This is a genomic window from Micromonospora sp. NPDC020750, assembly GCF_044334565.1.
In the GTDB taxonomy this organism is placed as follows: domain Bacteria; phylum Actinomycetota; class Actinomycetes; order Mycobacteriales; family Micromonosporaceae; genus Micromonospora.
In genome coordinates this window covers 635,536-693,206 of sequence record NZ_JBIRTH010000001.1, presented here as the reverse complement: position 1 = coordinate 693,206, position 57,671 = coordinate 635,536, and the positions used below count along the sequence as shown (strand labels likewise).

At 72.0% G+C, this 57,671-nt stretch carries 35 protein-coding genes, 2 pseudogenes and 1 riboswitch (1 of these 38 running past the window's edge); of the genes and pseudogenes, 11 read left to right on the top strand and 26 right to left on the bottom strand.

Features of this window, described 5'->3' with window-relative positions:
• The 10 genes in view from ACH4T9_RS03195 to ACH4T9_RS03150 are tightly spaced (at most 33 nt apart) and all read right to left on the bottom strand, a layout consistent with a single transcriptional unit that may run on beyond the window.
• A protein-coding gene (locus tag ACH4T9_RS03195) for an amino acid adenylation domain-containing protein (protein WP_396669540.1) crosses the window boundary here: on the bottom strand, positions 1-1,061 show its start. The gene continues 3,808 nt to the left of window position 1, outside the view; only the first 1,061 of its 4,869 coding nucleotides appear in the window; the start codon lies at positions 1,059-1,061; the stop codon falls past the left edge of the window.
• 5 nt (positions 1,062-1,066) lie between these two features.
• Positions 1,067-2,014: a zinc-binding alcohol dehydrogenase family protein gene (locus ACH4T9_RS03190; protein WP_396669539.1), complete on the bottom strand. Its 948-nt coding sequence runs from the start codon at positions 2,012-2,014 to the stop codon at positions 1,067-1,069.
• Between the two features lie 29 nt (positions 2,015-2,043).
• The gene (locus tag ACH4T9_RS03185) at positions 2,044-2,799 is read right to left on the bottom strand and encodes a thioesterase II family protein (RefSeq protein ID WP_396669538.1); all 756 of its coding nucleotides are present in this window, start codon (positions 2,797-2,799) and stop codon (positions 2,044-2,046) included.
• On the bottom strand, positions 2,796-5,072 hold the full coding sequence (locus tag ACH4T9_RS03180; RefSeq protein WP_396669537.1) for a lantibiotic dehydratase: 2,277 nt from the start codon (positions 5,070-5,072) through the stop codon (positions 2,796-2,798). The genes ACH4T9_RS03185 and ACH4T9_RS03180 overlap by 4 nt, the downstream gene beginning before the upstream one ends.
• A gap of 5 nt (positions 5,073-5,077) precedes the next feature.
• On the bottom strand, positions 5,078-5,293 hold the full coding sequence (locus ACH4T9_RS03175) for an MbtH family NRPS accessory protein (RefSeq protein ID WP_091621624.1): 216 nt from the start codon (positions 5,291-5,293) through the stop codon (positions 5,078-5,080).
• A complete protein-coding gene (locus ACH4T9_RS03170; RefSeq protein ID WP_396669536.1) occupies positions 5,280-9,728 on the bottom strand; it encodes a condensation domain-containing protein in 4,449 nt (1,482 codons plus the stop codon). The genes ACH4T9_RS03175 and ACH4T9_RS03170 overlap by 14 nt, the downstream gene beginning before the upstream one ends.
• Entirely contained in the window at positions 9,725-16,351 is a 6,627-nt protein-coding gene (locus tag ACH4T9_RS03165) for an amino acid adenylation domain-containing protein (protein WP_396669535.1), read from the bottom strand. Before ACH4T9_RS03165 ends, ACH4T9_RS03170 begins: the two co-directional genes overlap by 4 nt.
• A complete protein-coding gene (locus tag ACH4T9_RS03160) occupies positions 16,348-22,785 on the bottom strand; it encodes an AMP-binding protein (protein WP_396669534.1) in 6,438 nt (2,145 codons plus the stop codon). Before ACH4T9_RS03160 ends, ACH4T9_RS03165 begins: the two co-directional genes overlap by 4 nt.
• Positions 22,782-28,235 (bottom strand): SDR family NAD(P)-dependent oxidoreductase, encoded by a 5,454-nt coding sequence (locus ACH4T9_RS03155; RefSeq protein ID WP_396669533.1) that lies wholly within the window; start codon positions 28,233-28,235, stop codon positions 22,782-22,784. Before ACH4T9_RS03155 ends, ACH4T9_RS03160 begins: the two co-directional genes overlap by 4 nt.
• A gap of 33 nt (positions 28,236-28,268) precedes the next feature.
• On the bottom strand, positions 28,269-30,110 hold the full coding sequence (locus tag ACH4T9_RS03150) for an ABC transporter ATP-binding protein (protein WP_396669532.1): 1,842 nt from the start codon (positions 30,108-30,110) through the stop codon (positions 28,269-28,271).
• A gap of 174 nt (positions 30,111-30,284) precedes the next feature.
• Here ACH4T9_RS03150 and ACH4T9_RS03145 point away from each other — a divergent pair.
• From ACH4T9_RS03145 to ACH4T9_RS03135, 3 genes and pseudogenes are all read left to right on the top strand, one after another.
• Positions 30,285-30,443 (top strand): annotated as a pseudogene (locus tag ACH4T9_RS03145) (helix-turn-helix transcriptional regulator); the annotation flags it as partial.
• Positions 30,444-30,494: 51 nt separating this feature from the next.
• A complete protein-coding gene (locus ACH4T9_RS03140; RefSeq protein ID WP_396669892.1) occupies positions 30,495-31,532 on the top strand; it encodes an NB-ARC domain-containing protein in 1,038 nt (345 codons plus the stop codon).
• Between the two features lie 85 nt (positions 31,533-31,617).
• The gene (locus ACH4T9_RS03135; protein WP_396669891.1) at positions 31,618-32,445 is read left to right on the top strand and encodes a DUF72 domain-containing protein; all 828 of its coding nucleotides are present in this window, start codon (positions 31,618-31,620) and stop codon (positions 32,443-32,445) included.
• Positions 32,446-32,494: 49 nt separating this feature from the next.
• On the opposite strand, the gene ACH4T9_RS03130 is transcribed toward ACH4T9_RS03135, so the two are convergent.
• The 9 genes from ACH4T9_RS03130 to ACH4T9_RS03090 form a co-directional block, all read right to left on the bottom strand.
• Positions 32,495-33,100 (bottom strand): lactate utilization protein C, encoded by a 606-nt coding sequence (locus ACH4T9_RS03130; protein ID WP_396669531.1) that lies wholly within the window; start codon positions 33,098-33,100, stop codon positions 32,495-32,497.
• On the bottom strand, positions 33,097-34,497 hold the full coding sequence (locus ACH4T9_RS03125; RefSeq protein WP_396669890.1) for a lactate utilization protein B: 1,401 nt from the start codon (positions 34,495-34,497) through the stop codon (positions 33,097-33,099). The genes ACH4T9_RS03130 and ACH4T9_RS03125 overlap by 4 nt, the downstream gene beginning before the upstream one ends.
• A gap of 17 nt (positions 34,498-34,514) precedes the next feature.
• Entirely contained in the window at positions 34,515-35,288 is a 774-nt protein-coding gene (locus tag ACH4T9_RS03120) for a (Fe-S)-binding protein (protein ID WP_396669889.1), read from the bottom strand.
• Positions 35,267-36,721, bottom strand: a complete 1,455-nt coding sequence (locus ACH4T9_RS03115; protein ID WP_396669530.1) for a rhamnulokinase family protein — start codon at positions 36,719-36,721, stop codon at positions 35,267-35,269. Before ACH4T9_RS03115 ends, ACH4T9_RS03120 begins: the two co-directional genes overlap by 22 nt.
• A complete protein-coding gene (locus ACH4T9_RS03110) occupies positions 36,718-36,936 on the bottom strand; it encodes a hypothetical protein (RefSeq protein ID WP_396669529.1) in 219 nt (72 codons plus the stop codon). The genes ACH4T9_RS03115 and ACH4T9_RS03110 overlap by 4 nt, the downstream gene beginning before the upstream one ends.
• A gap of 16 nt (positions 36,937-36,952) precedes the next feature.
• The gene (locus tag ACH4T9_RS03105) at positions 36,953-38,986 is read right to left on the bottom strand and encodes a bifunctional aldolase/short-chain dehydrogenase (protein ID WP_396669528.1); all 2,034 of its coding nucleotides are present in this window, start codon (positions 38,984-38,986) and stop codon (positions 36,953-36,955) included.
• Positions 38,987-39,023: 37 nt separating this feature from the next.
• The gene (gene rhaI, locus ACH4T9_RS03100; protein ID WP_396669527.1) at positions 39,024-40,205 is read right to left on the bottom strand and encodes an L-rhamnose isomerase; all 1,182 of its coding nucleotides are present in this window, start codon (positions 40,203-40,205) and stop codon (positions 39,024-39,026) included.
• Positions 40,202-40,555 (bottom strand): L-rhamnose mutarotase, encoded by a 354-nt coding sequence (locus ACH4T9_RS03095; protein ID WP_396669526.1) that lies wholly within the window; start codon positions 40,553-40,555, stop codon positions 40,202-40,204. Before ACH4T9_RS03095 ends, rhaI begins: the two co-directional genes overlap by 4 nt.
• Positions 40,556-40,624: 69 nt before the next feature.
• Positions 40,625-40,756 (bottom strand): hypothetical protein, encoded by a 132-nt coding sequence (locus ACH4T9_RS03090; RefSeq protein ID WP_396669525.1) that lies wholly within the window; start codon positions 40,754-40,756, stop codon positions 40,625-40,627.
• A gap of 321 nt (positions 40,757-41,077) precedes the next feature.
• Between ACH4T9_RS03090 and ACH4T9_RS03085 the strand changes: the two genes are divergently transcribed.
• Positions 41,078-42,193: a LacI family DNA-binding transcriptional regulator gene (locus ACH4T9_RS03085; protein ID WP_396669524.1), complete on the top strand. Its 1,116-nt coding sequence runs from the start codon at positions 41,078-41,080 to the stop codon at positions 42,191-42,193.
• A 138-nt stretch (positions 42,194-42,331) separates the two neighbouring features.
• Here ACH4T9_RS03085 and ACH4T9_RS03080 read toward each other — a convergent pair whose 3' ends face one another.
• The 6 genes from ACH4T9_RS03080 to ACH4T9_RS03055 form a co-directional block, all read right to left on the bottom strand.
• Positions 42,332-45,847: a discoidin domain-containing protein gene (locus tag ACH4T9_RS03080; RefSeq protein ID WP_396669523.1), complete on the bottom strand. Its 3,516-nt coding sequence runs from the start codon at positions 45,845-45,847 to the stop codon at positions 42,332-42,334.
• A gap of 102 nt (positions 45,848-45,949) precedes the next feature.
• A complete protein-coding gene (locus tag ACH4T9_RS03075) occupies positions 45,950-46,858 on the bottom strand; it encodes a carbohydrate ABC transporter permease (RefSeq protein WP_396669522.1) in 909 nt (302 codons plus the stop codon).
• Entirely contained in the window at positions 46,855-47,838 is a 984-nt protein-coding gene (locus ACH4T9_RS03070) for a carbohydrate ABC transporter permease (RefSeq protein ID WP_396669521.1), read from the bottom strand. Before ACH4T9_RS03070 ends, ACH4T9_RS03075 begins: the two co-directional genes overlap by 4 nt.
• A gap of 5 nt (positions 47,839-47,843) precedes the next feature.
• Positions 47,844-49,256 (bottom strand): N-acetylglucosamine/diacetylchitobiose ABC transporter substrate-binding protein, encoded by a 1,413-nt coding sequence (gene ngcE / locus ACH4T9_RS03065; protein ID WP_396669520.1) that lies wholly within the window; start codon positions 49,254-49,256, stop codon positions 47,844-47,846.
• An 81-nt stretch (positions 49,257-49,337) separates the two neighbouring features.
• Positions 49,338-50,096: a sugar isomerase domain-containing protein gene (locus tag ACH4T9_RS03060; protein ID WP_387017056.1), complete on the bottom strand. Its 759-nt coding sequence runs from the start codon at positions 50,094-50,096 to the stop codon at positions 49,338-49,340.
• Positions 50,096-51,052, bottom strand: a complete 957-nt coding sequence (locus ACH4T9_RS03055; protein ID WP_396669519.1) for a MurR/RpiR family transcriptional regulator — start codon at positions 51,050-51,052, stop codon at positions 50,096-50,098. Before ACH4T9_RS03055 ends, ACH4T9_RS03060 begins: the two co-directional genes overlap by 1 nt.
• Positions 51,053-51,149: 97 nt before the next feature.
• Between ACH4T9_RS03055 and ACH4T9_RS03050 the strand changes: the two genes are divergently transcribed.
• The 3 genes from ACH4T9_RS03050 to ACH4T9_RS03040 all read left to right on the top strand — a co-directional run bounded on the left by ACH4T9_RS03050 (position 51,150) and on the right by ACH4T9_RS03040 (position 53,293).
• Positions 51,150-52,136: an N-acetylglucosamine kinase gene (locus ACH4T9_RS03050; protein ID WP_396669518.1), complete on the top strand. Its 987-nt coding sequence runs from the start codon at positions 51,150-51,152 to the stop codon at positions 52,134-52,136.
• Positions 52,137-52,452: 316 nt separating this feature from the next.
• Positions 52,453-53,001, top strand: a complete 549-nt coding sequence (gene def, locus ACH4T9_RS03045; RefSeq protein ID WP_396669517.1) for a peptide deformylase — start codon at positions 52,453-52,455, stop codon at positions 52,999-53,001.
• Between the two features lies 1 nt (position 53,002).
• Positions 53,003-53,293: a hypothetical protein gene (locus tag ACH4T9_RS03040; RefSeq protein WP_396669516.1), complete on the top strand. Its 291-nt coding sequence runs from the start codon at positions 53,003-53,005 to the stop codon at positions 53,291-53,293.
• Here ACH4T9_RS03040 and ACH4T9_RS03035 read toward each other — a convergent pair.
• Positions 53,282-53,813: pseudogene (locus tag ACH4T9_RS03035) on the bottom strand (acyl-CoA thioesterase). The gene ACH4T9_RS03040 and the pseudogene ACH4T9_RS03035 overlap by 12 nt on opposite strands.
• Before the next feature lie 112 nt (positions 53,814-53,925).
• Positions 53,926-54,141: riboswitch (cobalamin riboswitch) on the bottom strand.
• 323 nt (positions 54,142-54,464) lie between these two features.
• Here ACH4T9_RS03035 and ACH4T9_RS03030 point away from each other — a divergent pair.
• The 4 genes from ACH4T9_RS03030 to ACH4T9_RS03015 all read left to right on the top strand — a co-directional run.
• On the top strand, positions 54,465-55,091 hold the full coding sequence (locus ACH4T9_RS03030) for a superoxide dismutase (protein ID WP_387017064.1): 627 nt from the start codon (positions 54,465-54,467) through the stop codon (positions 55,089-55,091).
• Between the two features lie 12 nt (positions 55,092-55,103).
• On the top strand, positions 55,104-55,382 hold the full coding sequence (locus ACH4T9_RS03025; protein ID WP_396669515.1) for a superoxide dismutase: 279 nt from the start codon (positions 55,104-55,106) through the stop codon (positions 55,380-55,382).
• Positions 55,383-55,696: 314 nt separating this feature from the next.
• Complete coding sequence (locus ACH4T9_RS03020; RefSeq protein WP_396669514.1) at positions 55,697-56,146, top strand: hypothetical protein; 450 nt, start codon at positions 55,697-55,699, stop codon at positions 56,144-56,146.
• A 466-nt stretch (positions 56,147-56,612) separates the two neighbouring features.
• A partial coding sequence (locus ACH4T9_RS03015; RefSeq protein WP_396686814.1) for a peptidoglycan DD-metalloendopeptidase family protein occupies positions 56,613-57,671 on the top strand: 1,059 nt, incomplete at its 3' end.

Sequence of the window (57,671 nt, the reverse complement as noted above, 5' to 3'; positions counted from 1 at the left end):
CCCAGATACCCCCAGGCCACCTGGGGGCCGGCGAGGAGCAACTCACCCAGTTCCTGGGGCCCCACCTCGCGCAGCGCCGGGTCGACCACCCGGGCGCGGACGCCCGGCAGGGGCCGGCCGATCACCGGCAGGTCCGCCTTGCCGATCCGGGCCACCACCGTGTCCACGGTGCACTCGGTCGGCCCGTAGACGTTGTACGCCGTCGTCCCGGCCCGCGCGGTCAGCTCCGCCCACAGTTCGTCCCCGATGGCCTCGCCGCCGACCAGGATGCGCAGGTCACCGCACTGGTCCAGGTACGGCAGCAGCGCCCGCAGGTGGGTGGGGGTGATGTCGAGGTCGGTGACCCGACGGGTGCGCAGCACCTCGGCGAACGCGGACGGGTCGAGCCGGTCGGCCTCGCGGAGCAGGACCACGGTGTCCCCACGCAGCAGCCGCGACCACTGCTGGACCGAGGCGTCGAAGGAGAGGCCGGCGTTCCATGCCACCACGTCGTGTCCCGGCCCGGCCGCCCCGCAGGCGAGGAGTCCGCCGGCCAGCGCCAGGACCGCCCCGTGCGGCACCATCGCCCCCTTCGGACGACCGGTGGAACCGGAGGTGAACACCACGTACGCCAGGTCCGCGTCGGTGACCTCGGGCAGCCGGGCGAGCGCAGCGGCGTCGACGGTGACCTCCCCGCGCAGCGCGTCGGCCAGCTCCGGCACCACGACGTCCGGGCCGGTCGGGGTGCCCGGTCCGGTGATCAGCCGGGTGACGCCGGCCTCCGCCAGGACCGCCGCCTGGCGTCGGGCCGGATGCGCCGGGTCCACCGGGACGTACGCCGCGCCCGCCCGCAGCACCCCGAACAGGGCCACCACCATGTCGACGGACCGGTCGAGGCGGAGGCCCACCACGTCGCCCCGGCCCACCTCGTACCCGGCCAGGGCGACGGCCACCGCGTCGACCCGGCGGCCGAGCTCGGCGTACGTGACAGCGTCGTCGGCGACGACCAGCGCCGTGCGGTCGGGGTGGGCGGCCACGACGCGGCCCAGGGCGGCGGGGATCCCGGCAGGGACGGCTTCCATCCGGCTCAGCCCACGAAGTCCAGGCTGACCTTGCCGGTCGTGACCCGCGCCCGCATGTCGGTCACGGCCTGCGCCACGTCCCTGAACGGGTACGACCGGCCCGTCTCCACGTCGAGCTGCCCCTTCTTGATCATGCCGAACAGTCCCACCATGGTCTCCGGGAACACCTCGTGCCGGTCGGAGACCAGGTTGTACGCCGAGAAGCCGGCGATGGTCCGGGTGCCGGCCATCAGCGACTCGGGCCGGACCGGGGTGCCGGGCTCCCCTGAGGCCGCGCCGAAGATCACCATCCGCCCGCACGGTGCCAGCGCGGCGAGGGCCGAGTCGAGCTGCGGCCCGCCGTGCATCTCCAGGATCACGTCGACCATGCGACCCCCGTTCGCCTCGACCAGGGCCGCGCCGATGTCGCTGATGGTGGAGTCCACCGTCTCGTCGGCGCCCAGGGCGGCGGCGTGCGCGCGCTTGGCCGGGGTGGACGCCGCGCCGATCACCCGGCGGGCCCCCCACGCCTTGGCGAGCTGCACGGCGACCGACCCGACGCCGCCGGCGGCGGCCATCACCGCGACGGTGTCCCCACGGGTGATCCGGGCCATGGTCCGCAGGATGTGCCAGGCGGTGAACCCCTGGGTGGCCATCGCGAGGGCGGCCCGGTCGGAAACGAAATCGGGCACGTCGAGGAACTGCTCGGCGACGAACACCTCCGCCCAGGCCCCCTGCCTGGCCCGGCCCAGCATCCGGCGGCCGTCGGCGGTGGTGCCCACCGCCTCGATCCCCGGGCGGTACGGCAGCGGCGGCTTGAGGGAGTAGGTTCCCTCGACGAGGTGGACGTCGGAGAAGTTGACGCCCGCGCTGCGGACGCGGAGCAGGGTCTGGTTGCCGGCGGCGACCGGATCCGGTACGTCGTGGATCTCCAGGCCTCCGGGGCCGTGACCGGTCAACGAGATCGCGTGCAAGGTACTTCTCCTAATCGTTGTGTCGCGGGTCAGGTGTAGGCGCGGCGGGGCACGGCGGCCAGCACGTCGCGGACGGTGTGGAGCACTTCCTCCCGGGCGGTGTGGACGAAGAAGTGCCCACCGGGGAAGAACCGTTCGACGGGCGGCGCGACGGTGTGGGTGCGCCACCCGTCGGCCTGGTAGTCGGTGACCGAGGTGTCGCTGACCCCGCGCAGCACCGTCACCGGGAGGTCCAGCGGCGGCAGCGGGTCCACGGTCCAGGTCTCCAGGACCTGGTAGTCGGCGCGCAGGATCGGGGTGAACATGGCCAGCAGATCGCGGCTGGCCAGCAGTTCCGGGGGCATTCCGCCGTAGTCGACGGTGCGTTGCAGCAGGGCGTCGTCGCTGAGCAGGTGCATCACGTCGGTGGGGTCCCGGCGGCAGGGGCTGCCGGCTCCGGAGACGATCAGAGCGGCCGGCGGAACGCCTTCCCGGCACAGCTCGCGGGCCAGTCCGAAGGCGACCGCCGCGCCCAGACTGTGCCCGAACAGCACCACCGGCCGGGGCCGCAGCGCGGCGACCTGAGGGGTCAGCCCGCGCAGGATGTCGGTCATCGAGGTCAGCGCCGGCTTGCCGAACAGCTGTTCCCGGCCCGGGAGCAGGACGGCGGTGACCGTGGCCAGGCTCGCCAGGTCAGCGCCCCAGTCCCGGAACGGCGCGACGCCGCTGCCCGCGTACGGGACGACGATCAGCACCGGGCGATCGTCGGCGGGGCCCGGCGGGGGGACGAGACGGGCGGCACTCATCGTTGCGCTCCCGGGGACGAGGGGTGTCCGTTGCCGCCGCTTCGCTGGTCGACGCAGGCGATCCGGAACTCGGCGGTGTACCGGCGACCCGCCCCGTCGGCCAGCCAGAGCTGATCGGGGGCGGGCAGCATCTCCACGAAGGTGACCCGCCCCGTCGGATCGGCACGGCGCTGTCGCCGGATGTGCGTGAGCAGCACCTCCACCGACAGCGGATTGTCGAAGTCCAGGTGGAACGGCTTGCGCTCGCCGCCGACGGTGACGAACACGTGCCGGGGCATGTCCCGGGCCGCGCCGACGGCCCGCAGCTCGCCGTACGCCCGGTCGGTGCTCTGCTTCGAGTTGGGCAACTCGGGGTAGGACAACGTCCAGCTCTCCCGCTGCACCACCAGGTCGTCGATGCACAGCCGGGGGCGGTGGTCGGCGGCCGGCAGGACCCCGAACCGGGTGGCCGCCGCGTTGGCCAGCAGCTCACCGAAGACGGTGGGCACGTCGCCGGCGTACTCCGGGTCGACCGACGAGGTGATGACGACCCGGTCGCCGACGCGGGTCGCGCGCAGCGCCGACACCGGGAGCAGCCGGGCGTCCCGGGGGTGGTACGGCGCGCCGGAGCCCAGCCCCAGGTAGGTGGCGGACGGCGACAGATAGGCCGACGGCGGGACGGTCCGGGAGTTGATCTGCTCGTGGTCCAGCGGGTACAGCGGCGTCACCCGTTCGGCGGGGGCGCTGCGGTCCAGCATTGCGTGCCACCGGTCGCGGTCCGGATGCCAGGCGTCGGCGGCCAACACGTCCATGGTGTTGTGGGCCGGGTGCAGTTCGCCGAGGACAGCCAGGAACCGCCCGTCGCGCAGGTCCGCCGCCGACCGGGCGGCGATCATCAGGTCGGGGCTGTACAGCCGGGTGCCGCGCCAGCCCACCACATCGTGGGCGAAGGCGGACTCGACCAGGGGCCGCAGGGCAGCCGCGTCGTGCCCGATCCGCCGCCGGCCCGGGTCCGCGCCGGCGACCAGGAGGGCGTGCCAGGTCCGGCGCAGCCGCTGCGCGACGGCGTCGGCCGGGGACGCGGCACCCCACTCGGTCGTGCCGGCCACCGCCGTCAGGACCTCCGACAGCGGTACCCCGGCGCCGGGTGCCGGCTCGCGCTCGGTGATCAGGTCCGCGACGAACCGCTCGTACTCCTGGGCCACCGCCCGGGTGAACCAGGCCGCGCTGAACAGCAACAGTTCCAGGGCGGGACGGATCCGGTCCAGCACATCGGTGCCGAGGCGAACCGGAAGGTCGCCGAGGCAGTCCTCGTAGACCACTCCCCGCCCGGCGTAGAAACGGCCGGCACCACGCTGGGGGGCATGCCCGGTGATTCCGACGAACGACTGGTTGAGGCCGTCGAGGGCATCGGCGAGCCGGTCGGCGTCCCCGGCGGCGTCGGCGACCCGGTTCCGGGCCGCCACCAACTCGGCCAGGTCCGCCTGCGCCGCCACTCGGCGACCAGGATCGGCGACCCGGGCGAGTTGGCCGCGCAGGTGTGCCTCCGGGTCGACCCGCCGGGGCACCACCAGCCCGGCGGTGAGGACTCCCATCGCCCGCAGCCGGGTCAGGACGGCGTCGACCTCCGGCGCGGGGTGTTCGGCGAGTTCGTCCACCACGTCGGCGACGGTCCGGGTGCCGTCGCACACCTCGACGACCCGGCGCGGCAGCGCGGCCAGCCGCATCGGGGCGTTGTCGGCCAGCAGCACCCCGTCGGCGACAACGGCCACCCCGGCGGCCAGCCTCGGGATGGTCCACGGGTCGAGGCCGTGCCGGGTCTCGATCGCGGCGGCTGCCGCCCGCAGCGCCCAGTGCTCGAAGAACACCCCGCGTCGGAGCAGCCGGCCGGTCACCGGGCCGACGTCGGTGGCGCCGGCGGTGACCGAACCCCAGACGATCGGCCCGAAGAAGCCGATGGTGTCGTTCTTCGCGCAGTACCGGGCCGCGTACGACCAGAGCCGACGCTGCGCCTCGCGGCGTCGCTGCGGGCGCGTGGAGTCGAGATTGCGCCGCGACTGCTGGAACATGCCCCGGTTCTGCCAGGTCAACGCCTCGGCGAACAGCGGCTGCCGGACGATCTCGGCCAGGGCCCGTTCCCCGGCGGCCCGCGCGGAGGCGTGGTCGGCCCCCGGCTCGACGAGGAGCCAGTCCATCGGCATGCCGGCCACCCGGGCGAAGACCGACGGCAGGAGCGCCCAGTCCGGCCCGTACGGCAGCGGGCCGGCCGGTTCGTGCGGGGCGTGGTCGGCCACGGCGGTCACTGTGGTTCCAGTGCTCGGCGGAGACTGAGCGGGCGCATGTCCACCCACACCTTCTCGATGTGGTCGAGGCACTCCCGGACGCGTCCGGTCACCCCGACCTCGCGCCAACCGTCCGGCACCTCCCGGTCGACCGGCCAGACGGAGTACTGCTCCTCGTGGTTGACCACGACGGCGTAGATGATGGTGTCGTCGTCCTCGTCAAACAGCGCCATGAGTTCTTTCCTCCTCGATGTGGTCAGGCAGGTTCTCCATCTCCTCGCTGAACAGGGCGGCGAACTTCTCGATGCCGGCCTGGTCGAAGTGCGCGGAGCTGTAGTTGACGGCGAACTGGAACCGGCCGTCCGCGACGCCGGTCTCCACGTCGATCAACTGGTCGCGGCGGGTGGTCGGGTCGGCGATCAGCGCCGGCACCGGCACCACGCTCAACCCGTGCCGGTGGGAGCCGTCGCCGTCGGCCGACATGGTCCCGGTGTGGTTCAGCGCGATCTGTGGCAGCGGAACATCGGCCAGCGCCGAGCGCGGTTCGGCGTCGCGGAGCAGCCCGAACGACGACACCGGGCGGGGCACCGACTCCACCAGCCGGCGCACCCGCCACCAGGTGTCGGAGAAGGACTCGGTGGGCCGGTACGGCACGGTCGCCGGGTACAGCGCGGTGAACCACCCGACGGCGGCGCTGGTGTCCACGCCGCCCAGAGCGGTGTCCCGGCCGTGGGTCTCCACGAACAGGTACAGGTCCTCCCCGGACCACCGGCTGTAGGCGCGGGAGAACCCGGCCAGCAGGGTGACCAGGACCGGGCTGGCGGTGCCGCCGTCGGCGCGCAGCCGATGCAGCGCGTCGGTGGCCGTCGGGGACACCTCCCCCTCGACGCTCCGGACCCCGGCCAGGGTGTTCTCTCCGCCCGACCCGGTGGTCGGGACCGGCCGGGGAGTGCCGATCGTCGACAGCCAGGCCGACTCCAGCTCTCGCAGGGCCCCGGTCTGCGCGGCTGCCGCGACGGCGTACTCGGGGTAGCCGGCCATCGGCGTGTCCCGGGGCGGTCCCCCGGCGGCCAGGGCGGTGTAGTTGCCGAGGAAGTCCTGGAGCACCAACCGCCACGAGTAGATGTCCATGACCAGGTGATGCACGGCGAAGTAGAGGGTGGTCTCCTCGTCGTCGAGCACCACCAGGCAGGACCAGAGCGGGCTGGTGGCCAGGTCGAGGCCGGAACGGTGTCCGGCGAGCAGCGACCGGTGGGTGGCCGCCCGATCGTCGGGACGCCCCCGCAGGTCCACCACCGGGAGGGTCACCAGCGGGTCGGGTGCCGCCTCGACCCACTGCCGCCAGCCGTCGGAGGTGCGCCGGAACCGGGTCCGCAGGGCACCGTGCCGGCGGGCGACGGCCTCCAGCGCCGCCCGTACGGTGTCCGGGTCGAGGACCTGGGCCAGCCGTACGCCCTGGGCCATGTCGAAGTGGGCCGGGTCGGCGCCGGCGTGGTCCAGGAACAGCCGCTGGATCGGCAGCAACGGGACCTCACCCTCGTGGACCGGGGTCGCCACGGCGGTGTCGGGCTCCTGGGAATCCACGTAGGCGGCCAGTTCAGCCACCGTCTGGTACGCGAACACATCGCGTGGTTGCAGGTCGATGCCCTGACCGGCGGCCCGACCCTTGACCCGCAACCCGGCGATCGAGTCGCCGCCGAGGTCGAAGAAGTTGTCCCGGACACCGACCAGGTCGACCCCGAGGACCTCCCGCCACACCTCGGCCAGGATCCGCTCCGTCGGGGTGGACGGCTCGACGTGGCCGGTGACGGTGGGACGGCCGTCCACGGTGGCCGGCAGCGCCGCGCGGTCCAGCTTGCCGTTCGCGGTGACCGGCAGGGCGTCGAGCTGGACCAGCATCGGCACGGCGTACGACGGCAGCAGTGCGCGCAGGTGGGCCCGTACCTGTTCGGTGTCCAGGGTCGCGGTCTGGGAGGTCACGAACCCCACCAGGTGTCCGTCGCGGACCGTGACCGCGGCGCCGGCCACGTCGGGGTGGACGAGAAGTGCCGCCTCCACCTCCTGCGGCTCGATCCGGTGCCCGTTGACCGACAGTTGCGCGTCGACCCGGCCGAGCAGGTGCAGCCGTCCCCGTCCGTCGATCGTGCCCAGGTCACCGGTGCGGTACGCCCGCGCGCCGACGCGGCCCGGGCGGGCGTCGGGGACGAACCGCAGGGCGGTGCGGGCCGGATCCCGGTCGTACCCGCGGGCGAGCGTGGGGCCGCTGAGCCACACCTCGCCCCGGGCCCCCACCGGGGCCGGCCTGCCGGTCCCGTCCACGAGGAGCGCGTCCACCCCCGGGTACGTGGCGTCCAGCCAGAGCGTCTCGGCCTGACCGGCGACGGTGCCCAGGACCGCGTACGCGCTGTCGATGCTGGTCTCGGTGATGCCGTACGCGTTGACCACCCGGGTCCGCGCGCCGGCGACCTCGGCGAGGCGGACGTAGTCGCGGGCGAACCAGGACTCCCCGCCGATCAGGACGGTGCTGAGCTGGTCGAGGCGCTGCCCGGACAGCTCCACCTCGTCCATCAGGGGACGCAGCAGGCTGGGCGGAATGTCCACGACGTCTACCTGCTCGTCGAGGATCAGGTCGAGCAGCGCCGCCGGGTCCTCCCCGGCGGCCCGGGAGGCCACGACCACCGTCCGGCCGGCGCACAGCGCCCGGAGCACCTCGCCGATCGCCACGTCGAAGGCCGGGTTGGCCAGATGCAGGTGGTTGCGGGTACGGGCGGCGAACGAGTGGGCCGTCTCCCACCCCGCCACCGCCGCGGCGAGGGCGCCGTGCTCGACGACGACCGGCTTGGATCGCCCGGTGGTCCCCGAGGTGAAGATCGTGTACGCCGCGTCGGTGCGGCCCGCCTCCACCGGCTCCTGGGCGTCGACGCCGTCGGCGTCGGCGAGGAGATCGGTCAGGGACAGCACCGGGGCGTCGGTGGCCACGACGGCCGGATCGTCGGTGAGGACCACGGTGAGGTCGACCTGAGCCAGCAGCGCGGTGGTCCGGGCCGCCGGCCAGGCCGGATCCAGCGGCACGAACTGGCCCCCGGCGAACCACACCGCCAGGGTCGCCGCGATCCGGTCGACGCCACGATCGGCGAGCAGGGCGACGGTCCCGCCGGGGACGACACCGTGCCGGCGCAGCCGGCCGGCCCCCCGGTCGGCGGCGTGCAGCAGCGCCGCGTAACTCACCCGACGGGGACCGTCGACCACGGCCACCGCGTCGGGGGACGCCGCCGCCACGGCCCGGAGCACCGCCGGTACCAGCGGCGGCTCGGCGACAGCCGGCGACCCGCCGGTCAGCGGAGGAGCCGCCGGCACCGCCGCCAGCAGGTCGGCCACCCCGGACGCGCTGCCGTCGGCCAGTGCCCGGAGGACCGCGACGAACCCGTCGAGCATCGCCTGGGCCGCCGGAGCCGAGACCTTGGCGTCGTCGTGGAACAGCTCGACCACCGTCTCCGCCCCGCCCGCCACGCTGAGCACGAGCGGGTGGGCGAGTTCCTCCCGGGAGGTGGCCGCGACGATGTCCACCGGGGGACGCCGGTCACCGAACCTGTCGTCGGTGATCAGCGGGTAGTTCTCGACCACCACGATGGTCTCGAAGAGGCTCCGGTGCCGGGGCACCTCGGCCACCGACCGGATGTCGCGCAGCGACGCCTCCTCGTACTCCCGGCTGGCCAGGAAGCGCCGCTGGAGGTCCTGCAACCAGGTCGCCACCGGCACCCGCCGGGGCAGCCGGGCCCGTACCGGGAGGGTGTTGATGAACAGGCCGACCATCGTCTCCGCCCCGGGCACGGCCGCCGGCCGCCCGGAGACGGTGGCGCCGAACAGCACGTCGTCGCGGCCGCTGAACCGGGCCAGGACGACCGTCCAGGCGGCCTGGATCAGGGTGTTGAGGGTGACTCGTTCCTGCTTGGCCCGCTGGACGAGCCGGGTCGACTCCACGGCCGGCAGGGTCGCGGCGAGGACCTGGCGACCCCGGTCGACCGCACCGGGCGCCGGCGCCGGCAGGGGCGTCGGCTCGGTGAACCCCCGCAGCGCCCGCCGCCAGTGTTCCAGCACCTGCCCCCGGTCCCGCCCGGCGGTCCACCGCAGGTAGTCGCGGTAGTCGGCGGTCGGGAGGAGATCGATCGGGGCCCCGGCGCACCGTTGGCCGTACGCGACGAAGACGTCACTGACCACGATCGGGATGGACCAGCCGTCGATCATGATGTGGTGGGAGGTCCACACCATCTCCCACGTGCCGTCGGCGCGTTCGAGAAGTCGCACCCGGTGCAGGGGCGCACGTTCCAGGTCGAACCCGGCGTCCAGGTCCCGCCGGAGGTGCTCGTCGAGGTCGTCGTCGTCGTGCACCCCGTCGACGACCTCGAGCAGGTCGAACGGCTGCCGGTACACGGCCTGCACCGGGGCGGTCAGCCCGGTGTACGCCACGCAGGCCCGCAGCGCCTGATGCTTGGCGGCGACCGCGGTCCACGCCGACCGCAGCGCATCGGCGTCCACCGCCCCGCGCAGGGTGTAGCGGACCTGGCTCAGGTACGCACGGGCGTCTCCGGCGTCGAGAGACTCCAGCAGCAGCCCCTCCTGTAGCGGGGTCAGCGGGTAGATCGCCTCAACCAGGCTCGGGCCACTCATCGGGAACGCTCCTCTCCGTTGCTGCTCAGCCGCGCGATCAGGGCACGGGCGGTCTCCTCGTCGAGGCCAGCCAGGCTGACGTCGACGCCGTCGAGCGACGCGGCGGGGTGGGCCGCCCGCTCCGGCTCGCCGGCCGGGTCGACGATCCCGCCGGCGTTCGGGTGCACCCCGCCGCCGGCCCGGGCGGACCGGCCCGCCGGGTCCGGACCGGTCGGGATGTCCGCCCCAGCCGCTCCGGCCCGTCCGTCGTCGGCCGGGCCCGGCCCGTCAGGCCCGGCCGCCGACTCCGTGGGAGCGGCAACCGTGGTCGCCCCCGCAGCCACCTCCGCCAGGGTCTGCGGGCCGAGCATGTCGGCGACCGCGACCTGGAGTCCCCGCGCCTTGACCCGGGCGACCGTCCGCAACGCGGTGATCGAGTCCCCACCGAGGTCGAGGAAGTTGTCGTGGACGCCGATCCGGTCAGCGCCGAGGACCTCCCGCCACACGTCGGCCAGGGTCCGTTCGGCGGCGCTGGACGCCGCGACGAACTGCGCCGTCGACACGTCCTGGGTGAACACCACGTCCGGCAACCGCCCCCGGTCGACCTTGCCGTTGGCGTTCAACGGCAGGTCGTCGGCACGGACCAAGCGGGGCACCAGGTGACCCGGGAGCAGGTCCCGCAGCCGTCCCCGCAGGACGGCGAGGTCGATCTCGTCCTGCTTCGGGACGACGAACGCCACGAGTTGGCCGTGTCGTACCGCGACCGCCACCCGGGCGACCTCGGCGAGCCCGGCCAGCACCGCCTCGATCTCCCCCGGTTCGATCCGGTACCCGTTGAGCTTGACCTGGTCGTCGACGCGACCGGCGAAGTGGAGCACCCCGTCGGCCCGTCGGTGGGCCCGGTCCCCCGTGCGGTACATCCGCGATCCCGGCGCCCCGAACGGGTCGGGGACGAACCGCAGGGCGGTCCGCGCCGGGTCGCCGAGGTAGCCACGGGCCAGTCCGGCGCCGCCGATGAAGACCTCACCGACCATCTCGTCGGGCACCTGCCGCAGCCCCGCCCCGATGACGTGGGCGGCCTCACCGGGCAGCGCCCGACCGACCGGCACCACCGCCGGGTCGAGGTCGTCCGGGGTCACCGGGTGGACGGTGGACCAGATGGTGGTCTCGGTCGGCCCGTACCAGTTGTGCACCGCCCCGGCCCGGTCCAGCAGCGACCGCCCCAGCCGGGCGGTCAACGCCTCGCCGCCGGTCCACGCCTCGATCCCGCGCAGGTCGGCGTCCCCGGCGAGCAGTTCGGTCCAGAGCGAGGGCGTGGCCTGGACCATGGTCACCCCGGCGCGACGCACCACCGTGGCGAACTCGTCCGGGTCGAAACGCCCGCCCCGGTCGAAGACCACCACCCCGGTGCCGTGGGCCAGCGGGATCAGCAGTTCCGCGACGGAGATGTCGAACGACGCGTTGGTGGCGGCCAGCATCACCGTCCCCGGGCCGTACCGGTCGCCGATCGCGACGTCGAACGCGGTCAACGCGCCGTGCGGGATCATGACGCCCTTCGGCTCCCCGGTCGACCCGGAGGTGAACATCAGGTACGCCAGCTCCCCCGGGTGCGTGGCGACCGGAGGCCCGGCCGGGGTGGGGTGTGCCGCCAGGTCGTCGACGTCGAGGACCGGGATCTCCGGGGCCAGGCGCGGCCGGGTGGGGGTGGCCGTGACCACGTGCCGCAGGGCCGCCCGGTCGCGGATCACCCGCTGGCGGGCCACCGGCAGATCGGGGTCGACCGGGACGTACACCGCGCCGACGCTGAGGACGGCGAGGATGGTCACCACCAGCCGGTGGTCGCGCGGCAGGCAGACCCCGACGGTGTAGCCCCGCCCGACGCCGGCCGCCCGCAGCCCACCGGCGGCCCGCCCGACCGCGTCGGCCAGTTGCCGGTACGTGAGCACGGCGCCACCGGCGTCGCGCACCGCGACCTGGTCCGGCCAGCGGGCCGCCCGGTCGATGACGGTCTCGTGCAGCCCCGGGAGGGTGCCCGGATCCGGTGCCGGGGTCGCGGTCGGGGTGTCCCCCGTCGACCACGCCACGTCGGTCGCCGGCAGGCTCGGGTCGGCGGCCATCGCGGTGAGCACGGCGCGGTAGCAGGAGACCAGGGACTCCACGGCGGCGTCGGTGAAGTGCCGCGGGGAGGCCATCAGGATGAGGACCAGGTGGTCGCTGTCGTCGGCGGCACCGTGGTCGAACGACACGTACAGGGGGTAGTTGGTGGGGGCCTCCTCCTCCAGGTGCCCCACCCGGCGGACGTCGCCGCCGCTGCTCACCCGCTTCATCGCGTGGAACCGGGTGTAGTTGAACGCGGTCGTCATCAGCTGCTGCCGGCCGAACGCCAGTTCCGTCGCCACTCCCGGGTAGGTACGGAAGCGCAGCAGCCGGCTCTCCTCCGCCAGGCAGGCCCGGGCCAGGTCGGCGAGGTCGCGCCGACCGACGCTGACGGTCAGCGGCAGGGTGTTCAGGTACAGGCCCCGGGTCTGGGTGCTGCCGGCCGTCTCCGGCCGACCGTTGGTCACCATCCCCAGGGTGACCACGTCCGCGTTGGACAGGACGGACATCACCACCGCGTGCGCCGCCAGCAGCAGGCTCTTCATCGGCAGGCGCAGCCGGATCGTCGCCGCCTCCAGCCCGCGTTGCACCTCGGGGTCGAGCGGCAGCAGGGCCCGCTGCCGGTGTCCGGGCGCGCCGCCCTCGCCCCGGGTCGGGATCCGCACCGGCCGGGCCCGGGCGATGACGTCCCGGAACAGCTCGACAGCCGCCGGGTCGGCCAGGGTGCGCCGCTCCCGCCAGACGTGGTCGCCGAACGAGTCCGGCGGTGGGACGAGCCGAGCGAGTGGCCGGTTGTCCCGGGCGGCGGCGCACACCCGGTCGTACTCCTCCAGGACCTCGGTGAGGGTGGAGGTGAAGCTCCAGCCGTCCAGGATGGCGTGGCACTCCACCGCGCTGAACCAGAACTCCGTGTCGGAGACGCGGTGGGCGGTGAACCGGACCAGGGGCGGGCGGGTCAGGTCGAACGGTTGGCGGCGCTGCTCGGCCATCCATTCCCGCAGGTCCCGTTGGACCTCGGCGTCGTCCCGGTCCCGCCAGTCGGCCACGGGCAGGTCGACGCCGACGTGCCGCCAGACCAGTTGCAGCGGCTCGGAACAGGTGGCGAGGTCGAATCCGCTGCGCAGCACCGGGTGCCGCTGGACGACCCGGTCGAACGCCTGCCGCAGCAGCGCACCGTCGAAGACGGCGCACCGCACCAGGGTGGTGGTGACGTTCAGGTAGCTGTTCTGTTCCAGTTGGTGAAAGAGCATGCCCTGCTGCAGCAGGGTCAGCGGGTACGCGTCCTCCACCCCGGCGGGCAGCAGGTCGGCGTCTGCGGGGGCGAGCAGCTGCCGGTGGTCCGCCGGGCCGACCGGGGCTACCGACGCGGTCCCGGCCTCCGTCGGCTCCGCCGCCGTCGTGCCGGGGACGGCCGCGATCACGTCCCGGATCGACTGGTGGTCGAAGATGTCGGCGACGGTGACCGGCAGTCCCCGGGCGGACATCGCCGTGGCCGCCTGGACCGCCAGGATCGAGTCCCCGCCGAGGGCGAAGAAGTTGTCGGTCACCCGGACGTCGGCGACGCCGAGGAGGTCCTGCCAGACCGCGACCGCCGCCCGTTCCCGGTCATCGACGGGGTGCCCGCCGTCGGCCGGGCCGGACCGCTGGGGGGCCAGGTCCGCGGCCAGGGCCAGCAGGGCCCGCCGGTCGAGCTTGCCGTTGACGGTGCGGGGCAGCCGGTCGAGCCGGTGCACCCGGGGAACCATGTGGTCGGGGAGCCGGACGGCGACGAAGGCACGGATCTGATCCGGGTCGGCCGCCGGGCCGGCCTGCACGAAGCCGATCAACCCGACGCCGGAACGCCCGACCCGGGCGGCTGTCACGGCGGCGTCCGTCACGTCCGGGTGGGCGAGCAGGGCGTGCTCGACCTCGGCGGGTTCGATCCGGAATCCGCGTACCTTGAGCTGCTCGTCGACGCGTCCGAGGTAGTCGAGGTCGCCGTCGGCACGCTCACGGACCCGGTCGCCGGTGCGGTACATCCGGCCACCGCCACCGGTGAGGTCGGGGACGAACCGCAGGGCGGTACGGGCCGGGGAGCCGGCGTACCCGAGGCTCACCCCGGCTCCCGCGACCATGAGTTCCCCGGCGAACCCGACGGGCTGGCGGTTGAGGTCGGTGTCGACCACCACCGTGGCGAGGGTGGGCAGCGGCCGGCCGATCGGGCTCGCGACGCCGATGTCGTCGCGGGTGATGTCCCGCCACGTCACGTGCACGGTCGTCTCGGTGATGCCGTACATGTTGACCATGCGAGGGGTCCGGTCACCGAGGCGTTCGAACCAGCCCGCCAGGGTGGCCGGCCGCAACGCCTCGCCACCGAACACCACCAGCCTCAGCGAGTCCGGCGTCCCGAGACCGTCCTCGGTGACGGCCTGGGTCAGCGACCCGAACGCGGTCGGCGTCTGGTTGACGACGGTGACCCGTTCGTCGTGGAGCAGCCGGAGGAAGCGCTGCGGCGTCCGGGCGGTGTCCCGGTCGACCAGGACGACGGTGGCGCCGTCGACCAGCGGCGCCCAGATCTCCCACACCGAGAAGTCGAACGCGACCGAGTGGAACACGCTCCACCGGTCGTCGGGGCGCAGGTCGAGCAGGTCCCGCGCCCCGTCGATCAGGGAGCCGAGGTTGGCGTGGGTGACAGCGACACCCTTCGGGGCGCCGGTCGAACCGGAGGTGTAGATCCGGTACAGCGGGGCGGACCACGGGATCGGCGCCCGATCCGGTCCGGTGTCCGGTCGCGGTGACCGCCGGCAGTCGTCGACGTCCACGACCTGCCGGCCGGACGGCACCTCGGAGATGCCCGCATCGGCGATCACAGTGTCGACGCCCGCCTGGTCGAGGATCTGGCGGATCCGGTCCCGGGGGTGCTCGGCATCCAGCGGGACGTAGGTGCGGCCCGCCTTCGCCGCCGCGAGGATGGCGGCGAGCATCCCCGGGGTGCGACCGGTGAGGATGGCGACCGGTGGGGCGTCCGGGCCGGCCGGGCCCAGCCGGGCCGCGATCCGGTCCGCCCAGGCGTCCAGTTCGCCGTAGGTGGTCCCGTCGGCGACCGCGATCCGGCCGGGGTAACGGGCGGCGGTCTCCTCGAACCAGCCGACCACGCCCCGGTTCCCTCGTCCGGTCCACCCGGGGGCGACGGCCGGGCGGCGGTCGTCGAGGAGGACCGCCGACAGGGCGGCCTGCGGTCGGGCCACCACCGCGGTCAGCGCCCGCCGGTAGCTGTCCAGCAGGGAGCGGGCGATGTCGTCGGGGTACGCCGCGACGTCGTGCTCCAGCCACAGCCGGGAGCCGGCCCCGACGTCCTCCACCTGCAGGGTCAGGTCGAACTTCGCGGTGCCCAGGTCGATGTCGAGCCGTTCCACCACCAGCCCGGCCACCTGGGTCGCCTCCCGCTCCTGGGTGCGGTGGTGGCTGAACACCGCCCGGACCAGCGTCCGGTCGCCGCCCCGGACCCCTCCGGCGAGGTGATCGGCCACCTCGTCGAACGGGGTGTCCCGGTGGGCGATCGCCTGGATCAGCGCCCGCTGCTCGGCACGCAGCAGGTCGGCGACGGTGATCGTCGCCCGGGTCGGGTTGCGCAAACAGACCAGGTTGACGAAGTTGCCCAGTTCCCCGGCGTCCTGCTTGGCGCGGAGGCTGACCGGGAGGCCGACGAGGATGTCGTCGTGGCTGTACAAAGCCCGCAGGACGAGCCGGTACGCGGCGGCGAAAACCGCCGGCCGGGTCACCCCGTACCGCCGGACGAGGGCGTCGATCCCCTCGTTCAGGTCGGCGTCGAGGCGGTGGCCGACGCGCCGGCCACGGCGGGGGCCGGCCGGGCGGGCGCCGATCGTGGGCGGGTCCACCGGCTCGACCCCGTCCAGGCTGGCCCGCCACCAGGCCGCGCTCTCGGGCGACCGGGGCATCGGCGGGCGCTGGCGGGGCACGACCGGCGCGGGGCGCTGCGGAGCGCCCGCGTACCCGGCGAACAACTCGGTGAGCAGGGTGTCCAGCGCGGCGCCGTCGACCACGATGTGGTGGGCGGTCAGCAGCACGACGGTACGGGTGCCGTCACCGGCCAACCGCAGCCGTGCCAGCGGGGCGGTACGCAGATCGAACGGTTCCGCCGCCGCGGCGGACAACCAGGTGTCCAGGTCCGGTGGGGTCTCGACGACCGGAGCCGGGGGGTGCGCCTGCGGCATCGTCTCGGCGTACGCCGTGCCGTCGTTGTCGGCGAACCGGGTGCGCAGCGTGGGGTGTCGGGCGACGAGCCCGGCGAACACGGCGGCGAGCCGACCCGGGTCCAGGTCGCCCCGGATGGCGACGGCGGCGGCGACGATGTACTCGGGGCTGCCCGGGTGCAGCCGGTCGAGGAACCACAGCCCGGCCTCGCTGGGCTCCAACGCCCGCCGGTCAGCGCCCGCCCCGGTGCCAGGGGCCTGCTCCGCCACCGCCGGCGCGGGCGCGAGCCCGGCGGCGGCCAACCGGCGCTGGAACTCGGCCATCCGCTCCGGATCGTTGAGTTGCAACGTCATTGCGGGCTGCCTCCGAATACTTCCAGCGCGATGCCCGCTGTCGGCCCGGCGCTGTCGCCGGCGATGGCCCGGATCTCGTCCGCCATCGCCGTGACCGTCCGTACCTCGAACGCCCGCGCGATCGGGAAGTCGATGCTGAAGATGCGCTCGATGGTCTCCACCACGTGCAGGAGCGCGATCGAGTGTCCACCGGCCTCGAAGAAGTCGGTGGTGGCCGACGGGACCGGGGCGTGCAGGTGCGCCTGCCACACCGCGGCGACCAGCCGGACGATCGGGTCGTCGCCCAGCGCGGCGGTCCGGTCGGGTTCGGCGTCGTCGCCCCCGAGCCGGGCCAGCAACGCCTGTCGGTCGATCTTGCCGTTCTCTGACACCGGTAGGGCCGGGACCGGCACGACGACCGGCACGGCCTGCGGGATGAGCCGGGACTCGGCCCAGGACCGCAGCTGGACGGCCAGGTCACCGGGTTCGGCGGCCGGATCGCGGGCGACCACGGCGGCGGCCAGCCGCGCTGTCCCGCCCTCGCCGACGAGGACGACCGCCGCAGCCTCGACCCCGGGGTGGGCGGTCAGGCACGCCTGCACCTCCCCCAGTTCGATCCGTACCCCGCGCACCTTCACCTGGTCGTCGCGGCGCCCGAGGAAGACCAGCACGCCGTCGGCACGGCGACGAACCCGGTCACCGGTGCGGTACATCCGGGCCCCGGCGCCCTCCGGGTCGGGCACGAACCGCAGGGCGGTGTCCCGCGGGGCGTCGATGTAGCCCCGGGTGACCAGGGGCCCGGCCACGTACGCCTCGCCCTCGGTGACCGGGCGGGCGTCGTCGTCCAGGACGTACAGCCGGCTCGGTGTGAGGGCCACACCGACCAGCGCCGATCCGGGTTCGGCACCGGCCTGGACACCGGCGCAGATGATCGTCGTCTCGGCCGGGCCGTAGAACACGCTGGGCCGGGCGCCGGCCGCGCCGAGCGCGGACAGGAGTTCGGCCGACACCGGCTCGCCACCGGTGCCGACGGCAACATCGCGTACGGCGTCAGGGTCCAGGCGGAGCACCTCCTGCCAGAGGCTGGGGGTGGCGAAGGCCGCGGCGGGCCAGCCATGTCCCCGTACGGTTGCGAACGCCCGTACCACCGAGGCCGGGTCGAAGGTGACCGACTCGGTCGGGTAGACGACCGGGCCGCCGCGCAGGGCCGGCCAGCACATTTCCAGCACGCTCGCGTCGAAGGTGGGCGCGGCGGGCCCGACCAGGCACCGCGCTCCCGCCCATGGGTCGAAGGCGTCGAAGGCGTCGAGGAACGCGGCGAGCTGGCCGTGCTCCACCACGACGCCCTTCGGCTCCCCGGTCGAACCGGACGTGTGGATGATGTACGCCGCCTCGGATGGCAGCGGGCGGTAACCGGACGCATCGGTGGGCCCGGCCCCGACGTGGTCCGCCGGGCCGGCGGGGGCACCGAGCGGCCAGGCGATCCGGGTCAACTGCGCCCCGCCGGTAGCGCCGTCCGTGGCGGGGACGTCGCCGGTGTCCCGGTCGGCGACCAACCATCCGGCGGCGCTGACCGAGGCGATCCGGCGCACCCGGTCCACCGGTGGGGTCGGGCCGAGCGGCACGTACACCGCGCCGAGCCGCCACAGCGCGTACGCCACCACCAGCGTGTCCAGCCGGGTCGCCAGCGACACCAGCACCCGGTCGCCGCGTTCGACACCCGATGCCCGCAGCCCGGCCGCCACCGCGCTCACCTGCCGGTCCAGCTCCGCGAAGTCGTACACCCGCTCGCCCTGCGCGACGGCCGGACCGCCCGGCTGCCGTGCCACCCGGTCGGCCAACCGGTCGACCACCCCGGCCGGGGCGGCGGTCCGCCCGACGTGGGTCTCGTCGCCCGGGTCGTCGCCCAGCTCCGCCACCAGCAGGTCCACCAGGTCGGCGGCCCGACGCCGGCCGACCTGGCCGGAGTCGAACCGGACGGCCAGGGTGTGCGCCCGGTCGTTGGCGGTGACGGTGAGCACCAGCGGCGCCGGCAGGCCGAGCGGGGTCGGCTCGAACCAGTCCACCCGCAGTCCACCCACGGTCGCGGCCTCGTGGCCCTGCTCCCAGCCCACCATCGTCCGGAACACCGGGACGGCCCGGTCCGGCCGCCGGTCGGCGAGCGTCGTCACCCGGTCGAAGGGCACGAACCGGTATGCGTACGCCGCGGCCAGGCTCTCCTGCACCCGGGCGAGGTGCTCGGCACGGGTGCCGCCGGCCGGCACGGCACGGACGGCTGCCGTGTTGAGGAACGGTCCCGGGATGCCGGCGCCCGTCGCGTCGCGCAGCGACACCGGCAGCCCGACGGCGAAGCCGGTGGAGCCGCTCCACCGGGCCAGCGCCCGCTGCCAGGCGGCCATCACCACCGAGTACGGGGTGACACCGTGGCGGCGGGCCACCGCGTCGGCGAGATATGCGTCGACCGGCACGGTGAGCCGCCGGGCCGCCGCGTCCCCCGGGTCCGGGCCGGCGGCCGACAGGTCGAGGTCGACCGTGCCGGCCAGCGCCCGTACGGCGTCGGGCAGCCGGTCGGCCGCCCGCCGGGTCCCCTCCTGCGCCCAGGCGGCGTCCGGGTACTGGATCACCGGATCCCGCTGGACCGGCTCGCCCCGCCGGGCGCGCCGGTAGTTGTCGAGGAGTTCCCGGACCAGGATGCCGACCGAGTCGCCGTCCACCGCGATGTGGTGCACCGCCAGGTGCAGAACGTGCTCACCGTCGTCGAGCACGGTCAGGTACGGCCGGAACCACGACTCCCGCAGGTCGAACGAACGCCGGATCTCCGCGGCCACGGCCTGGTCGGCGCCGCCCGCGTCCCGGGCGGTCCGGAGGGCGAGGTGACCGGCGAGGACGTCCTCGTCGACGCCGTGCACCTCGGCGCGGACCCCGTCGCCCCACCCGACGATCCGGCTACGGAGCACTCCGTGCCGTTCGAGCAGCGCGGTCAGGGCGGCCCGCAGCGCGTCCACGTCGAGCGGTCCGGCCAGCCGCAACGGGATCGGCACGACCTGGGCGGTCGGGCCCTGGAGCCGTGCGGCGAACCAGAACCGCTGCTGGGTGGGGGTCAGTGCCGTCCGGTCGCCGGGCTGTGGCCGGCGGGGCACCGGTGGGCCGTCGCCGGTGTCGTCCGGCCCGACCTCCGGCAGCGCGCTGATCGCCGCGGCCAGCCGGTCCGGCGTCGGGTTGGCGAAGACCGTGGCCAGGTCGACGTCGCGGTGGAATGCCTCGGCGCACCGGGCGGCGAGCTGCGCCGCGCTCAGCGAGTCCCCGCCGCAGGCGAAGAAGTCGCTGTCCACCTCGACGGTGGTGGCCAACAGCTCCCCGGCCAGGGCGGCCACCACCGCAGCCGCGCCGCCTGCGGACACGGGGGCGGCGGACACGGGGGCGGAGGCGGGCGCGGCCGGATCGGTGGTGCGCTCCCGCAGAGCCTGACGGTCGGGTTTCTCCCCGGCGCTCCTGGGCAGGTCATCCAGGACGTGCACCCGGCGGGGCGCGCCGACCTGCGGCAGCCGGCCGGACGCCGCGGTACGCAGCTCGGCCTCACCGACGGCGCGGCCCGGGCGGAGCACCACCCAACCCACGAAGTGCCGGTCCGGGCCGTCGGTGACCGTGGCCACCGCCTCGGCGACGTCGGGGTGGGCGCGCAACGCGGCCTCGACGTCACCGAGCTCGATCCGGACCCCCCGGACCTTCACCTGGTCGTCGGCGCGACGCAGGAACTCCAGTCCGCCGTCGGCCGGCGAGTGGCGGACCAGGTCGCCGGTCCGGTACAGCCGTTCCCCCGGTCGCGTCGGGTGCGGGACGAAGGCCAACGCGGTCGCCCGGGGATCGGCGAGGTAGCCGGTGGCGAGCGGCCCTCCGGCGAGCAGCTCCCCGACCTCCCCGGGGGCGACCGGGTCGAGCCGGGCGTCGACGACGAGGACCTCGTGGCCGGGTACGGCCGCGCCGATCGACGGGTACGCCGGCACCGCACCGTTCGCGGTCACGGACACCGTGCCGACCGTCGCGGTGATCACCGATTCCGTCGGACCGTACGCGTTGAGCAGGGCGATGCGTCGCGGGGCCGACGTTGCCCACCGGGCGACCGCCTCGGGGGTGAGGGCGTCCCCGCCGGCCAGGACGATGCGCAGGGCACTGCCGGCGAGGTCCGCCCAGGTCGCCTGCGGTGCGTCCGTGAACTGGGCGAACCACGGCGTGGGCAGGTTCGCCACGGTCACCTCGGTCCGCCGGGAGATCCGACCGAAGTGGGCGGGATCCCACGGCTGCTCGCCGCGCAGGACCAGGGTGGCACCGGCCAGGAGGGGCACGATGACCTGCTCGATGGCCGCGTCGAAGCCGTGCTCGGCGAACTGGAGGTACCGGTCGGCGGGGCGGACGGCGAGCCGCTCGACCATGCCCCGGGCGTGTCGGAGAAGGGTGCCGGTCGCGACGTGCACGCCGCGCGGCACCCCGGTGCTCCCCGAGGTGAAGATCAGGTATCCGGGGGCGGTCGGCAGCTCCGGACCGGGCCGGCCCGGCAGCGGGCGAACCGTCAAACCGGCGCCGCCCACGTCGGTGATCTCCCAGGTGGCCGCCGCCTGCTGTGCGACGGCGGCGCGACGCGGACCGGGCAGCCGCCGCGACAGCGGCACGTACACCGTGTCGGCGGCCAGGCACGCCAGCAGCCCGATCAGGGCCGGCACGCCCCGCGTGGTGTCCACCAACACCCGGTCGCCGGGTCGCGCCCCGGCCGCCCGCAGCCGACCGGTGAGGTCGTCGACCGCGTCCCGCAGGTCCTGCCGGGTCAGCGTCCCGGTCTCCCCGTCGACGGCCGTGCGGGTCGGGTCGGCCGCCGCGTGCCCGCGCAGGACGTCGAGCAGCTCCGCCCCCCCGGCGGGGTCGGCCCCCGGCCGTTCGGAGCTGGTCCGCTCCACATCGGACTGTCCGGGGCCGGGCAGCTCCGGGGCGGCTCGGCCCAGGTCGGACGGGTCGGGGTGGGCGGGGGGCGGGGTCGAGCCGATCAACTCGGCCAGCTGGGCGTGGAAGGCCCGGGCCAGCCGGGCGATCGTGGCGGGACGGTACAGGGTCGGGTCGAAGACGAGTTTGGTGTGATAGCGCCGGCTGTCGTCGGCGATCTCCAGTACGACCGGCATCTCGGCTGCACCCGGCGAGGGGGGTCGCGGGACGAGATCCATCAGACGCGGGTCGACGGAGAACTTGTTGAAGCACACGCCGAGGCCGGCGGACGGGCCGGCGGACGGGCCGGCGGACGGGCCGTAGACGCCGCGCCGGACCGCCTCCAGGGGTGCCTGGGTGGTCCCGAGTGCCCTCGCCACCGCCGCCGCGCAGGCCGCCACCGTGTCCCCGGCAGGAGCGAGCGGGTCGACAGTGACCCGGACCAGAGCGGTGTTGACGAACAGCCCCACTATCCGGGCCACGTCCTCGTGGTCGCGCACCGAGACCGGCATGCCCAGGACGAGGTCGGTACGGCCCGTCCAGGCCGCCACCACCCGGGCCCACGCGGCGAAGAGAAGCACCGTGTCGGTGGTCCGGCGGCCCTGCGCGGCCGCCCGGACCTCGTCGTGCAGCTCCGCCGGGAGCGCGACGTCGTGCTCGAAGGCGTCCGCCGGCACACCGACCAGCGGTGACGCGGGCCCATCGGCCGGCGCGGGGTCACCGGTCGGCGCGGGCCCATCGGCCGGCGCGGGGTCGGCTGGGACCTCGACGAGGTCGGCCGGGATCCGTACGGGGTGGGGGGCGTCGCCGAGTGCCGCCACCGCCCGGTCGACCTCCGCGCGCAGCGCGGCACGCTGCTCCGCCGAGTCGCGCCAGATCGCGTAGTCGGGGTAGTCCATCCGCGCCGACGTGGGCCGGCCCGTGCTCAGCGTCTCCGCCAGGAGGGAAAGGGAGTGCCCGTCGCAGGTGAGGTGGTGCACGGAGATCAGCAGACGGCCCTTCCCGTCCGGCAGTAGCAGGTGGGCGAAGCGGACCAGCGGCTCGTGCTCCAGGTCGAACCGGTACCGGGCGGCCCGGGCACGGTGCCGGGCCAGCTCGGCCTGCGCCGCCACCGCCGAGAGGCCGCTCAGATCGACGTAGGACACCGGGAAGTCGGCGGCGGGACGCAGTCGGATCGAGGGCACCCCCGCCTCGACCACGACGGCACTGCGCAGGGCGGCGTGCTGGTCGACCAGGGTGCGGCAGGCCGCCACGATCACGTCCCGGTCCGGCCAGACCCCGATCTCCGTACTGAGCGTGAAGACCGGCAGCGGGCCGGCCAGCCGGTCGGCGAACCAGAGCCGCCGCTGTGCCTCCGTCATCGGCAACAGGTCCGGATACTCGGAGAGCGGCGCCGGCCGCGACGGGGCCGGCGCCATGAACGACCGGCGTCCGGCGAGGATCTGGGCCCGCAGCTCCGCCCGGGTGGGTCGGTCCCCGCTCACGCCCAACCGTCCCCGGAGCCGGCAGTCTGGTCGACGAGCCTGTCCAACAGTGCGTCCAGCCGGCCGTCCACGAGGACCGCGATCCGACGCACCGTCGAGTGCTCGAACAGTTCGGCGACGGACAGTTGGATGCCGAACCGCTCCCGGGTCCGCGAGGACAACTGGACCGCCGTCAACGACGAGCCACCGAGGACGAGGAACTCGTCGTCGAGGCCGATCGGGGCGATGCCGAGCGCCTGCGCCCACAGTTCGGCGATGGCGCTCTCCACGTCGGTCTCCGGCGGGACGTACCCGCCGAGGTTCTCCGCGCGGGCGGTACCCGCGCCGGCCGTGGTGTCCTGGTGGGTCGTGACCGCGTCGGCGGAGAAGGCCCGCATCTCGTCGATCCGCTTCTGGAGCGGACCCACCGAGGTGATCAGCTGTGGCTGGTCCGGCACCGCGAGCATCCGGCGGAACAGCTCGATCCCCTGCTCGCTGCTGATCAGCATCAGCGAGTCACCCGACGACGACCCGGTCGGCCCACCGGCCGCCGCCGGGCGGGTCGGTGGCGCGTCGACGGAGGTGGGGGCCGCCCCCGCCGCAGTCTGGGCTCGCAGGATGTAGCTGTCCACCATCACGCAGACCCGCCCGTCGCGGTCGACGATGACCTCGTCGACCTCGATGAACTCGGGTCGGTCCGGGTCCTGCCGGTGCGTCTGCAGCACCCATGCCTCGGCCGGGATCGGCGAGTACACCCGCACACCCGCGTACGAGAACGGCAGGTAGCTCGCCGCCGCGCCGGACAGGCCGTGGGCGGCCTGGTCCAGCAGGGCCGGATGCAACCAGAGCCGGGGGTCGGCGTCATCGGCCACGAGCCGGGCGAGCCCGGTGTCCCCGTCGCGGAAGTACTCCCGGACCACGTCGAAGTACGGGCCGAAGGCCACCATCCCGGAGGACTGCCGTCGGGCGTCGACGGCCGGCAGCGCGGCCCGAACCCGGTCCAGGTCGACCGCCTCACCGGCCAGTTTGTCGATCGTCCGCAGCACGCCCTGGCAGTGCACCGTCCGGGGGCCCGCCCCGTCCGCCCCGACCGTGATCTCGAACGGGGCGCCCTCGGCGGCTCGCTCCGGCGCGAACGACAGGGTCAGGGTGAGCGGGCCGGTGACCACGATCGGGTCGCTGAAGAGGAGGTCCTGGATCCGCACCGGCACCTCGCCCAGGGCGTGGTGGGCCGCCGCACGGACGGACTCCAGGAGCATCGTCGCCGGAACCACCGCCGCGCCGGCGATCCGGTGCTCCATGAGGGCCCGGTGTCCGTCCGGGCGCAGCATCCCCTGGTACCGATGGGTGCCGTCCGCCTTCACGGTGACCGACTGCAGGAACGGATGGTCGAGGGGTTCCGTCCGACCGCCCTGGCTGATCGCCCGCAGCGCCTGCACCCCCTGGGATGCGCCCTGGTCGGCCACCATGCCGACCTCGCGCCAGCCGACCCAGTTCATGGAGACGACCCGGGGACGGCCCGGCCGGTCGGCCACCGAGTTCGCGAACGCGTCCATGAACAGGTTCGCCGCGGCGTAGTCACACAGGCCGTACCCGGAGGTGACCGCGATGATGGACGAGCACAGCGCGACGAAGTCCAGTTCCGGATACTTCTCGGTGGTGAGTTGGTCGTACAGCGCCAGGACCGCGTCCACCTTCGGACGCAGGACCCTCGCCGCGTTCTGCTCGTCGTGCAGGGCGAGCAACTGCCCACCGGCCAGCCCGGCGGCGTGGACGATGCCGTGCACGGCACCGAACTCCGCCACGGTCTCCCCCAGCACCGCGGCCAGGGCGTCGGGGTCGGTGATGTCAGCGGCGACCACCCGCACCCGGGCGCCGAGGCGCTCCATCCGCAGCACCGCCTCGATCCGCCGGCGCACCGTCTCGTCGGTCCCCGCCGCCTCGGACAGCTCCGCCCACCGGGCCCGCTCCGGCAGGCCGGTCCGGCCGACCAGGACCAGCCGGGCCTGTTCCGTCTCGGCCAGCGACTCGGCGATGGTGACGCCGAGGCCGCCGAGACCACCGGTGATGACGTAGACCCCGCCGGGGCGCAGGGCGGACCGGTGGACCGGCCCGTGTCGCAGGGTGGCGTACGACCTGATCGCCCGCCGGTGCCCGCGCACCGCGACCACCTCGTCGGCGGGATGCCGGATCTCGTCGATGAGTCGGGTCGCGAGCACCCGCGCCGGGCCGATCCCGTCCAGGTCGATGTGACGTACCGTCACCAGCGAGGCCTCCCGCGGCAGCGCCCGGAACGGACCCAGTGCGGTCGCGCTGAACGGCACCGCCTCCTCACCGGCCACGGAGAACAGCCGGCTGGTGACCACGACCAGTTCCACCGGGTCGCGGACCACGTCGAGCAGGGCGCAGGCCAGGACGGCGGCCCGCCGGTACGACTGATGCGCCGGGGTCGGGTCGGTGCCGGTCGGGTGCCCCTCCGGGCCCGGCACGTCGTAGCCGACGACCACCCGGTCGGGTGCCTGACCGCTGTCCCACAGCTGCTCGATGACCGCCCGGATCTGGGTCGGGTCCTCCGGGTCTGCCTCGAAGACGCCGAAGTCCTCGATCAGCGCCGGCCCCGCGTCGAGCCGGGTCACACTGGCGCCGTGGGCGAGGGCCGCGGCGGCGACCTCGGCGGTGAACGTCGGGTCGGTCCCGAGGACCAGCCAGTGCTCGCCGAAGACGTCCGCGGCCCCGGCGGTGCGCGGCGCCTGGGTCCAGACCGGCACGTAGAACGGGGTCTGCAGCGGTTCGTTCGGGATCTGCTCGGTCTCGGGCACCACGGTCCTGGCGGTCGGGTCGGGGTCGACCCAGTGCCGCCGTCGCTCGTACGGGTACCCGGGCAGCTCGACCCGGCGGGGCGCCGGCCCGGTGCGGACGGCGGCCAGGTCGACCGGCACCCCGGCGGCCCACAGCGCCCCGGTGGTCGTCAGGACGTGGTCCCGCTCGTCGGTGCCCTCCCGCACGGTCGGCAGGCTGCCGGCCCACTGCGGGGTCATGCCCTGCGCGATCGCGGTCTGCCGGGCGAACGCGCCGAGCGCGCGTCCCGGGCCGACCTCCAGCAGGAACGGGTTTCCCCGGCGGATCAGCTGGGTGGCCGCGGCCCGGAACCGGACCGGCTGGCGCAGGTGCGTGACCCAGTAGTCGGGGTGGGTGACCTGCTCCGGGTCGGCCCAGTCGCCGGTGACGTTGGACAGGAACGGCACGGTGGGTGCGGCGAGCCGGGTCGCGGCGACCACGGCGGCGTACTCGTCGAGGATCGGCTCCATCATCCGCGAGTGGAAGGCGTGCGAGGTGCGCAGCGGGGTGCCGGTGATCCCGATGTCCTCCAGCTCGGCGGCGAACCGGGCCACCGCCTCCTCGGTGCCGCTGACCACGCAGGCCGACGGGGAGTTGTCGGCGGCGATCTCCAGGTCCGGCGGGAGCAGGTCGGCCGCGGCTTCGACGCCGACCGGCAGGGCGAGCATCGCGCCCGGGGCGACGGACTGCATGAGCCGACCCCGGGCCGCCACCACGCGCAGCGCGTCCTCCAGGGAGAAGACCCCGGAGATGGCGGCGGCGGCGAGCTCACCGACGCTGTGCCCGATCAGCGCGGCCGGTACGACTCCCCGGGCCTTCCACAGGGCGGCCAACGCCCATTCCAGGGTGAAGATGGCCGGCTGGGTGACGGCGGTCTGGGCCAGGGCGGCTTGCGCCGCGTCGTCGGTCGGGTCGGCGTGCAGGAGGGTGCGCAGGTCCAGGCCGAGCAGGGGGGCGAGCAGGTCGCTGCAGGCGTCGACCGCTTCCCGGTACGCGGGCTCGGCCGCGTACAGCCCGCGCCCCGTCCCGGGGTGTTGGGCGCCCTGTCCGGGCAGGAGGAAGGCGACCTCGCGGTGACCGGTGACCGGGACGGCCGGGTGGGAGCCGGCGACCCGCAGCCGGTCCACCGCCTCCGTCGTCGACCGGGCCGCCACCGCCCGGCGTACCGGGTGCGTCGTGCGCCCCTCGTGCAGGGTGAACGCGACGTCGTCGAGGCGGACGTCGGCGGTCTCCAGGTGCGCCGCGAGCCGGTCCGCGACGGTGGCGAGCGCCTCCGGCGTACGCGCGGAGAGGGTGAGCAGGTGCGGCCCGACCGGATCGGGCCGCTGCTCGGGCTCCGGTGCCGGAGCCACGAGGACGTGCGCGTTGGTCCCGCCGATGCCGAACGAGCTGACCGCGGCGACCCGCCGGGCCTGACCGGTCCACGGCTGAGGCTCGGTGGCCAGCCGGAACGGGCTGTCGTCCAGCGTGATGGCCGGGTTCACCGGTGCCCAGTTGATCGTCGGCGGGATGACTCCCTCCCGGACCGCCAGGGTCGCCTTGATCAGTCCGGCCACCCCGGCGGCCGCTCCGAGATGCCCGACGTTGCCCTTCACCGACCCCAGCGCGCAGTAGCTGGCCTCGTCGGTGTCCGCCCGGTACGCCTGGGTCAGCGCGTCCACCTCGATCGGGTCGCCGACCACCGTGCCGGTGCCGTGGGCCTCCATCAGCCCGACCGCCCGGGCGGTCAGCCCCGCGCGTTCCAGGGCGGCGCGGACCACCTTGATCTGCCCGTCCACGCCGGGCGCGGCGAACCCGGCCCGGAGGTTGCCGTCGTTGGTGATCGCCGAGCCGAGCAGGACGCCGTGGATGAGGTCCCCGGCGGCCTGCGCGTCAGCCAGCCGCTTGAGCACCACCACCGCTCCGCCGTTGGAGAAGATGGTGCCGGAGGCGTCGGCGGAGAACGGGCGGACGTGGCCGTCGGCGGAACGGATTCCCCCGGCCTCGTACACGTAGCCCACATCCAGGGGGAGGTCCACCTGGACGCCCCCGGCCACGGCCACGTCGATCTCACCGAGGAGCAGGGCCTGCACCCCGAGGTGCACGGCGACCAGGGAGGTGGAGCAGGCGGTGTACACGGACAGGCTCGGTCCCTGGAAGCCGAGCTTGTACGACACCAGGGGGGCGATGTAGTCGGGGCTGTTGCCGATGCGGATGCTCATCCCGCCGGCCGCGTCGGCCACCGTCGGGTTGGCCTCGATGTAGTCCTCGCGATAGTCGCTGGCCGCGCTGCCCCCGTACACGCCGACCCGGCCGAGGTGGCCCGCCGGGTCGTGCCCGCCCGCGGTCAGGCTGGAGTGGGCCAGCTCCAGGAAGAGACGGAACTGCGGGTCGGCCAGGGCGGCTTCCCGCGGACTGAGGCCGAAGAAGTCGGCGTCGAACAGGTCGAGGTCGGCGGCGCCGGCGTAGACCCGCCGGTACTCGGGCCGGGTCAGAGTCGACTCCTTGACGCCCCGCAGGCGCGCGACTTCGTCGTCGGTGACGGCCATCGCCTCGTGGCCGTCGAGGATGTTGCTCCAGAAGATCTCGACGTTGTCCGCGCCGGGAACCCGGGCGGCCATCCCGACGATCGCAATCTCGCCCTGCTGTGTCATGTCTGTCTGGCCAATCCTTCGTTGCGCAGTGGATCAGGAGGCGGTGGCCGTGCGTCGAACCGCGCCGGACTGCGCGTCGAGCAGCTGCGTCATCGCAAGGGTTCGGTAGAGGTCGTCGGAGTCGATCAGCTCGGCGTGGGTGCCACGGGCTCGGATCCGGCCATCGTCGAGGAGCAGGATCTGCCGGGCCATGGTCACTGTGGAGAGTCGGTGCGCGATGATCAGCACGGTGCTGACCCGCGCCACCTCGGCGATCGCGTCGCGCAGGCTCAGCTCGTTGAGCCCGTCCAGGGCGGAGGTCGCCTCGTCCAACAGCAGCACCCGGGGACGGCGCAACAGGGCCCTGGCGATCGCGATGCGTTGCCGTTCCCCGCCGGAGAGGTTCATCCCCCGATGCCCGACCAGGGTGTCCAGGCCGTCGGGGAGGCGACTGACGAGATCGTTCAGCCGGGTCTGTTCCATGGCCTCGGCGAGTTGGGCGGCGGAGGCGCCCGGCGCGGCGAAGAGGAGGTTCTCCCGAAGGGTCCCGGACAGCACGGGCGCGTCCTGCTCCACGTACCCCAGGTCCGCGCGCAGCTGCGGGATGGACAGGTCACACACGTTGCGGCCGGCGAACTCCACCACACCGGAGTCCGCCTCGTGGAAGCGCTCCAGCAACGCGAACACCGTCGACTTGCCGGCGCCGGAGGGGCCGACCAGCGCGGTCATCCCGCCCGCCGGCACCTCGAAGTCCACTCCGGACAGGATGTCCGGCCCGTCGGGGGCGTACCGGAAGTGGACCGCGCGGAAGGCGACGGCGACCTCGGCGGACGGGCCGTCGCCGGGGTACCGGCCGACTGCGCCGTCCGGAGCGATGTCGACGGCCGGGGCGCTTCGCCCGGCGCCGACGGTGGACTCCCGGTCGTCCGGCTCGGTGGAGAGCGCCTCGACCTCCTCGACGCGGCGCACGGCGGCCATCCCTGCCTGTAGTCCGCTGACCCCCTGCACCAACTGGTTGATCGGTGAGTACAGGTAGAACAGGTACATCAGGAAGGCGATCAGCGACGACACCGGCAGGCTGCCGTCGGCCACCCGGGCACCGCCGATCCCGAAAACGGCGAGGAAGGACAGCTGAACGACCAGTCCGGACGCGGAACCGGCGATAGCGCTCCACCGGGCGGCGGTGATCCCCTCGTCGCGGGCCGTGTCGACCGCCCGGTGCATCACCCCGGCCTCGCGCCGCTCCGCACCGTTGGCCTTGATGGTGCGCAACGCGCCGAGAGCGCGTTCCAACTGGCCGCCGATGTCGCCGAGGGCATCCTGCGCCCGCCGGTTCGCCGCGCCCAGGCGCGGCATGACCAGGGCGATGGCCCCGCCGACCAACAGCATCACGGCGGCCACCACGCCGAACAGGACCGGGTCCAGGTAGGCCATGAACCCGGCCATCCCGAGCAGGACGACCGTCCCGAGCACCAGGTCCACCAGGTCGTTGGTGGTCGCGTGACGGAGCAGTGTGGTGTCGGCGGTGACCCGGGAGATCAGGTCGCCGGGGGGCGTGGTGTTGAGCGCACCGACCCGCAGCCGCAGCAGCCGGGTGACCAGGCCGGACCGGACGTCGCGGACGATCTCCTCGGCGGTCCGGTCGATCAGGTACCGGCCGGCGGCGGCGACGGCGGCACCGGCGAGCACGATCCCGCAGAGCAGGAGGCTCAGCCCGAGGATCGGTCGCCCGGAGCCCAACCGATCGACGAATTCCCTGGCCAGCAGCGGTGTCGCCAGGGCTGCGGCGCCGCCGGCGGAGCTGACCACGGTGCCGACCGCCAGGACCCGACGGTGAGGACGCACGTACCTGAGCAGTTGCCGGAAAGCCGAGGCGGCGGGCGGGTTTGAGGCCATGAGGATCCGTGAGCCCCCTTCCTAAAAATCGACGGAGAGTGGCTACACTTTCTCCCGAGCATGCGGGTAGATCCAGATAACTAACCGTCAATAAGTCATCAAGTTGGGGGCACGGCCTTGGCGGAGGATCCGAGTCACGACGCGCCCGCGTCAGCCGCCTCACTCGCCGGCCTCGTGCGCGCCCTACGCAGACGGGCCCTACTTACGCAGGAAGAACTAGCCAGCCTCTCGCGGTTGAGCGTGGGCACGATCCGCGGTCTCGAAACCGGCCGGATCCAGCAGCCGCACACAGGCACACTTCGCAAACTGGCCGACGCGCTTACTCTCAGCGACGAAGAAGCGGCGGGGTTGATCACAAAATCGCGGACACTTCCAACACGGACAGTGACGGATTTGATGCCGGGCCCGGTGCCGGCGCAGCTTCCGGCCGGCATCCCCTCGTTCGTCGGGCGGGCGGAGCCGATGCGGCTGCTCGATGCCCAGCTGACCGCGACAGAGGGCGCGACGGTCACCCTGGCGATCGTGGGCAGCGCCGGAATCGGCAAGACCGCCCTGGCCGTTCACTGGGCCCACCGGGTGCGCCACCGGTTCCCCGACGGCCAGATCTATCTCAACCTGCGCGGGTTCGACCCGCACCACAGCCCGTCGACGACCGGCGCGGCCCTCCACAGTCTCCTTGCGGCGTTGTATCTCCCGCCGCACCAGATGCCGACGAACCTGGACGCTCAGGTCGGCCTGTACCGGACCCTGATGGCCGACCGTCGGATGCTGATCCTGTTGGACAACGCCCGCGATGCCCAGCAGGTCCGTCCCCTGCTGCCCGGGTCGGCAGGCTCGCTGATCCTGGTGACCAGCCGGGACCGGCTTTCCGGCCTGGGCACCGCCGACGGCGCCGACCTGCTGACGCTGTCCCGCATGCCACTGATCGAGGCCCGGGAACTGCTCGCCCGCCGGCTCGGTGCCCTACGGGCGGGTGCCGACCACCCGGCGCTCGACGAGATCATCGGGCACTGCGAGGGGCTGCCCCTGGCACTGGCCGGCGCAGCCACCTTCGCGAACCGGCATCCCAGCACCTCACTCGACTATCTCGCCGTGCAGCTGCGCAACGCGCGCCGGCGACTGGACGTCCTCGCCGACAGTGATCCGGCGACGAACATCCGTTCGGTGTTCTCCTGGTCGTACGCGGCGCTCACCCCGGACGCCGCCCGGTTGTTCCGACTGCTGGCCCGCCACCCGGAGAGCCGCTTCACGACGAGGAGCGCTGCCGCCCTCGCCCTGGTCTCTCCGACCAAGGTGTACCCACTCGTGTGCGAGCTGACGCGGTTGCATCTGGTCGAGGATCACCCCGACTACTACGTACTGCCCGAGTTGCTGCGTGCCTACGGCGAAGAACTGACCTACCCCGCGCTGCGGGCGTCGTAGTCCCGCCGGTCGTGTTCGGTCGACGCCCGCCGGCAACGGCGGGCCGGAAGGGGGCAGGGTGATGCGTCTTCACGTGGGCTGCGCGATGTGGACCCACAAGGCATGGCAGGGGCGCCTGCTGGCGCATCCACTTCCGCCCCACGAGCGCCTGCGGCACTACGCCGGTTGGTGCGACGCCGTCGAGGGGAACACGACCTTCTACGCGACCCCGACCAGGGACACCGTGGCCTCGTGGGCGCAGCAGACCGACCCCGACTTCCGCTTCGTGCTCAAGCTGCCGAAGCTCATCACGCACGAACGACGCCTCGTCGACGTCGACGGGGCGCTTCGGGTCTTCCTGGACGCGATCGAGCCGCTCGGCCCACGGGCCCACGCCCTGTGGATCCAGTTGCCGGGGTCGTTCGGCCCGGCTGACGTCGCCGTGCTCGCCCGCTTTCTGCGCCGGCTCCCCAGTTCCCACCGGTACGCCGTGGAGGTCCGGCACCCCGCGTTCTTCGACGACCCGCGCTCGACGTCGCTCCTGGAGGAGGCGCTCGCCGCCGCGGCTGCCGAGTGGATCCCGTTCGACACCACCGCGTTCTTCCAGAGCCCTCCGACCAGCGACGCGGAACGGGAGGCGTGGACCAGGAAGCCGCGCATGCCGCTCCGATCGCGCGCGCTGACCGACCGGCCGATCGTCCGGTATCTCGGCCGCGACGACTCCGCCCGGACCGTGGAGGGCTGGCAGCAGTGGATCGACGTCACCGTCGGATGGCTGCGCGAGGGCCGCACGCCCACCATGTTCGTCCACACCCCGGACAACGCCGAGGCGCCCGTGCTCGCCCGCCGCTTCCACGACGCCGTACGGGCCCGCGTACCCGAACTGGATTCACTGCCCCAGCCGATACCGGTCGAGCCGATGACCCTCTTCTGACAGCGAGGATGCAGGTGAGTCCCGTCCCCCTGCAATGTGGACTCCCGCGCTAGGCGGGGGGAAGTATCACGACGTGCAGCTGTCGGGGCCCGTGGACGCCCTCGACCCGGTTGAGTTCGATGTCACTGGTGGCGGAGGGCCCGCTGATCCAGGTCAGCGGGCGGTGCGGAGCGACCCGGGCGAGGGCGTCCGGCACGCTGGCAACGACCTGATCGGCCCGCAACACGCAGACGTGCACGTCGGGCAGCAGGCTGATGATCCGGCGGCCCTGGTCCGGGTCGGCGTCGAGGACCACGGTGCCGGTTTCGGCGACGGCCACGGCGGCCGCCGTGACGACCCCGTCAACGGCGGCGATCTGTTCCGCGGTGAGGTTCTCGTCGATCACCGTGGCAACACTGTCGGGCAGCCAGTGGCGGGGCAGTCCGGGCGGGATCACGATGCGCCGGCCGCCGAGGATCCGGCCGATCACCTGCGCGACCTCGCCGCCGGCACACCGATGGACGATGGCCCGGTAGTCGGTCAGCCGGTGGACCAGCAGGTCGAGGTCGGCGGCGGAGCCGGCGGGCCGGTACTCGCGTGGCACATCGACCGGTGTTGCCGGGGTGTCGCCGAGGGCGGCACGGATCCGGCCGAGCACAAGCTGGCGTGAGTTCACCGCTCGGCCCACCACTGGCGGAAGGTCTGCGATGGCGGCTGCGGCAGGTCGCGGCTGCTGGTCCAGCCGTTCAGCGGTGGGGGCAGGGCGCGGCCGGCGACCCGGGTCAGGCCCGCGGCCCGCTGCGCGGCCGCGTACAGCGCCGGGTGGTCCATCGTGTACGCGGCCGCGGCCATCACCGCCGCTTCGGCGCGCGGGTGGGGGACTTGGCCGCGCAGGTGCACCAGCAGTTCCGGAATGTTGATCATAACGGGGCAAGCGTCGTAGCAGGCGCCGCAGAGCGACGAGGCATACGGCAGGGAGGCGTTGTCGGCGACCCCGGTCAGCTGGGGGGACAGCACCGCCCCGATCGGCCCCGGGTAGACCGACCCGTAGGCGTGCCCCCCGGTGCGCTCGTAGACCGGGCAGACGTTGAGGCAGGCGGAGCAGCGGATGCAGTGCAGCGCCTGCCGGCCGACCTCGTCGGCGAGCACCGCGCTGCGGCCGTTGTCCAGCAGCACCAGGTGCACCTGCTGCGGCCCGTCGCCGGGAGTGACCCCGGTCCACATCGAGGTGTACGGGTTCATCCGCTCCCCGGTCGACGCCCTCGGCAGCAGTTGCAGGAACACCCCGAGGTCCGCCCACCGGGGGATGACCTTCTCGATGCCCATCACGGTGATCAGGGTCTCCGGGAGGGTGAGACACATCCGTCCGTTGCCCTCGGACTCGACCACCGCGAGGGTGCCGGTCTCGGCGACGGCGAAGTTCGCCCCGGACACGGCTACCCGGGTGCTCAGGAAGATCCGGCGCAGGTAGCGGCGGGCGGCGGCGGCCAGGGCCGCCGGCTCGCTGGTCAGCCCGGGGTCGACGTCGGGCATCTCCCGCCGGAAGATCTCCCGGATCTCCGCCCGGTTGCGGTGGATCGCCGGCACCAGGATGTGGCTGGGTCGGTCCCGGCCGAGCTGCACGATCAGCTCGGCCAGGTCGGTCTCCACCGGTTCGATCCCGGCCGCCTCCAGCGCCTCGTTGAGGCCGATCTCCTGGGTCGCCATCGATTTGACCTTGATGACCCGGTCGCTGCCGGTCGCGGCCACCAACTCGGTCACGATCCGGTTCGCCTCGACCGCGTCGGCCGCCCAGTGCACGGTGCCACCGGCCGCGGTGACCGCCGCCTCCAACTGTTCGAGCAGCTCCGGCAGGCGGGCCATGCTGTCGGCCTTGATCGCCGATCCGGCGGCGCGCAGTTCCGCCCAGTCCGGCACCTCGTCGATCACCGCCCCCGACTTGGCCCGGATGGTGGTGGTGGCGTGGCGCAGGTTGCGGCGCAGCTGCGCGTCACCCAACGCCCGCCGGGCCGCCGCGGGGAACGGCTCGTCGCCACGCAGATGTCCCACCCCGCGCGGCGCCGTCGCCGGCATGCCCAGGAACGTGCGGCTCACGATCGCACCTCCAGCCGGTCCCGCTCCCCCGCCGCCTCCGAGCCCTCCGTGCTTGCCAGGATCTCCGCCAGATGCACCGTGCGCACCCCCGCCCTCAGCCGGGACAGGCCACCACCGATGTGCATCAGGCACGACGCGTCCCCCGCCGTACACACATCAGCCCGCGTCGCCAACACATGACGCATCTTGTCCGCCAGCATCGCCGTGGAGGTGTCCGCGTTCTTCACCGCGAACGTCCCACCGAACCCGCAACACTCGTCCGCCTGCGGCAACTCCACCAGATCCAGACCCTGCACCGCACGCAACAGGCGCAGCGGCCGATCCCCCACCCGCAGCATCCGCAACGAATGACAGGTCGGGTGATACGTCACCCGGTGCGGGTAGTACGCCCCCACGTCCGTCACCTCCAGCACGTCGACCAGCAACTCCGACAGCTCGTACGTGCGCCGGCCCACCTCCTCCGCCCGACCGGCCAACCGCTCGTCGCCGGCCCGGCGGGCCAGCATCGCGTGCTGGTGCCGCACCGAACCGACGCAGGAGCCGGACGGGGCGACCACCACGTCGTACGGGGCGAACACCCGCACATGCCGGCGCACCAGCCGCAACGCCTCGTCCGGGTAACCGGTGTTCACGTGCATCTGCCCGCAGCACGTCTGATCGGCCGGGAACACCACCTCATGCCCCAGACGCTCCAACAACCGCACCGTCGCCTTCGCCGCCTCGGGAAAGAGAGTGTCGGCGAGGCAGGTCACGAACAGGGCGATGCGCATGTCCACCCACCCATCCTGGTCTCGGCGGCCCGCCAGGCAGCCTCGTCGCCGCGCGACTCGTACCGCACGACGTGCTGGGTCTCGCGCAGCACGGCCCGCAGGGCGGCCAGGTCGCCGCCGATGATACCGGCGGTGCGGGCCTGTACCAGGACGTTGCCGAGCGCGGTGGCCTCGACCGGCCCGGCGAGCACCGGCAGCCCGCAGGCGTCGGCGGTGAGCTGGCACAGCAGTTCGTTGCGGGCGCCACCGCCGACGATGTGCACGGCATCGACGTGCCGGCCGGAGAGCTGCTGCGCCTGGCGGACGGCCCGCCGGTGCGCCAGCGCGAGGCTGTCGAGGATGCAGCGGACGGTGGCGGCCGGGGTGGTGGGTACCGGCTCGCCGGCGTGCCGGCAGGCGTCGGCGATGCGCGTGGGCATGTCGCCGGGCGGCAGGAACGCCGGGTCGTCCGGGTCCACGACGGAGCGGAAGGCCGGTTCGAGAGCCGCCCGCCGCAGCAGATCGGGCAGGTCGGGGCCACCCCAGGTACGCAGCGATTCCTGCAGCAGCCACAGACCCATCACGTTGCGCAGGTAGCGGATCGTGCCGTCGACGCCGGATTCGTTGGTGAAGTTGGCCCGCCGGCTCGCCTCGGTGAGCACCGGGGCGTCGAGTTCGACTCCCACCAGGGACCAGGTGCCGCAGGAGATGTAGGCGAAGTGGTTCCCCGCCGCCGGCACGCCCACCACCGCCGAGGCGGTGTCGTGCGAACCCACGGCCACCAGCTGCGGCGAGCCAGGCAGCCCCAGGTCGGGCAGGACCGGGCCGATCCGGGTGCCCGGCTCGCGCAGCGGCGGGAACAGCTCGCTGCGGATGCCGGCGTCGGCCATCAGGCCGGTGGCCCAGGCCCGCCGGCGCAGGTCGTACAGCTGGGTCGTCGAGGCGTTGGTGATCTCGGCGCCGAGCTGGCCGGTGAGCCAGTACGCGATGAGGTCCGGGATCAGCAGCAGCCGGTGGGCGATGTCCAGCTGCGGCGTGCCGGCCGCGGCGGCGAGCTGATAGAGCGTGTTGAACGGCAGTTGTTGCAGGCCCGTGGTCGTGTAGAGCTGCTCCTCGCCCAGCTGTTTGGCGACCCGCTCGGCCACCCCGTCGGTGCGGCTGTCCCGGTAGTGCACCGGGTTGCCGAGCAGCGCGCCGGAGGCGTCGAGCAGCCCGTAGTCGACGGCCCAGGAGTCGACGCCGATGCTGGTCACCGGCCCGGCGGCGCGCAGGCCGTCGAGGATGCCCCGATAGAGGGCGAGGATGTCCCAGTGCAAGGTGTTCCCGACCCGCACGGGTTCGTTGGGAATGCGGTGCACCTCGGCCAGCTCCAGGTGGGCCGGTCCGACGTGGGCGAGCATGACCCGGCCGCTGGACGCGCCCAGGTCCACGGCGGCGAGGCGGACGCTGCTCACAGCACTCCCCGCCGAGCTGCCCACCCGACCGCCTGAATCGGGGCGGTCACGCCGGGCCGGTCGCAGATGGCCCGGATCCGCCGGCGCACGGTCCGTTCGGACATCCCCGATCGGCGCGCCACCGTCTCCAGCGGCACCCCCGTCGCCAGCAACCGCAGCGGCCGAAGGTCCTCCTCGTCGAGCACCGGATTCTTCACGAGCCTCGTCGTCCTCATCCCGCACCATGCCGGGTCAGCGGAGGAAGGCCGCAGCGACGCCGGCGTCCACCGGGATGTGCAGACCCGTCGTGTGGGACAGCTCGCCGCCGGTGAGCGTGAAGACTGCGTTGGCCACGTGCTCGGGCAGCACCTCGCGCTTGAGCAGCGTGCGTCGGGCGTAGAACTCCCCCAGCTCCTCCTCCGGCACCCCGTAGACGGCGGCACGCTTGGCGCCCCAGCCGCCGGCGAAGATGCCGGAGCCGCGGACCACGCCGTCGGGGTTGATGCCGTTGACCCGGATGCCGTAGCCGCCGAGTTCGGCGGCGAGCAGGCGGACCTGGTGCGCCTGGTCGGCCTTGGCGGCGCCGTAGGCGACGTTGTTCGGGCCGGCGAACAGGGAGTTCTTGCTGGAGATGTAGACGATGTCGCCGCCCATTCCCTGATCGATGAGGACCCGAGCGGCCTCCCGCGAGACCAGGAAGGAGCCCTTGGCCATCACGTCGTGCTGTACGTCCCAGTCCGCCTCGGTTGTCTCCAGCAACGACTTCGACAGCGACAGCCCGGCGTTGTTCACCACCAGATCCAGGCCGCCGTAGGCGAGCACCGCCGCGCGGACCGCGGCGGCCACCGCCTCGGCGTCGGTGACGTCCACCGGTACGGCCACCGCGACGTCCGGCCCGCCCAGCTCACCGGCGACGGTGTCGGCGGCGGCGGCGTCCCGGTCGGTGACGACCACACAGGCGCCCTCGGCGGCGAGGCGGTGGGCGATGGCCCGGCCGATGCCCGAGCCGGCGCCGGTGACCAGGGCGATCCGGGTGGCGAGGGGCTTGGGCTTGGGCATCCGGGCGAGCTTGGCCTCTTCGAGGCCCCAGTACTCGATGCGGAACTTCTCGGCCTCGTCGATCGGCGCGTACCGCGACACCGACTCGGCGCCGCGCATGACGTTGATGGCGTTGACGTAGAACTCGCCGGCGACCCGGGCGGTCTGCTTGTTGGCCCCGAAGCTGAACATGCCCACCCCGGGCACGAGGACGACGGCCGGGTCGGCGCCGCGCATCGGCGGGCTGTCGCCGGTGGCGTGCCGCTCGTAGTAGGCGCGGTAGTCGTCGCGGTAGGCGGTGTGCAACTCCGTGAGCCGGACGATCACGTCTTCGAGCGGGGCGGTGGGCGCAAGGTCGAGCACCATCGGGCGGACCTTGGTGCGCAGGAAGTGGTCCGGGCAGGAGGTGCCGAGCGCCGCGAGCGCGGGGTGCCGTTCGCGGGCGACGAAGTCGAGCACCACGTCGCTGTCGGTGAAGTGGCCGACCTGCGGACGGTCGGTCGACGCCAGGCCCCGGAGGACCGGCGCCAGCGCCGCCGCGCGGGCCCGCCGCTCGTCCGTCGGCAGCGGCTCGTATCCGTGGATCACCGGGCCGAACGGCTCGGCCCGGCCCCGGTCGTCGAGGTACGCCTGGATGGTACGGATGATCTCCAGCGAGTTGCGCTCGCATTCCTCGCTACTCGCCCCCCAGGCCGTGATGCCGTGCCCGCCGAGGATCACGCCGATCGCCTGCGGGTTGGCCCTCGCCACGGCGGCGATGTCGAGGCCGAGCTGGAAGCCGGGCCGCCGCCACGGCACCCACAGCACCCGGTCGCCGAAGATCTCCTTGGTCAGCTCCGGCCCGTCGGCGGCAGCGGCGATCGCGATGCCCGCGTCGGGGTGCAGGTGGTCGACGTGCGCGGCGTCGACCAGACCGTGCATCGCCGTGTCGATCGACGGCGCGGCCCCACCCCGCCCGTGCAGGCAGTAGTCGAACGCGGCGACCATCTCGTCCTCCCGCTCGACGCCCGGGTAGACATCGACGAGGGCCCGCAGGCGGTCGAGCCGGAGCACGGCCAGGCCGGCCTCGGTCAGCGTGCCCAGGTCGCCGCCCGAGCCCTTGACCCAGAGCAGCTCGACGGGGCCACCGGTCACCGGATCGGTGGCCTCGCCCCTGGCGGAGGTGTTGCCGCCGGCGTAGTTGGTGGTGGTCGTGTCGGCGCCGAGCCGGTTGCTGCGCGCGATGAGTGCCTGTACCTCGGGATGCATCGTCTTCACGTCTCCTGTATGCGTTCTCGGGTGGTGGTCAGGCGCCCCAGCCGGCCTGCTGCCCGCCGGCGCGTTCGGCGCGGATGCGCTCGAAGTAGCCGGATCGGGCGTAGGCGGCGATCGGGTCGGGGTCCAGGCCCGTCTCGGTGCGCAGCTCGGCGAGGAGCGGCCGCACGTCGGTGTTGTAGGCGTCCATCAGGACCGCGTTGGCGCCGAGCACGTCACCGGCCTGCTGCGCGGCGGCGAGCGCGTCGGCGTCGACGAGCAGGGCCTTGGCGGTGGCCTCCTGCACGTTGAGCACCGAGCGGATGATCGCGGGGATCTTCGGCTCGATGTTGTGGCACTGGTCGAGCATGAAGGCGATGCCGGCCTCCGGGCGCAGGGCGTCGCCACGCACGATCTCGTGCATGATGCGGAACAGCTGGAACGGGTCCGCGGAGCCGACCATGAGGTCGTCGTCCGCGTAGAACCGGGAGTTGAAGTCGAAGGCGCCGAGCTTTCCGGCGCGCAGCAGGAACGCGACGATGAACTCGATGTTCGTGCCCGGCGCGTGGTGTCCGGTGTCGATGACGACCTGCGCCTTCGGCCCGAGCTCCAGGCAGTGTGCGTAGGCGGTGCCCCAGTCCGGCACGTCTGTGGTGTAGAAGGCGGGCTCGAACAGCTTGTACTCCAGCAGCATCCGCTGATCCGGACCGAGTCGGCCGTACACCTCCCGCAGTGCGGCGGCGAGGCGGTCCTGCCGGGCGCGGATGTCGTCCTGGCCCGGGTAGTTGGTGCCGTCGGAGAACCACAGTTTCAGGTCGCGCGAACCGGTGGCGTCCATGATGTCGACGCACTCGAGGAGATGGTCGGTCGCCTTGCGTCGCACCCGCGGGTCCGGATTGGTGACGCTGCCGAGCATGTAGTCCGGGTCCTGGAACACGTTCGAGTTGATCACGCCGAGCGCTACCCCCAGGTCCGTCGCGTGCTTCGCCAGCGCGGCGTAGTCGTCGACCTGGTCCCACGGAATGTGCAGGGCCACCGTGGGTGCCACCCCGGTCAACCGGTGCACCGTCGCGGCGTCGGCGATCTTCTCGTACGGGTTGCGGGGCACACCTTCCTGGGGGAAGACCCTGAAGCGGGTGCCGGAGTTCGCGTACGCCCAGGACGGGGTCTCGATGCGCTGCGCGCGCAGGGCCTGCTTGACTCCCTCCTCGGTCGGCGCGTCGGTCTGGGTCATGGTGTTTCTCCCGTCTGGGCGGCGAGCTGCGCCGCTAGGTTGAAGACCTCGTCCAGTGGCCGCATGGCACGGTCGGCCGTGCCCTGGTCGAGGTCGAGGAAGAAGGACGCCATCTCCGCCTGCCAGCGGGCGTTGACGTCGCGGGCCTGCATGGCGGCCTGTGCCGCCGCGAAGTCGTCGGTCACCAGGAACCCCACGAGCAGGCCGTCTTCACGGAGGAAGAGGGAGTAGTCGCGCCATCCGCACTCGGCCAGGGCGGCGAGCATCTCCGGCCACACGCGCGCGTGCCGGGCCCGGTACTCGTGCAGGCGGGCGGGATCGACCTGCAAGGTGAAGCAGACGCGGGGCATGGTTCTCCCATCGGTGCCTCCCCCGGGCGGTGCCGGCGCGACGGGCGCCGGCACCGCCCGGGTGGACGGTCAGAACTGAAACTGGTCGATGTCGCTCTTGTCGAAGACGGTGGGCGGGCCGAGGACGACCACGCTGAACTCGCCGACGCCGTCCAGTACCAGCAGCGGAGCGCCGTCCGCGCCCGGTGCGCCGGGGTTCATCCGACCTCCTGAATCGTTTCATTTGTTGTGCTTGGACCGTAGGGGCAGGCATTCACGCCGTCAAGGGTTTCCCGGCGATTCCTCGCCTGCTGCCCGAGCGGACCTACAAGGCGGGTCCGAACCGCTCCTACAACAGCACCCGGGGCGCGCCGACACCGTCCGCTGGCTAGATGAAACGTTTTAAGCGCTATAGACTCCCGGCCGTCAACCGGTCGGACCCGTTTCGACCCGCCGGTACGGCAGCAGGAGACACCGCGACCGAGGTGCCCGCACTCCGACCGCGGGCCGCAACCAACCATCGCACCGATCGTCGAGGGAGCCATGGCAGCGGCGAACATCAAAGAGGTGGCCCGGCACGCCGGCGTTTCCGTCGGCACGGTGAGCAACGTGCTCAACCGGCCCGACACGGTCGCCCCCGCCACCCGCCGGCGGGTGCTCGAGGCCATCACCGAGCTCGGCTACGTCCGCAACGACTCCGCTCGCCAACTGCGCGCCGGACAGAGTCGCACCATCGCCATCGTCGTACTGGACGTGGCCAACCCGTTCTTCACCGACGTGGTGCGCGGTGCCGAACAGGTGGTCGAGGAAGCCGGCGCCATGCTCGTCGTCTGCAACAGCGGCGAGGACAGCGCCCGGGAACGCCGGCACCTGGAACTGCTGGAGGAGCAGCGGGTCCGTGGCGTGCTCATCACCCCGGTCCATCACGGCTCCCAGCCCAACCTGGAGAAGCTGGTCGACCGTGGTATTCCGGTGGTGCTCGTCGACCGGGGCTCGGGCCGGACCAGCCGCTGCTCGGTGGCCGTCGACGACGTGCTCGGCGGCCGGCTGGCCATGGACCACCTGCTGGACCAGGGCCACCGCCGCATCGCGTACCTCGGTGGCCCGTTCTCCATCGCCCAGGTCGCCGATCGGCACGCCGGGGCCGCCGCCGCCCTGGACGATCGCGGTGACGGCGCCGAACTGCGGGTCGCGACGACCACCAGCCTGACCGTCGCCGCCGGACGACGCGCCGCAGAGGACCTGCTGGCCCTGCCCGCCCGGCAACGTCCCACCGCCGTCTTCTGCGCCAACGACCTGATAGCGCTCGGCGTGCTGCAGGAGGTGACCACCCGCGGCATGCGGGTGCCCGCCGACGTGGCCATCGTCGGCTACGACGACATCGAGTTCGCCGGCGCGGCGGCGGTGCCGCTGTCGTCGGTGCGTCAACCCCGCGAGCAGCTCGGCCGCACCGCAGCGCAACTGCTGCTGGAGGAGGACGAGTCCGGCGAGACGCACCGGCACCGACACGTGGTGTTCCAGCCGGAGCTGGTCGTGCGCCGCTCCAGCGACCAGCAGCGACGAACCCAGCGTGGGCGGACAGGCGCGATGGCGCCGGCCGCGCTCCCCCGCGCGGCCGGCGCCGTCGACGTCGTCCGGCGATCGCCGCGGAGCTGCTGACGAACCGCGGTCGACTCGGTGGTCTCCGCGCCGGGGGGCGAGGTCGTACCCGGCGGCCGGTCCGAATGCAACGCGAGGTGATGACCAGAAAGGCCGGGGCGCGGTCGTCACGACCGCGCCCCGGCCTTCACTTACCTGTCAGTAGCTCCCGAGGTCGAGCCAGGGCCCGTTCCGGTCACCGGGCTCCTGGTTGCGGGTCCACCACTGCGCCTTCCACAGGTGGCCGTCGTGGGCCACGATGTCGCCGCTGGTGTAGATCCACGAGTTCGTCCACGAGGCGTGCTTGCCCTTGGGGGTCTCCACCGGGACGCCCACCTCGGCCCAGGCGCCCCAGGGGGAGACGCCAGGCACTTCGGCACGCGTCGACCACTGGGCCTCGTACGCCCGGTCGTTGTGGATCACGCGGGCACCCTTGCGGTACTCGACGGTGCGTTCCCAGTTGGGATGGCGGACCAGAGCCTTCAGGGCCGTGGCCAGCGCCCGCTCAGCCTTGTCCACCTCGTACTGGTAGGGGTAGGCGGCCACAGCGACCGTCCTGGCCTTCGCGAGTGCCTCGGTGAGGCCCGCCCAGCTGTCGGCCGTGTACTGCGGTTCCGACTTGCCCTCGGCCTCCGCGATCCGCTTCCGCAGTGCCTGCCGGTCGCTGGCCGGTGTGCCGAAGGCTTCGATCTCCGCCACCTGCATGAGGTAGCCGTCGGCCGCATGGCCGCCCGTGCGCAGCTTGCTGCTGACGACCCGGACGAAGGCGGCGCGCATGGGCTTGTCCAGGGTGAACACCCGTGGCTTTGCGGTGCTGCCGTCGTCACCCGTCACGTCGGCGATGGTGGTCCACTCGCCGCCGTCCGTTGAGAGCTGCACCTTGTAGTCGACCGCGAAGGCGCCGATCGCGTGGACCTTCACCTCGCTCACGTCGTAGTCGGCGCGCAGCCCGACGACGGCCCACTCCTGGGCGTTGGGTGTCGTGTGTCGCCGGATGTTACTGGTCCAACCGTTGTCCGTCCGCCCGTCGACCAGGAACTTGGAGGCATAGCCCCACTGCTCGTAGGTGCTGTCGGGGGTGGTGGAGGACACGACCACCGTCTTGTTCTTGGCGATGTTCTGGCCCTCGACGTACGGCGGTGGCGCGGGCGTGACCGGCGGGGACTCGGGCGCCGCGGTGCCGCCGTCGTCGTGGTACACCTCCAGCTCGGCCAACGCCGCGGCGTAGCCGCCGCCCCACCGGTTCATCTCCTGCACGGCGATCCGCACGTAGCGGCCCTTGGTGGCGTCGAAGCTGTAGCTGAGCGGACCGGCGGCGCGGCCCTGACCGGTGACGGTCTTGACCGTTCGCCACGACTCGCCGTTCGTCGACACCTGGATGGTGAAGTCCCGCGGGACGGTGCCGCCGTAGTCGATGGCGGTGCCCGCCGGGTAGAGGTCGATCCGGTTCAGGGTTTCTTCCCTGCCGAGGTCGACGGTGAGGTTCGCCTTCCGGGAGGCTTCGGTGGCCGGCGTGCTCCACCCGTTCACGGCGCCCTGCGCGAAGCGCTGCCCGTCGGTGACGCTGGTCGGCGACCAGTCGCCCCCGCTCTGGGTGCTGTCGGCGGTGACCGGCTTGTGATCGGCGATGTTGACGTTCACCGGAGTCGCGCGAGCGTCGTAGTCGTAGCCGGCGGGGAGCGCGTAGAGGACGGCCTCGCCCTTGTCGAACTTGCGGTTCAGGGCACCGTTGTCCAGCGCGACGCCGACCGGCTTGCCGGTCTGCCGGCTGATCTCCTCGAGCGAGCCGATCCCGGTGCCGAACCGCAGCGAGACGTCCTTCGCCTGGGTGAAGCTGTTGTTGACGACCATCACGTAGTTGCGGCCGTTCTCGCGGTCGCGCATGTACGAGAAGGTGAGGTCGTCCTTCGACTGCGCCCGCACCAGGAAGTCCGCCGGCACCGCCTCCTGGCCCCAGGTCTGACCGTTGAGGTAGACCTCCTTGGCGTCCAGCCTCATCAGGGTGGGCCCGAGGGCGTGGATCTCGCTGTTGAGCTGCTTCACCGGCTCGAACAGCTCGGTCTTCTGACCGTCAGCGGTCATGATGGCGTCGGTGAAGACCTCGCCGCGGTTGGTCGGCGTCCACCAGGTGAAGTACGAGAGATTCTTGTACCCGTACGCGAGGGCCATGTTGGCCTCGTAGCGGATCTCGGTCGGGTTCATCCGCCGGAAGTTGCCGGGAACCCCGACAGCCTGCAGGTACTGCGCCGTCTTGACGTTGTTGGCCAGCCCGACCTTCCGCACCGTGTTCATGTTGTTCAGGAAGCCGGTGTAGTCGAGGCTGTTCTCGGTCCAGCCGAACGGGTACCGGTCGTACATCAGGTAACCACGCTTACCGACCTGGTCGAGCCACCCCTGCGTCACCCGCGCGTACTCGGCCTCGGACCCGTACACGAAGCTCGGCAGGAAGTTCAGGTGGGCGTCGTACTCGGGCGCGACCTCCTTGATGGTGTTGAACACCCGGGCGAACGGGGTCGGGTCGTACGGCTCGTCCACGATGAAGAACCCGCCGACGCCCGGGACGTTGGTGTATCCCAGCACCTCCTGCCGGATCTGCTCGTCGGTCATGTTGACCATGCCGGGCCCGATGCGGCCGTCCTGGACCATGATCTGGAAGCCGTTCTTGTGCGCCAGCCGCGCCATCTCCATGTTGATTTCCTTGGAGGTGTGCAGCTGGGTCGCGAGCACCAGGTCGATCCCCGCGTCGCCCAGGTAGCTGTACTGGGTCTCGTTCACGTGTTCCGTGGTGGGTGGCCAGAAGGCCGAGATCACGAATTTGTCCTCGACCCGTTCCACCTCGTTCCGGACCTCGACCGGGATCGACTTGGACCTCTCCAGCTGCGGCGCGGCCATCGTGATCACCGTCTTGCCCGGTGCCACGGCGGTCACCACGCCCGAGCCGTCAACGGTGGCCACACCCACGTCGGACGAGGTCCAGACAAGCTTCGGGGTCCCGCTGGGCGCGGTCGCCCGGTGGGGTAGCCGTTCGACGGTCCCGGTCTCCAGCAGCAGCGCGGGCTTCTCGATGGACAGGATCGTCTCGTTGAGCCCGCCGAAGACGGCCAGTTCGGAGAGCTGTACGAGGTATCCGTCACCGGTCGCGACGCCGTTGCGGCGGGTGACGTACAGCCGCAGGAAGCGGCCCTCCACGTCGGCCAGGTCGATGACCTGGGGCGCGGTGCGGCCGGCCGCGTTGCCGGTGCTGGTGAAGACGCTGCGGTACTCGTTGCCGTCGGACGACACCTCGATGCGGTAGTCGGCGGGGAAGCTCTTGTCCCTCGGGAACACGACGACGCGGTCGATGTCGTGTGACGCCCCGAGGTCGTAGCTCGCCCAGGCCGCCGTGGTGGGGACCTGCACCTTGTCGTACGGGTTGGTGCTCCAGCCGTCGGCCTTGCCCGCCACTCCGTTGTTGAGCAGCGACATGGCCCAGGACTCGTTGGCCATCTCGTAGCTGGACGAGGACGTCACCCTGGCGCTCGCGGCCACGTTGGTCGTGCCGTCCGGGGCGTAGCCGGGAACGTCGTACGGGTCGGCCGGGATGTTCGACGCCGACGGGGCCGCCGATGCGTGGGTGGGGGCGTTGACCAGCCCCCAGGTTGTCGTCGCCGCGACGATGAGCCCAGCGGCCATCATGCGGCGGAGAGTCGCGCGCAAGACTGTCCTCATTTCCTGGTGGACGTGAAACGCCTAGCGATAGGCGTGAGGGGTTGGCTAGGTGCGGAGGGTGGGCGCGGGCTAGCGGAAGGTGCCTTGTGAGACCGAGCCCTCAAGCCGGCGCTGGAAGATCACATAGATGGCGAGTACGGGAAGGACGGTCATCACGACCGCCGCGAACAGGGCGCCGAAGTCGACCGCGTAGCCGGCCCTCGACGCGAACACCGCCATGCCCTGCGTCAGCACGTAGTTGTCACGATCGGTGTTGAGGACGATGGGCAGTAGGAACTGGTTCCACAGCCCGAGGAAGTTGAAGATGGCCACCGAGGCCAGACCGGGTTTCGCCATGGGCAGCATCACCCGGAAGAACGTGCTCCACTCCCCCGCGCCGTCGATCTGCGCCGCCTCGTGGATCTCGTCCGGCAGCGCCTTGAAGAACGAGTGCAGGAAGAAGACGGTGAACGGAAGGGCGAACGCGACGTAGGTCAGGATCAGGCCCGGCAGGGTGTTCAGCAGCCCGAAGTTCCGCAGGATAAAGAAGAGCGGCACGATCGCGAGGAACAGCGGGAACGTCATCGAGGTGAGCAGCGCGTTGTAGATGAGCCGGTTGCCCGGGAAGCGGAACCGCGCCAACACGTACGAGCACATCGCGCCGAGCAACATGACGATGAACAGCGCGGTGCCCACCACGATGACCGTGTTCAGGAAGTAGCCGCCGATTCCGGCGCCCGTCCAGGCGGCCACGTAGTTGTGGAAGCTCCACTCGCTGGGCAGCGAGAACGGCGACGCCAGGATCTCACCGGTCGACTTGAACGACGACATGACCGTCCACAGGAACGGGACGATGACGATGACGGCCCAGGCGACGAGGAGGGTGTGTGAGGTCGTCGCGACGGCGATGTCGCCACGGCTGGCTTTCCGGCGACGTCGAGACGGCGCGGGGGTGGCCGAGGTTGCCGGGCGTGCCTTCTCGGCGGTGAGCGCGGTCATGTCCGCTCCTTCCCGTCGGCACGTCCGCCGGTCAGGCGGTCGGCCAGGAACACGATCGCGGCGAACATCAGTGTCACCACCGCGAGTACCACGCCCATGGCGGTCGCGTACCCGAACTGCCCCTTACGGAAGGCCACGGTGTACAACTGCTGGCTCATGGTCAGCGTCGAGTACTCGGGCCCGCCGGTGGGGTTCAACGCCTGCATGTAGATGAACGCGTCGAGGGCGATGATGCCGAGGTAGACGTACGCGGTCCGTACGCTGTCCCGGATCTGCGGGATGGTGATCGAGAAGGCGGTGCGGAAGCGACCGGCACCGTCCAGGCGCGCGGCCTCGTACGTCTCCGCCGGGATACCTTTGATCGCCGCGACGAACAGCACGGTGTAGAAGCCGACAAAGCTCCAGATGATGACGAAGATCGACGCCGGCAACGCGGTGGTGGCCTTGCCGAGCCACGGGAAGTCCGCGAACCCGTCGAGGCCGACTCCGGCGAGAAGGCCGTTGAGCAGCCCTCTCGACGGGTCGTACACCTGGGCCCAGATCAACCCGACGGCGATGGCGGGCACCGTGTACGGGAAGAACGAGACAACCCGGTAGAAGCTGGACCCCCGAAGGCCCCGCACGGTTCCCGTACTCGGGCCACCGACGGTCACCATGCTGGCGATCGCCAGAGCGAGCCCGATGGTCACGATGGGCACGACGATCGCGAGCAGTACGTTGTTCCGCAGAGCGCGCAGGAAGACATCGTCACCGAAGAGCCTGACGAAGTTCTCCAGACCGATGAAGCGCATGTCCGGCGAGAAGCCGGTCCAGTCCGTCATCGCGAAGTACAGCGCCTGGACGAACGGCGAGATCACGAAAATCGCGAAGATGGCCAGGGGAAGCACCAGGAATACCGCCATGAAGCTCACCCGGTCGAAGGTGAGCTTGCGGCGGCGCTTGGCGGCACGCCGGCCGCCCAGCATCGTCGTACCTGTCATCGCATTCAGCTAACCTTGATCTTCTGGATGGACGAGTCGTTCGCGATCTTGTCGCTCACGGACTGCAGGCCCTTGGTCATTCTGGCGACGTCGAGGTCGCCGGCGAGGAACGAGTTCCACAGGACCAGTTGGTCGGCGCCCATCCCGTAGTAACCCTCGGAGACGAAGTCGAAGATGTTCTGGCCGGCGGCCTCGAGCATCTTGGTCTGCGAGACCAGCGCGGTCGAGCCGTAGCCGTCGGCCGGTACGGTCCCCTTGACGATCGTCGGTGCCAGCCGGGTCTTCGAGAAGTTGGCGGCGGCCTCGTTGGAGAGCATCGCGCGCAGCACCTCCTTGCCACCCGCCGGGCTCTTGCCCTTGACCGGCACGATGAACGGTTCGCCGGCCGCGGCTCGCAGCGCCTCGAACGGCAGCGCCGGGCTCGTCGACAGGGTCGGCACCGGCACACCGGTCATCCGGAAGCCCGCCTTGGTGGCCTTCTTCATCTCGTTCTCGATCCAGCCGCCCGAGCTGTACAGCAGAGCCTGCTGATCGTTGCTCCACTTCGCCTGCGCGGCGGTGAACTGGGTGCCTGCGCCACCGGGCACGATGTAACCGGCCCGCACGATGTCGTGGATCTCCTTGAGAACGCCCTGGACCGCCGGGTGTGACCACGCGTTCGGCGCCAGGTTCTCCAGGGCCAGGCGAACCTCGTGCCCGCCCTCCTTGATCGCCGAGTCGACCAGCGTCCAGTGGTAGTAGTTGGCCGCCTCCTTGCCGAAGACGAACAGGTACTTGCCCTTCGCCTTCGCCTTGGCGCCGAGATCCTTCGCCTCGGCCCAGGTCTTCGGCGGGGTCCAGCCGTTCTCCTCGAACAGCGAGGCCGAGTGCCAGAGCGAGAAGACGGTCATCACGTAGTTCAGCGCGACGAACTTCCCGTTGAACGTGCCGGGCAGCTTGACCCCCGGGTAGAGGCTGTCCGCGATCTTCGTACCGCCGTAGTTGGTCGCGTCGAGGACGTCGTCGAGGGTCTCCAGCTGGTCGACGATCGTGCTCAGAGAGATCTTGCCCGCACCACCGTTGTTGATCAGGTCAGGCGGGTTACCGCCGACGAACCGGGGCTGGAGTTCCTGGGCGATCTCCGTCGACGGCTGGACCTTGATCTTGATGCCGCTGTGCTTCGCCTCGGCCAGGCCGCCCGCGAACGTGACGTAGTCGTAGCCGTAGCCGCCGTTGAAGATGACCGCGTCGACTTCGGTGTTGGCGGCCAGTCCGAACGGGTTCTGGGCGCTCGTGGCACCGGTGGTCGACGTGCCCTTGGGTTCGTCGTCGCCCGGCGAGGCGCACGCGGCCAGCACACCGGCGACGGGGACCAGCGACGTCGCCAGCGCGCCCCGCAGGAACAGCCGGCGATTGAATGGTTTCAATTCAGAGGACATGGGTGGCTACCTTTCGATGGGCCTTGCTGTCTGCGATTTCTAAGGCCGTGGCGGTCCGCTGCGGCGGCGGGCTGCCCGGGATTACGCGACGGGCTTGATGCGCGTCCCGTAGCGCCGCTCCAGGGCGCCGTTGTGCTCGTCGCCGCCGGGAATGTTGGCCGAGATGTACAGCGGCGGCACCTGCCCGGCCGCCCGGATGCGCTCCGCCGCGCCGATGGTCAGCAGCTGCGCGAGGTAAGCAGCGGTGATCGACGAGACCGCCCCCACCCCGAGCCCGTCACCGAGGCCGAGGGTGGCGTCTCCGTACGGAGCACGGTTGTCCAGGACGATGTCGGCGACGTCCGAGAGTCGCTTCCCGCTGGGATGCTTGGGGGCGACCGCGTTGGTGTGTTCGAGGCTGGTCACGGCGATCACCGGATGCCCTTCGGCCTTGGCGCGCAGGGCGAGCCCGACGATCGAGCCGTTCACGCCCGAGTTGGAGGCGATGAGGAACACGTCGGCCGGGTGCATCTCGTACAGGTCGTAGAGCTCGTCCACGATGCTGTTGTCACGTTCCAACTCGGCACCGACGAGGATGGAGGCGTCGCTCCGGTCACCGAACAGGACCAGGTCCCGCAGCGCGATGGCGTGACTCGGGATGAACCCGCCGGCCCGGCCGGCGATCTCCATCGCGAAGGCCTCGGAGTGACCGGTGCCGAAGGCGTGTAGCACGCCGTCGTTCTCGATCGCGTTGACGATCAACTCGATCGCCCCGTCCAGGCCGCCCGAACGGGCCTCCTCGTCGATGGCGCGGAGGCGGCTGGAGACATGCGTGGAATAGTCACGGAAGAGGGTCGTCATCAGGAAGGCGTTCCGTTCGTCGGGGAGGCGGTCGCGGTACGCGGCGGCCGGGACTGGGTTTCGCGATGGGTGGCGATGGCCGCAGCGGTCCGGGCCAGCGTGGTCGTGGTGCGTTCGAAGTTCTGTTGCGCGACCATCAGGTAGAGCAGGTCGAACACGAACAGCTGGGCGTGCTGCGCGGCGAAGTCCCCGGGCTGGAGGTATTCGCCGGGCGCGTAGCTCTGGATGTGCATGTCGGCGGCTGCGGCGAGCGGCGAGCTGGGATCGCTTGTCAGGGCCACGGTGAGCGCGCCCTGCGAACCGGCGAGCGCCAGCATCTCCACTGTCTCGCTGGTGCGACCGCTGTTGGAGATGCCGATCGCCACGGCGCCCTTCCCCAGCAGCGCGCCGCTGGTGAGGCCGAGGTGCACCTCGGTCCACGCATGCGCGTTGATCCCGATCCGGTACAGGCGCTCATGTATGCCGGCGGCGACGAGCCCACTGCCGCCGATGCCGTAGATGTCCACGTGCCAGCTGGCGGCGATGGCGGCGACGACCCGTTGCAACAGGCCGAGGTCGGCCAGATCGGCGGTGGCCTGCAACGCGCCGACGTGTGCGTTGAGCAGCATCCGCAACACCTCGGCGGGGTCCTGCCCCGGGTGGAAGGTGTGCCCGATCACCTGCTCCCAGGTGTCCTGCGCGCTCGACCGCCCAAGGTCGGCCGCCGAGCTGACCCGCAGGGGCAGGTAGCCGCCGTAGCCGATCAGCCGGCAGAAACGGGTCACCGTCGCCGCCGAGGTGCCCGCGCGCTCCGCGAGTTCGGTGATCGACAACTGGAGCGGCAGCTCGGGGTTCTCCAGGAGGAGCTGACCGATCTTGGCCATGGACTGCGTCATGTGTGACAGCTGCGCCCGGATGCGACTGCTGACGCCGAACTCGGCAGTCGTTTGTGCCGGGGGTACTTCAGCCGAAGACATGATGATGAAAAGTCCTATCACTGTTAGCTTTGGTTCGTGAAAACTAATTGCAGGATCTCGGTGGGGGCAATGAACCGCAGGTCACGGGTTGGTAACGATGCCTGATCTGCTCGCCGTCGACGCCGGCGGCACCTCGACCCGTAGCATTGTCGTCACCGCCGAGGGCCGGTGTCTCGGCTACGCCCGCACGGGCAGCGGAAACCCGACCTCCGCCGGCCCCGTACACGCGGCCGCTTCGGTGGCGGCCAGTGCCGCGGCCGCGTTGGCGGCCGCCGGCGTGTCAGGTGAGGAGATCGGCGGGGTCGTGTTCGCCATGGCCGGCGCGAGCCCGCACATGGACGTCGAGTCGTTCACCGCGCCGCTGAAGGCGCTCGGCATCACCGCGACCCCGGTCGTCGAATCGGACCTGCTGGCCACCTTCTTCTCCGGCACGTACCGGGAGGCCGGCTACGCGCTCGTCGCCGGCACAGGCGCGGCGGCCATCAGGGTCGAGCGGGGGCGGATGATCGCCACCGCCGACGGGCTCGGCTGGCTGCTCGGCGACGACGGCTCCGGCTTCTACATGGGACATCGGGTGGTCCGGGCGGCGCTGGCCGAGCTCGACCGCCGCGGTCCGGCCACCGCGCTCACCGGACTACTCCTGGACCAACTCGGCCAGGCCGGGGGCCATGCTCCGGATCCCGACGGTCGCCCGGCCATCGTCTCGTACGCGCTCGACACCCTCTACGCGATCCGTCCGGTGCAGCTCGCCCAGTTCGCGCACCTGGCCTTCGAGGCCGTCGGCGACGAGATCGCCGACGAGATCGTCCGCGACGCCGCCGACGCGCTGCTGCGCACCCTCGACGCGGTGGTCACCCCCGGCCTGAGCGGCGTGATCACGCTCGGCGGCGGCATCCTCACCCGGCACCGCACGCTGGCCGACCAGATCGCGGCCCGGTACGCCCGGGACGGCACCACTGCGGAGGTACGCATCGTCCCCGACGGGGTGGTCGGCGCGGCCGTGCTCGCCCTCCGGCAGGCCGGAGCGACCGTCGACGAGGTCGTCTTCGACCGGCTCGCGACGACACTCGCGACGCTGCGCTGACGTGTACCTCTGGACGGTCAGGACGATCGGGGCGGGTGAACCATGTAAGAACGAAACCAGGGGTCCGTCCGGGCCCGACTGAAGACTGACGGCAACCCGGACGGCAAGCTCAATCCGGGAAGTGTCAACGCCAGCCGTGCACCGCGCTCTGCGCCACCAGTAGACGCGCCGCGATCTCCGGTACCGACACGCCCCGCGCCAGCCAGCCTGCCTGCCTGCCGCCTCGGAGTGTGCGAGGAACCGCCGTTTGAGCTCCGCTGTGCGCACCAGCCACCCCAGTCTGCACAGCGTTGGCTATTGCATATTATTAGCAACTGTGGAGAAGCGTTCCGGCACCCCGAGGCCGATCACCCGCTACGGCAACCCGGTCCTACACCGCCGCTGCGCACCCGTGACCGTCTTCGACGATGCGCTCGCCGCACTCGTCGACGACATGTTCGCCAGCATGTACGCCGCCCACGGGGTGGGCCTGGCCGCCAACCAGATCGGCGTCGACGCCCGGATCTTCGTCGTCGACTGCCCCGACGCCACCGGCGCCCACACCATCGCCCACGTGATCAACCCCGTCCTACACCTGCCCGAACAGCGGGAACTGGTCCTCGACGACGAAGGCTGCCTCTCCGTACCCGGTCAGCACGCCGAACTGGCCCGCGCCGCCACCGCCAGCGTCACCGGCGTCGACCTGCACGGCGCCCCCATCCGGCTCGACGGCACCGGCACCCTCGCCCGTTGCTTCCAGCACGAGGTCGACCACCTCGACGGTCTCGCCTACGTCGACCGGCTCCCCGCCCGTCAACGCAAACAGATCCTCGCCGACAGCGCTGAACACCCCGGAGTCGGCACCGGCACCCCGACCGGGGACTGAGGTGCCGATCGTCCTCGGCATCGGGACCTTCTGCGACGAAACCGGCGTCGCCGCCAACAGCAGAATCCGCGCCCTCACCCGACAACGCTGCGCCGAAGCAGGCATCCATCTCCGGGTTCCCTCACCTCGGCTCTGCACAGACAACGGCGCGATGATCGCCGCCGTCGGGGACCTCCTCGTACGGGCCGACGTACCACCATCGCCCCTGCAACTCGGTGCCGATTCGTCCGCGCCTCTGGCCCGAGCCCTGATCGGCAACACCTCATCCGCTGGCCGGCCGTCACCCAGCTGATCGTCCTGGCGCACCGTCGGTGGCGGAGTCGGCGAGCGCGCGGCGCAGAGCGAGGCGGTGCTCACGCCGGATCTCGGCCCGCCGGAAATCCCGGTACTCCTCGTCGGTCTGCGGCAGCAACGGCGGCGCCGGCCGCGGTCTGCCGTCGTCGTCGATCGCGACCATCACCAGGTGGGACGTCGCGACCATCGTCGCCGGCACCGCCCGGTCCCACCGGTCGGCGGTCACCGTGACCGCGACCTCCATCGAGCTACGTCCGGCCCAGGTGATCCGGGCCCGCACGTGCACGACGTCACCGACCCGAACCGCCTGCAGGAAGCCGTCTCGTCCATCGCCGCGGTGACCGCCGGACCGTCGGAATCCCGGCGGCGACCACACCCGCCACCGAGTCGATCAAATTGAGGATCCGGCCACCGTGCACCGTCCCCATCAGGTTCGTGTGGTGCTGGTCCATGATCTGCGACAGCGTCGACTCCGACGCCGACGGCAGACGCCCCACCAAGGCAGTGGACATCGCCATCCGGTCCTGGGACAGCGGCACCGCCGGAGCACAGGGGACAGCGATCGGCACACGCCGGTGGCGCGTTCGTCGCTCGTCCGGCCCTCCCGCGAAGCCGACGGCAAGCGTGCACGATCGTGCACGCGACGCGGGCAGGTCTTCGGACTCGCGGGCACAACCGGTCTCCCGGTCTCCTACTGGCCATCGCTTCCCAGACCCCACCGGGTCCAGTGCTGTTGACAGCGGTCGTTCCCGCTCACCGCTGCGGGGCGGTCCCGGAATCCCACCGGGTTCCCTCTTACGACACCCCACCACCTGGGCAGGATGAACCAGCGCTGAGGCCGAGCCTAGTCGGACACCTGCCGTGACCCGAGGTGGCCCGCAACCGCCCTGGTGGGTCACGTCGGAACCAGGGCCTCGCCCCTGGACGGTCAACCTGCAGGGCACCCGGCAGGAGCGGAGTTCGGGGTCGTACGTCATCGGCAGGCGTCGCGTGGCACGGCTCTGCTTGCCCACCGATGCTGACCAGCACGGCCTCAATGTCCCTCCCTGCCGGTGTCGACGCCGACGCCTCTCCTTCGTGGAGGTAGGTCTGCCTTACCGGACAGCCCGGATCATGATGTTGCAAGATAGTGGCAATAGCCAAAGCCAGGCAGAAGAAGGAAGGCAGCAATGGCGATCTACACGCTTCCCGACATGCCCTACGACTACGGTGCGCTCGAGCCGGCGATGTCCGGCCAGATCCTGGAGCTGCACCACTCCAAGCACCACGCCGCGTACGTCAAGGGCAGCAACGACACCCTCGACCAGCTCGCCGAGGCCCGCGACAAAGGCGACTTCAGCACCCTGGTCGGCCTGGAGAAGACCCTGGCGTTCAACCTCTCCGGCCACGTCCTGCACTCGATCTTCTGGAACAACCTGTCCCCGGACGGCGGCGGACGCCCCGACGGCGAGCTGGCCGCCGCCATCGACGAGCACTTCGGCTCCTTCGACGCGTTCGCCGGGCAGCTGTCGACCGCGACCAAGGGCGTGCAGGGCTCCGGCTGGGGCATCCTGGCCTGGGAGCCGCTGTCGCAGCGGCTGATCGTGGAGCAGGTCTACGACCACCACGGCAACGTCGGGCAGGGCTCGACGCCGCTGCTGGCCTTCGACGCCTGGGAGCACGCCTACTACCTGCAGTACAAGAACGTCCGGCCGGACTACGTCGACCGGCTCTGGGACCTGGTCAACTGGGCCGACGTGATCAAGCGGTTCGACGCCGCCCGCGCGGCCGGCAACCCGCTCATCGTCGCTCCCTGACGGCACCGGCCAGTGACAGACGCCGACGCCCAGGCGGCGTTCTGGGCCGCGCAGCGCGCCGCCGGGGTCATCGCGGCCAAACACCGCGGTGACCTCGCCGGCGCGCAGGCACTGCTCGAGGCGTTCCCGGACGAGGCCTGCCGGACCCGCGGCTTCCAGCTGCTCGCCGAGCTGGCGCTGAGCATCCTGCGGACCCAGACCGGCGAGACCATGGACGAGATCGTGCAGGAACTGAGCCTGCACATCGCGAACGCCGCAGCCGCCGGCCCACCTGGTCCGCCGCCCGACTGAAGCCCTTATTGCAAGGTTTGGCAGTAAGAAAGGGTGGCATCGTCCTGGACGGCGCCAGCTGGTTGCGGAGTGAGCCAGGCGGCGTGGCTCGTTACCACGCCTGAGAGCAGGGCGTCCCGGCGCGATGATCCTCGCGCCGGGACGCCCCACCTCCACCACCCGCAACCGCCCCACCTCGACGATGACGAGTTTCAGCTGTTCAACCAGCCGGGCATGCCTCAGCCGGCCACGTCCGAACGCCATGGTGCGCATCTTGACGCAACAGCGACCGCATCAGATGCTGCGGGTTGCGGCCACGTCCACCGGCACCACAGGTGATCGGGGAAGTGCTGTTCGTGCGACGCCACCCAGTTGGTGGCCCCGGCCTACGGGTCCTCGACGACCTGGCCGCCCTCGGCTACCGCCGGGGAGTCGGCCCCGGCGTGTGGGACATCCACTCGCCGCGCTTGCCGTCCCGTGACGAGGTCGTTGAGGCCCTGCGCCGCGCCGTCGCGGCGGTACCCGCCGGACGGCTGTGGGTGAACCCCGACTACGGCCCGAAGACCCGCGGCTACCTCGAGGTCGCAGCGTCCCTGCGACACCTCGTCGCCGCCGCCGAGGTCCGCCGGTGCCGGGCGGAGCTCGACCGAGTTCCGCCCGGCCCCCTGCAACGGCGGCTTTCCACGCGCTTGTGCAGCCTGACGAGCGGACGCCAGCGATGCCCTGCAGTGGCCGGGCAGAGCACGAACCCTCATCCTTCCGCTCTCGGAGTCCCGAAACCGTAGTGGACTCGCCGACTACCCACGGCATGTAGATGACGCCCGATCGCGCTCGCGCCGATGCGGCCCGAGCGAGACCTCACCGATCTGGTGCGCAGCGGCCCATGCTCGACGGCGGCTGGCTTGGTGCCCGCACCGCGTCTAGCTGCAGCTCAGCCAAGGTCAACATCCTGGGCTGGAGTACTGGGACCCCTCGGACGGGCAGGCCTCAACTCAACCTCGCCGATCAGCTGCCTGGCAGGTTCAAGGACGCCGCCCATGGCGGGGCGACAGGCCGTTACGCAGAAAACCATTGGCGCTCTTGACAGTCTCGGCCTCGTTGGGACACCCTCTGGGCCAGATCCCGCCCGAAAGTCCGTGGCTCATGGGCGTGTATTTGCAAGGTCAACATCACACATTCCGCGCCCATCGTAGACACGAGGAGGACCATTTGCGTCGCGATATCGCAGTCAGCTTGGCTGCGCTTGTCGCCGTGCTCGGAATCCTGATTCCTCAGGAGTCCGCGCTCGCCGGCAGTGGCGCACCGTTCAAGCTGCCTTACCGGGCTGGACACGCGCACACCATTACTCAGACGCCCGGAAGCGGCTATTCTCACAACGACGGCTATAACCGACATGCCGTTGACTTCGCCATGCCGCAGGGCACCCCGATTGTCGCCTCGGCGGCCGGCACCGTCTACTACGAGGGATGGAGCACCGGCGGAGGCATCATGGCCTTGATCGACCACGGCAACAATCGTTGCTCTCAGTACGCCCATCTCAGCACCACCATCGTCAACAGAGGGCAATGGGTGGCGCAGGGGCAGCATATCGGCGCGTCCGGAGCCACCGGAAACGTGACCGGCCCACATCTTCACTGGAATGTCGTCTACTGCGACTCTCAGCTCAGCCGCGAAATCCCCAATACCGTGGAGACCGGCACCAACTATCCCACCGGCACCGCACCCGTGAGCCAGAATCGCCTTTCCACCGGCCTGCCTGGGGCTGATGGCGAACGAGTTTCCGACTTCAGTGGTGACGGTGCCGCCGATGTCCTCGGGATCGCTGCCAACGGTGACTTCTGGTACTACCCGCACAATCTTTCCGGCCTCAGCACCCCGGTCAAGATCGGGATCGGTTGGGCGAACTTCAAGCACGTCATGGCTGCGGACTGGAGCGGTGACGGTGCCGCCGACGTCCTAGGAGTCGATTCTTCAGGGAGAATGCTGTACTACCCGAACAACAGCTACAAACTGTCTGGCTACACGCAGATCGGGAACGGCTGGGCGGCCTTCAAACACGTGATGGCCGCGGACTGGAGCGGTGACGGCGCCGCCGACGTCCTAGGAGTCGACGCAAACGGAAACCTCTGGTACTACCCACACACCGGAGCCGGCCTCGGCAACCCGGTCAAAATCGGAAACGGCTGGGCAGCCTTCAAACACGTCATGGCCGCCGACTGGAGCGGTGACGGCGCCGCCGACGTCCTAGGAGTCGACGCAAACGGAAACCTCTGGTACTACCCACACACCGGAGCCGGCCTCGGCAACCCG

Excerpts from the sequence above, each read along its gene's own strand:
- ACH4T9_RS03185 (WP_396669538.1), bottom strand. The coding sequence starts at position 2,799 with ATGAGTGCCGCCCGTCTCGTCCCCCCGCCGGGCCCCGCCGACGATCGC.
- ACH4T9_RS03175 (WP_091621624.1), bottom strand. The coding sequence starts at position 5,293 with ATGGCGCTGTTTGACGAGGACGACGACACCATCATCTACGCCGTCGTG.
- ACH4T9_RS03170 (WP_396669536.1), bottom strand. The coding sequence starts at position 9,728 with ATGAGTGGCCCGAGCCTGGTTGAGGCGATCTACCCGCTGACCCCGCTA.
- ACH4T9_RS03165 (WP_396669535.1), bottom strand. The coding sequence starts at position 16,351 with ATGACGTTGCAACTCAACGATCCGGAGCGGATGGCCGAGTTCCAGCGC.
- ACH4T9_RS03155 (WP_396669533.1), bottom strand. The coding sequence starts at position 28,235 with ATGACACAGCAGGGCGAGATTGCGATCGTCGGGATGGCCGCCCGGGTT.
- ACH4T9_RS03150 (WP_396669532.1), bottom strand. The coding sequence starts at position 30,110 with ATGGCCTCAAACCCGCCCGCCGCCTCGGCTTTCCGGCAACTGCTCAGG.
- ACH4T9_RS03135 (WP_396669891.1), top strand. The coding sequence starts at position 31,618 with ATGTGGACCCACAAGGCATGGCAGGGGCGCCTGCTGGCGCATCCACTT.
- ACH4T9_RS03125 (WP_396669890.1), bottom strand. The coding sequence starts at position 34,497 with ATGCCGGCGACGGCGCCGCGCGGGGTGGGACATCTGCGTGGCGACGAG.
- ACH4T9_RS03120 (WP_396669889.1), bottom strand. The coding sequence starts at position 35,288 with ATGCGCATCGCCCTGTTCGTGACCTGCCTCGCCGACACTCTCTTTCCC.
- ACH4T9_RS03110 (WP_396669529.1), bottom strand. The coding sequence starts at position 36,936 with ATGAGGACGACGAGGCTCGTGAAGAATCCGGTGCTCGACGAGGAGGAC.
- ACH4T9_RS03105 (WP_396669528.1), bottom strand. The coding sequence starts at position 38,986 with ATGCATCCCGAGGTACAGGCACTCATCGCGCGCAGCAACCGGCTCGGC.
- rhaI (WP_396669527.1), bottom strand. The coding sequence starts at position 40,205 with ATGACCCAGACCGACGCGCCGACCGAGGAGGGAGTCAAGCAGGCCCTG.
- ACH4T9_RS03095 (WP_396669526.1), bottom strand. The coding sequence starts at position 40,555 with ATGCCCCGCGTCTGCTTCACCTTGCAGGTCGATCCCGCCCGCCTGCAC.
- ACH4T9_RS03090 (WP_396669525.1), bottom strand. The coding sequence starts at position 40,756 with ATGAACCCCGGCGCACCGGGCGCGGACGGCGCTCCGCTGCTGGTACTG.
- ACH4T9_RS03085 (WP_396669524.1), top strand. The coding sequence starts at position 41,078 with ATGGCAGCGGCGAACATCAAAGAGGTGGCCCGGCACGCCGGCGTTTCC.
- ACH4T9_RS03080 (WP_396669523.1), bottom strand. The coding sequence starts at position 45,847 with ATGATGGCCGCTGGGCTCATCGTCGCGGCGACGACAACCTGGGGGCTG.
- ACH4T9_RS03075 (WP_396669522.1), bottom strand. The coding sequence starts at position 46,858 with ATGACCGCGCTCACCGCCGAGAAGGCACGCCCGGCAACCTCGGCCACC.
- ACH4T9_RS03070 (WP_396669521.1), bottom strand. The coding sequence starts at position 47,838 with ATGACAGGTACGACGATGCTGGGCGGCCGGCGTGCCGCCAAGCGCCGC.
- ngcE (WP_396669520.1), bottom strand. The coding sequence starts at position 49,256 with ATGTCCTCTGAATTGAAACCATTCAATCGCCGGCTGTTCCTGCGGGGC.
- ACH4T9_RS03060 (WP_387017056.1), bottom strand. The coding sequence starts at position 50,096 with ATGACGACCCTCTTCCGTGACTATTCCACGCATGTCTCCAGCCGCCTC.
- ACH4T9_RS03055 (WP_396669519.1), bottom strand. The coding sequence starts at position 51,052 with ATGTCTTCGGCTGAAGTACCCCCGGCACAAACGACTGCCGAGTTCGGC.
- ACH4T9_RS03050 (WP_396669518.1), top strand. The coding sequence starts at position 51,150 with ATGCCTGATCTGCTCGCCGTCGACGCCGGCGGCACCTCGACCCGTAGC.
- ACH4T9_RS03030 (WP_387017064.1), top strand. The coding sequence starts at position 54,465 with ATGGCGATCTACACGCTTCCCGACATGCCCTACGACTACGGTGCGCTC.